This is a genomic window from Cellulomonas sp. plas2 (assembly GCF_057221735.1).
Window position 1 is genome coordinate 453925 of sequence record NZ_CM170155.1, and the last position, 57671, is coordinate 511595.

Annotated in this window: 50 protein-coding genes (2 of these 50 only partly in view); 26 read left to right on the forward strand and 24 right to left on the reverse strand. The window is 71.0% G+C overall.

The genetic code is table 11. From position 1 onward, the window contains the following. Positions 1-466, forward strand: the 3' portion of a protein-coding gene (locus AC2TDM_RS02005; protein WP_484635678.1) for a hypothetical protein. It extends 185 nt beyond the left edge of the window; only the last 466 of its 651 coding nucleotides appear in the window; its start codon lies beyond the left edge, outside the window; the stop codon is at positions 464-466. On the opposite strand, the gene AC2TDM_RS02010 is transcribed toward AC2TDM_RS02005, so the two are convergent. Continuing rightward, complete coding sequence (locus tag AC2TDM_RS02010) at positions 463-1455, reverse strand: IS481 family transposase (protein WP_484635679.1); 993 nt, start codon at positions 1453-1455, stop codon at positions 463-465. The two genes, AC2TDM_RS02005 and AC2TDM_RS02010, sit on opposite strands and share 4 nt — an antisense overlap. A gap of 392 nt (positions 1456-1847) precedes the next feature. On the opposite strand from AC2TDM_RS02010, the gene cmtR reads away from it, so the two are divergent. After that, complete coding sequence (cmtR, locus tag AC2TDM_RS02015) at positions 1848-2207, forward strand: Cd(II)/Pb(II)-sensing metalloregulatory transcriptional regulator CmtR (protein WP_090034559.1); 360 nt, start codon at positions 1848-1850, stop codon at positions 2205-2207. Then, on the forward strand, positions 2204-2803 hold the full coding sequence (locus tag AC2TDM_RS02020) for a cadmium resistance transporter (RefSeq protein WP_013115601.1): 600 nt from the start codon (positions 2204-2206) through the stop codon (positions 2801-2803). The genes cmtR and AC2TDM_RS02020 overlap by 4 nt, the downstream gene beginning before the upstream one ends. A gap of 256 nt (positions 2804-3059) precedes the next feature. On the opposite strand, the gene AC2TDM_RS02025 is transcribed toward AC2TDM_RS02020, so the two are convergent. From AC2TDM_RS02025 to AC2TDM_RS02045, 5 genes are all read right to left on the reverse strand, one after another. Then, a complete protein-coding gene (locus AC2TDM_RS02025) occupies positions 3060-3503 on the reverse strand; it encodes a protein-tyrosine phosphatase family protein (RefSeq protein WP_484635680.1) in 444 nt (147 codons plus the stop codon). Positions 3504-3597: 94 nt separating this feature from the next. Next, positions 3598-4845: an IS256 family transposase gene (locus AC2TDM_RS02030; protein ID WP_203709006.1), complete on the reverse strand. Its 1248-nt coding sequence runs from the start codon at positions 4843-4845 to the stop codon at positions 3598-3600. Between the two features lie 617 nt (positions 4846-5462). Further along, complete coding sequence (cydD, locus tag AC2TDM_RS02035; RefSeq protein WP_090033027.1) at positions 5463-8933, reverse strand: thiol reductant ABC exporter subunit CydD; 3471 nt, start codon at positions 8931-8933, stop codon at positions 5463-5465. Then, positions 8930-9949 carry a cytochrome d ubiquinol oxidase subunit II gene (gene cydB / locus AC2TDM_RS02040; protein WP_090033029.1) on the reverse strand — a complete coding sequence of 340 codons (1020 nt, stop codon included), beginning with the start codon at positions 9947-9949 and terminating at the stop codon, positions 8930-8932. Before cydB ends, cydD begins: the two co-directional genes overlap by 4 nt. 60 nt (positions 9950-10009) lie before the next feature. Beyond that, positions 10010-11533 (reverse strand): cytochrome ubiquinol oxidase subunit I, encoded by a 1524-nt coding sequence (locus AC2TDM_RS02045; RefSeq protein ID WP_090033031.1) that lies wholly within the window; start codon positions 11531-11533, stop codon positions 10010-10012. A 133-nt stretch (positions 11534-11666) separates the two neighbouring features. On the opposite strand from AC2TDM_RS02045, the gene AC2TDM_RS02050 reads away from it, so the two are divergent. Further along, positions 11667-12056, forward strand: a complete 390-nt coding sequence (locus tag AC2TDM_RS02050; protein WP_090033032.1) for a BlaI/MecI/CopY family transcriptional regulator — start codon at positions 11667-11669, stop codon at positions 12054-12056. A gap of 42 nt (positions 12057-12098) precedes the next feature. Then, the gene (locus AC2TDM_RS02055; RefSeq protein WP_175499494.1) at positions 12099-13055 is read left to right on the forward strand and encodes a M56 family metallopeptidase; all 957 of its coding nucleotides are present in this window, start codon (positions 12099-12101) and stop codon (positions 13053-13055) included. A 207-nt stretch (positions 13056-13262) separates the two neighbouring features. On the opposite strand, the gene AC2TDM_RS02060 is transcribed toward AC2TDM_RS02055, so the two are convergent. From AC2TDM_RS02060 to AC2TDM_RS02085, 6 genes are all read right to left on the reverse strand, one after another. Continuing rightward, positions 13263-15062 carry a bifunctional copper resistance protein CopD/cytochrome c oxidase assembly protein gene (locus AC2TDM_RS02060; protein ID WP_484635681.1) on the reverse strand — a complete coding sequence of 600 codons (1800 nt, stop codon included), beginning with the start codon at positions 15060-15062 and terminating at the stop codon, positions 13263-13265. A gap of 426 nt (positions 15063-15488) precedes the next feature. Continuing rightward, positions 15489-16262 (reverse strand): cytochrome c biogenesis CcdA family protein, encoded by a 774-nt coding sequence (locus tag AC2TDM_RS02065; RefSeq protein WP_090033035.1) that lies wholly within the window; start codon positions 16260-16262, stop codon positions 15489-15491. Next, entirely contained in the window at positions 16259-16714 is a 456-nt protein-coding gene (locus AC2TDM_RS02070) for a TlpA family protein disulfide reductase (RefSeq protein WP_308439478.1), read from the reverse strand. The genes AC2TDM_RS02065 and AC2TDM_RS02070 overlap by 4 nt, the downstream gene beginning before the upstream one ends. A gap of 427 nt (positions 16715-17141) precedes the next feature. Then, on the reverse strand, positions 17142-17663 hold the full coding sequence (locus AC2TDM_RS02075; RefSeq protein WP_239078662.1) for a flagellar basal body-associated FliL family protein: 522 nt from the start codon (positions 17661-17663) through the stop codon (positions 17142-17144). Positions 17664-17962: 299 nt separating this feature from the next. Further along, positions 17963-19204, reverse strand: a complete 1242-nt coding sequence (locus tag AC2TDM_RS02080; protein ID WP_484635682.1) for an IS256 family transposase — start codon at positions 19202-19204, stop codon at positions 17963-17965. A gap of 129 nt (positions 19205-19333) precedes the next feature. Beyond that, positions 19334-20350, reverse strand: a complete 1017-nt coding sequence (locus AC2TDM_RS02085) for a cytochrome c oxidase assembly protein (protein ID WP_090033037.1) — start codon at positions 20348-20350, stop codon at positions 19334-19336. Positions 20351-20424: 74 nt separating this feature from the next. Here AC2TDM_RS02085 and AC2TDM_RS02090 point away from each other — a divergent pair, with 74 nt between their 5' ends. From AC2TDM_RS02090 to AC2TDM_RS02115, 6 genes are all read left to right on the forward strand, one after another. After that, the gene (locus AC2TDM_RS02090; protein ID WP_139224421.1) at positions 20425-21819 is read left to right on the forward strand and encodes a M23 family metallopeptidase; all 1395 of its coding nucleotides are present in this window, start codon (positions 20425-20427) and stop codon (positions 21817-21819) included. A 110-nt stretch (positions 21820-21929) separates the two neighbouring features. Beyond that, positions 21930-22565: a thioredoxin-like domain-containing protein gene (locus AC2TDM_RS02095; protein WP_090033040.1), complete on the forward strand. Its 636-nt coding sequence runs from the start codon at positions 21930-21932 to the stop codon at positions 22563-22565. Between the two features lie 89 nt (positions 22566-22654). Further along, the gene (locus tag AC2TDM_RS02100) at positions 22655-23287 is read left to right on the forward strand and encodes a DUF305 domain-containing protein (protein WP_484635683.1); all 633 of its coding nucleotides are present in this window, start codon (positions 22655-22657) and stop codon (positions 23285-23287) included. Positions 23288-23502: 215 nt separating this feature from the next. Continuing rightward, positions 23503-25215, forward strand: coding sequence for a cytochrome c biogenesis protein ResB (resB, locus tag AC2TDM_RS02105; RefSeq protein WP_090033044.1), 1713 nt, complete (start codon positions 23503-23505; stop codon positions 25213-25215). Positions 25216-25284: 69 nt separating this feature from the next. After that, on the forward strand, positions 25285-28020 hold the full coding sequence (gene mprF / locus AC2TDM_RS02110; RefSeq protein WP_484635684.1) for a bifunctional lysylphosphatidylglycerol flippase/synthetase MprF: 2736 nt from the start codon (positions 25285-25287) through the stop codon (positions 28018-28020). Then, entirely contained in the window at positions 28017-28949 is a 933-nt protein-coding gene (locus tag AC2TDM_RS02115) for a CE1 family esterase (RefSeq protein WP_175499496.1), read from the forward strand. Before mprF ends, AC2TDM_RS02115 begins: the two co-directional genes overlap by 4 nt. Before the next feature lie 49 nt (positions 28950-28998). Here AC2TDM_RS02115 and phoA read toward each other — a convergent pair whose 3' ends face one another. The 7 genes from phoA to AC2TDM_RS02150 form a co-directional block, all read right to left on the reverse strand. After that, a complete protein-coding gene (gene phoA, locus AC2TDM_RS02120; RefSeq protein ID WP_239078665.1) occupies positions 28999-30402 on the reverse strand; it encodes an alkaline phosphatase in 1404 nt (467 codons plus the stop codon). 166 nt (positions 30403-30568) lie between these two features. Then, positions 30569-31489 carry a cation diffusion facilitator family transporter gene (locus AC2TDM_RS02125; protein ID WP_090033048.1) on the reverse strand — a complete coding sequence of 307 codons (921 nt, stop codon included), beginning with the start codon at positions 31487-31489 and terminating at the stop codon, positions 30569-30571. Continuing rightward, the gene (locus AC2TDM_RS02130) at positions 31486-32154 is read right to left on the reverse strand and encodes a methyltransferase family protein (RefSeq protein ID WP_090033049.1); all 669 of its coding nucleotides are present in this window, start codon (positions 32152-32154) and stop codon (positions 31486-31488) included. Before AC2TDM_RS02130 ends, AC2TDM_RS02125 begins: the two co-directional genes overlap by 4 nt. Then, the gene (locus AC2TDM_RS02135) at positions 32144-32794 is read right to left on the reverse strand and encodes a cation diffusion facilitator family transporter (RefSeq protein ID WP_090033051.1); all 651 of its coding nucleotides are present in this window, start codon (positions 32792-32794) and stop codon (positions 32144-32146) included. Before AC2TDM_RS02135 ends, AC2TDM_RS02130 begins: the two co-directional genes overlap by 11 nt. Then, positions 32791-33150, reverse strand: coding sequence for an ArsR/SmtB family transcription factor (locus tag AC2TDM_RS02140; RefSeq protein WP_373308393.1), 360 nt, complete (start codon positions 33148-33150; stop codon positions 32791-32793). Before AC2TDM_RS02140 ends, AC2TDM_RS02135 begins: the two co-directional genes overlap by 4 nt. 609 nt (positions 33151-33759) lie before the next feature. Beyond that, a complete protein-coding gene (locus AC2TDM_RS02145) occupies positions 33760-35001 on the reverse strand; it encodes an IS256 family transposase (protein ID WP_484635275.1) in 1242 nt (413 codons plus the stop codon). A 214-nt stretch (positions 35002-35215) separates the two neighbouring features. Further along, positions 35216-35647: a hypothetical protein gene (locus tag AC2TDM_RS02150; protein ID WP_484635685.1), complete on the reverse strand. Its 432-nt coding sequence runs from the start codon at positions 35645-35647 to the stop codon at positions 35216-35218. A gap of 239 nt (positions 35648-35886) precedes the next feature. On the opposite strand from AC2TDM_RS02150, the gene AC2TDM_RS02155 reads away from it, so the two are divergent. Further along, complete coding sequence (locus AC2TDM_RS02155; protein ID WP_484635686.1) at positions 35887-36615, forward strand: response regulator; 729 nt, start codon at positions 35887-35889, stop codon at positions 36613-36615. A 68-nt stretch (positions 36616-36683) separates the two neighbouring features. Continuing rightward, entirely contained in the window at positions 36684-37739 is a 1056-nt protein-coding gene (locus AC2TDM_RS02160; protein ID WP_484635687.1) for a sensor histidine kinase, read from the forward strand. A gap of 193 nt (positions 37740-37932) precedes the next feature. Here AC2TDM_RS02160 and AC2TDM_RS02165 read toward each other — a convergent pair whose 3' ends face one another. After that, the gene (locus AC2TDM_RS02165) at positions 37933-40431 is read right to left on the reverse strand and encodes a heavy metal translocating P-type ATPase (protein ID WP_484635688.1); all 2499 of its coding nucleotides are present in this window, start codon (positions 40429-40431) and stop codon (positions 37933-37935) included. 283 nt (positions 40432-40714) lie between these two features. Between AC2TDM_RS02165 and AC2TDM_RS02170 the strand changes: the two genes are divergently transcribed. The 5 genes from AC2TDM_RS02170 (at position 40715) to AC2TDM_RS02190 (ending at position 46323) form a co-directional block, all read left to right on the forward strand. Then, positions 40715-40939: a heavy-metal-associated domain-containing protein gene (locus AC2TDM_RS02170; RefSeq protein WP_090033053.1), complete on the forward strand. Its 225-nt coding sequence runs from the start codon at positions 40715-40717 to the stop codon at positions 40937-40939. A gap of 290 nt (positions 40940-41229) precedes the next feature. After that, a complete protein-coding gene (locus AC2TDM_RS02175; RefSeq protein WP_090033055.1) occupies positions 41230-41841 on the forward strand; it encodes a M15 family metallopeptidase in 612 nt (203 codons plus the stop codon). Between the two features lie 323 nt (positions 41842-42164). Beyond that, positions 42165-43151, forward strand: coding sequence for a hypothetical protein (locus AC2TDM_RS02180; RefSeq protein WP_484635689.1), 987 nt, complete (start codon positions 42165-42167; stop codon positions 43149-43151). Then, the gene (lnt, locus tag AC2TDM_RS02185; protein ID WP_484635690.1) at positions 43148-44902 is read left to right on the forward strand and encodes an apolipoprotein N-acyltransferase; all 1755 of its coding nucleotides are present in this window, start codon (positions 43148-43150) and stop codon (positions 44900-44902) included. Before AC2TDM_RS02180 ends, lnt begins: the two co-directional genes overlap by 4 nt. A gap of 110 nt (positions 44903-45012) precedes the next feature. Then, the gene (locus AC2TDM_RS02190; RefSeq protein ID WP_484635691.1) at positions 45013-46323 is read left to right on the forward strand and encodes a peptidoglycan DD-metalloendopeptidase family protein; all 1311 of its coding nucleotides are present in this window, start codon (positions 45013-45015) and stop codon (positions 46321-46323) included. Positions 46324-46425: 102 nt separating this feature from the next. Here the strand turns inward: AC2TDM_RS02190 and AC2TDM_RS02195 are convergent, their stop codons facing one another. Beyond that, the gene (locus tag AC2TDM_RS02195) at positions 46426-47049 is read right to left on the reverse strand and encodes a DUF305 domain-containing protein (protein WP_484635692.1); all 624 of its coding nucleotides are present in this window, start codon (positions 47047-47049) and stop codon (positions 46426-46428) included. Positions 47050-47433: 384 nt separating this feature from the next. On the opposite strand from AC2TDM_RS02195, the gene AC2TDM_RS02200 reads away from it, so the two are divergent. From AC2TDM_RS02200 to AC2TDM_RS02215, 4 genes are all read left to right on the forward strand, one after another. Beyond that, the gene (locus tag AC2TDM_RS02200) at positions 47434-47673 is read left to right on the forward strand and encodes a hypothetical protein (RefSeq protein ID WP_484635693.1); all 240 of its coding nucleotides are present in this window, start codon (positions 47434-47436) and stop codon (positions 47671-47673) included. Next, positions 47670-48110, forward strand: a complete 441-nt coding sequence (locus AC2TDM_RS02205) for a thioredoxin-like domain-containing protein (protein ID WP_484635694.1) — start codon at positions 47670-47672, stop codon at positions 48108-48110. The genes AC2TDM_RS02200 and AC2TDM_RS02205 overlap by 4 nt, the downstream gene beginning before the upstream one ends. 61 nt (positions 48111-48171) lie before the next feature. After that, positions 48172-49392, forward strand: coding sequence for a DUF418 domain-containing protein (locus tag AC2TDM_RS02210; RefSeq protein ID WP_484635695.1), 1221 nt, complete (start codon positions 48172-48174; stop codon positions 49390-49392). A gap of 248 nt (positions 49393-49640) precedes the next feature. Further along, positions 49641-51101, forward strand: a complete 1461-nt coding sequence (locus AC2TDM_RS02215; RefSeq protein ID WP_484635696.1) for a gamma-glutamyltransferase — start codon at positions 49641-49643, stop codon at positions 51099-51101. An 81-nt stretch (positions 51102-51182) separates the two neighbouring features. Here AC2TDM_RS02215 and AC2TDM_RS02220 read toward each other — a convergent pair whose 3' ends face one another. The 3 genes from AC2TDM_RS02220 to AC2TDM_RS02230 form a co-directional block, all read right to left on the reverse strand. Continuing rightward, positions 51183-51710: a flagellar basal body-associated FliL family protein gene (locus AC2TDM_RS02220; protein WP_239078667.1), complete on the reverse strand. Its 528-nt coding sequence runs from the start codon at positions 51708-51710 to the stop codon at positions 51183-51185. A gap of 184 nt (positions 51711-51894) precedes the next feature. Continuing rightward, complete coding sequence (locus tag AC2TDM_RS02225) at positions 51895-52770, reverse strand: F510_1955 family glycosylhydrolase (protein WP_484635697.1); 876 nt, start codon at positions 52768-52770, stop codon at positions 51895-51897. 341 nt (positions 52771-53111) lie between these two features. Continuing rightward, entirely contained in the window at positions 53112-54059 is a 948-nt protein-coding gene (locus AC2TDM_RS02230; RefSeq protein WP_484635698.1) for an RHS repeat-associated core domain-containing protein, read from the reverse strand. Here AC2TDM_RS02230 and AC2TDM_RS02235 point away from each other — a divergent pair. The 4 genes from AC2TDM_RS02235 to AC2TDM_RS02250 form a co-directional block, all read left to right on the forward strand. Next, entirely contained in the window at positions 54043-54897 is an 855-nt protein-coding gene (locus tag AC2TDM_RS02235; RefSeq protein WP_484635699.1) for an SDR family oxidoreductase, read from the forward strand. The two genes, AC2TDM_RS02230 and AC2TDM_RS02235, sit on opposite strands and share 17 nt — an antisense overlap. A gap of 220 nt (positions 54898-55117) precedes the next feature. Continuing rightward, positions 55118-55801 (forward strand): DedA family protein, encoded by a 684-nt coding sequence (locus tag AC2TDM_RS02240; RefSeq protein WP_484635700.1) that lies wholly within the window; start codon positions 55118-55120, stop codon positions 55799-55801. A gap of 91 nt (positions 55802-55892) precedes the next feature. Next, positions 55893-56897: a LacI family DNA-binding transcriptional regulator gene (locus AC2TDM_RS02245; protein ID WP_090033069.1), complete on the forward strand. Its 1005-nt coding sequence runs from the start codon at positions 55893-55895 to the stop codon at positions 56895-56897. Continuing rightward, on the forward strand, positions 56894-57671 hold the 5' portion of the coding sequence (locus tag AC2TDM_RS02250) for a dienelactone hydrolase family protein (protein ID WP_484635701.1). 362 nt of this gene lie beyond the right edge of the window; the window shows 778 of its 1140 coding nt (coding positions 1-778); its start codon is at positions 56894-56896; its stop codon lies beyond the right edge, outside the window. Before AC2TDM_RS02245 ends, AC2TDM_RS02250 begins: the two co-directional genes overlap by 4 nt.

Here is a 57671-nt window from a genome sequence, read left to right on the forward strand (position 1 = left end):
CGCGTTCCTCAGCACGCTCATCCCGGCTCTGGGAGTCGTCGCGTTCTTGCCGCTGAGCGAGGCGTTGCGCCGGCGGCTGCAGCGGCGCCGCATTCGTCGCGGCTTCCTTGAGGTGGTCGTGCGCGACCGGGCACGTCTGCACCGCGGTATAAAACCTCGATGGCAGACCGTCAACGCCCGGCCCGAGCCAGGGCGTCTGGTGTTGAGCTCGGCGGGTTCCGCCACCCTGCCCGGCGGCCCGTTGACGCTGCCCGTGACGCAGGTGCGCGACACGGGCCGTGACACCGGCATACGAGACTGGAACCTATGGCCCGAGACCCGCATCGTGGCGGTAGACGTGCCGGCGGGTGTGATCGAGCTCGGCGTCGGTGTCGAACATCTGCCGTGGCTCCTCGCGGCCCTCGGCCTGGAGGAGCGGCATCCGCGGCTGGACGCAGCGCGCACCGCTGAGACCGAGACGGACTAGCTGTACTGCCCAGGCAGGTTGGTCAACCTGGTGATCGGTGGGACCTTGCCGATCGCTGAGTGGGGCCGGTGGTGGTTGTACTGGTGGAGCCATCCTGGCAGGGCGGCGCGACGGGCGGTCTCGGACTTGTAGTGCCGGGCGAAGGCCCAGCCGGCGGCCATGGTGCGGTGGAACCGTTCGATCTTGCCGTTGGTCTGCGGCCGGTACGGACGCGTCTTCTTCACGGTGATCGCGAGCTCGGCGCAGGCGTCGCGCCATGCGTGGGACTTGTAGGCCGACCCGTTGTCGGAGAGCACCCGCTCGACGCGCACGCCGCGGGCGGCGAACCAGACCACCGCCCGGCGCAGCACACCCACGGCGGTGGCCGCGGTCTCGTCGTCGTGGATCTCGGCGTAGGCCACCCGGGAGTGGTCGTCGATGACCGTGTGGACGAACGCGGTGCCCATCTTGGGGTCACGGTGCGCATTCTTCGGCTTCCCCGCAGTGGCAGCGCGGTGCCGCTTGCCCTGCTGGCGCCCGACGAAGCGCCACCCGCCGCCGTCGGGGATGTTGCCGAGCTTCTTGACGTCCACGTGCAGCATCGCCCCGGGGCGTTCGTGCTCGTAGCGGCGGATCGGCTCGCCGGTGCGGATGTCGACGTGCGAGAGCCGGTTCAGCCGGCACCGCACCAGCACCGCGTGCACGGTCGAGGCCGCCATGCCCACCCGGGCGCCGATCTCGATCGGTGACAGTCGCTTCTTCCACCGCAGGTGCACCACCCGGCGGACTTGGTGCGGCGGGGTCCGATTCGCGACCCGGTACGGGCGGCTCGAGCGGTCGCTCATGCCCTCGGCCCCGGCCTGCCGGTACCGGTCAGCCCACCTCTTGGCGGTCGGCCAGGACACGTCGTACCGGCGGGCGGCCACCGCGACCGGCCAATCCTCCTCGACGATCAGACGCGCCAACCGCAGACGCGCACGCGGAGTCAGAGCAGCGTTAGCGTGGGACACGAAGACCTCCTGGTCGTGGTGCGGAACGTCAGCAGCTCCACTCCACGACCGGAGGTCTTCGTCGTCCACGACCGCTACCGCGTGTCGTCACACCCGCTCAACCAACCTGCCTGGGCAGTACAACTAGCGCGACGAGCAATCCGGCCTGGAGTGAACGACGCAGCGCCAGTGGGCGATGCGCCGGCGCCGACGCGCGTCACCGAGTGGCCTCCCGCCGACGGGTCTCAGAAGTTGGTTCAGTAGCGGCGGCGGCCTGCCGATGTTCCGGACTGACTTGTGAGACGCGGTCAGTCGAAGCGATCGGACGACGTGGCGTCTCACCGCCGGGCCGTCGCAGAACCTTCGTCTGCGGCACAGGCTGCCGGTTCAGTCAGTGCTGTATAGTTCAGCACATGCTGAGCATTGCTACTCGCCTGGACGTGATGAACCGGTTGGGCCGGGCAATGGCCGACCCAACACGGTCACGGCTCCTGATGGCGTTGTTGGAGCGGCCCGCCTATCCGGCAGAGCTGGCACGCGACCTCGGGCTGACGCGCTCGAACGTGTCGAACCATCTGGCTTGCCTGCGCGACTGCGGCATCGTGGTCGCCGAGCCCGAGGGCCGCCAGACACGTTACGAGATCGCCGACCCGCACCTGGCACGGGCGCTCAACGCACTGGTCGAGGTCACCCTCGCCGTGAACGAGAACGCTCCCTGCATCGATCCTGCCTGCCCTGTTCCCGGGTGCGCCAACGCGGAGCCTGACGCGTGATCGTTTCCTCGGTCCTGCAGGCGATCGGCCTGTTCGTTGCCACCAACATCGACGACATCATCGTGCTCTCGCTGTTCTTCGCCCGGGGCGCAGGGCAACGCGGGACGACGGCCCGGATCACCGCAGGCCAGTACCTCGGGTTCGCCGGCATCCTGGGCACCGCCGTGCTCGTGTCACTGGGCGCGGGAGCATTCCTTCCTGAAGAAGCCATCCCCTACTTCGGGCTCATCCCCCTGGCCCTAGGCCTGTGGGCCGCATGGCGGGCCTGGCGCGGGAGCGACGACGATGACGATGACGCCAAGGTTGAGGGCAAGAACGTCGGCGTCTTGACCGTCGCCGCGGTCACCTTCGCCAACGGAGGAGACAACATCGGCGTCTACGTCCCGGTCTTCCTCAACGTGGGACCTGTAGCCGTGGTCGCCTACTGTGTCGTCTTCCTCCTGCTCGTCGCGATCCTCGTCATGCTGGCCAAGTTCATCGCCACGCGCCGACCGATCGCCGAAGTCCTCGAACGCTGGGAACACGTGCTGTTCCCGATCGTTCTGATCGGCCTGGGCATCGTCATCCTCGTCAGCGGCGGAGCCTTCGGCCTCTGACGCCCTGCCCCGGCCCATGACGCATCTCGGTTGAGAGACTGCACGCACGGAGCGAAGAGCTCCGAGGAGAGGCATGGTGGATAGCCGCGCCGGTGTTGCCATCGCGTGGCCGCGCTGGCAGATCTCGCGGTAGACCCGCGATCACCCCCTGGTTGTCGGCGCCAGCTGACCCGACCGCCACAGAACACCGACAAGGCCCCGCCACCTGAACGCCAAGACCACAGCCGACGGCGCGATCGGGGCAGCACCGGCAAAGTCACCCGTCACCCGTCTTGGCGAAGTGCTCGATGTAGCGCCGCTGCCACGGCGTCTCAACCGCCCGCCGGTGGTAGCCCGTCCGCACGTAGGCGATGGCCGCCCGCGCCGGTAGCCCGTCCATCACGGCGAGGCACGCTAGGGCGGTGCCGGTCCGTCCCACCCCACCCCCGCAGGCGACCTCCACTCGGTGACCCTCGGCTGCTTGCCACGCCCAGTGCAGCGCCTCGCCTGCGGCCACATGATCACCGGGCAGCCAGAAGTCGGGCCAGCGCACCCACCGGGACGGCCATGGCACGGGCGCGGGTCGCCTCGCCAGTAGATACAGGCCTGCTTCGGGCGCAGCCCACGGCGGCGGGGCAGCGCGCAGCCCTCGTCCTCGCACCAGCCGTCCGCTGGGCAGGCGGAGCACGCCCGGGGCGTCCCGTTCCCACGTCCGGCTCACGGCAGCACCGTAGACACGACGGGCTGTGTGGGGACGGCGTCGACGGTCAAGTCCTGGGTAGTGGTGTAGCGGTTCGGCGTGATCCTGGTGTTGTTCAGGCGGTCAGGGCCAGGGTGTTGTCGGTGGTGTTGATCTGCGGGTTCGGGTCGGGGAGGGCCTGGAGGCGGGCCTTGGCCAGGACGTCGAGGGCGAAGTAGCGGCGGCCTTCGGCCCATTCGTCGTGCTGTTCGGCTAGGACGGCGCCGACGAGCCGGGTGACGGCGTTGCGGTCGGGGAAGATGCCGACGACGTCGGTGCGGCGGCGGATCTCGCGGTTGAGCCGCTCGTTGGGGTTGTTGGACCAGATCTGGCGCCAGATCTCCTTGGGGAACGCGGTGAACGCCAGCACGTCGGCGCGTGCGGCGTCCAGGTGCTCATGGACCTGCGGGAGCTTGTCGGCGACGGCGTCGAGCAGCTTGTCGAACTGGGCGTTGACCTGGTCCTTGTCGGGCTGGTCGTAGACCGAGTGCAGCATCGCCTTGACTGCTGGCCACGAGCTCTTCGGGCATGCGCCCATCAGGTTCGCTGCGTAGTGGGTGCGGCACCGCTGCCAGGACGCTGCGGGCAAGGTGGCCCCGATCGCGGCGACCAGCCCGGCGTGGGCGTCGGAGGTCACCAGCTTGACCCCGCTCAGGCCGCGGGCGACCAGGCCTTGGAAGAACGTCAACCACGCCGGAGCGGTCTCGGAGGTGGTGACCTGCACGCCCAGGACCTCGCGGTGCCCGTCGTTGTTGACCCCGGTGGCGACCAGCACCACCGCGTTGACGACCCGCCCGTCCTCGCGGACCTTCATCGTCAACGCATCCGCAGCCACGAACGTGTACGGGCCGGCGTCCAGGGGCCGGTCCCGGAACGCCGTGACCTGCGCGTCCAGGTCCTTGGACATCTCGCTGACCTGCGAGCGGGACAGCCCGGTGATGCCCAGGGACTGCACGAGCTTGTCCATGCGGCGCGTCGAGACGCCCAGCAGGTAGCACGTCGCCACGACGCTGATCAGAGCCTTCTCCGCCCGGCGCCGCCGGTCCAGCAACCACTCGGGGAAGTAGGACCCGGTGCGCAGCTTGGGCACCGCCACCTCGATCGTCCCGACCCGGGTGTCCAGGTCCCGGTGCCGGTACCCGTTGCGGCGGTTGACCCGGTCCTGGCTGCGCTGGCCCCACTCGGCGCCGCACACCGCGTCGGCATCCGCCGAGAGCAGCACGTCGATGAACGTGCTCAGCAGGTGACGCATCAGATCTGGGGAAGCCTGCTCCAGGTGCTCGTGCAAGAACCGGGCAGGGTCGATACTCGTCGGTGCGGTCATCGTGTTGCTCCACTTCGAGAGTGCTGTGAGAGGTTCACTCGAAGGGTCACGCGGTGACCGCGTCCTCGTCTACGACGACGCGCCCACCGGGCTACCGGTACACCACTCTGCTGGACTCAACTTGCCGCGCGGTCAGCGCGTGCGCCCGTGAGGCGCTCGCTCAGCCGCTGGTCGCGCGCACCCTTGGCGCGCCCTGATACCGCCCGCCTTGATACCGCTCGCTACCAGTCGTCTGCGGCTCTCGCGGAGCGGCGTGCGGCGCCGGCATTGTGGCCCAAGCGTGATGCATCTCTCCGCAGACGTACTGCCCGAGCTCCTCCGCCGGCGCTTGCAGCACCCGCCAACTCGCGCAGACCGAAACCGGCTCAGGGGTCGTGCAGGTTGCTTGTCGTCGCGCGGCCCTGGGTCCGGGACATTGGCGTAGTCGTTGGACCCACCGTACGTATCACTGCTCCGACCGCGGCAGCAGCTGCAGTCAGCAGGTCCCACCGCCAACCCTCGAAGTCAGCTCATCGCCGCGGGCTCGGGCGGCAGGGTGGCCGCAGGTGAGCGCGTCGAGCCGCGCTGCGGAGGCAGCGGACGCTGCCCTCACACCCCGAAACCGTCCCGGCGTCGCTCTAGACGGATGCGTGTGCAGGCAGCGGAGGGCCTGGTGGGGTGCGGGTGTGGGCTGCAGGAAGTCGGTGCACGGCGTCGACCTTGTCCAGGCCTTCGCTGCGGTGAGTCAGTAGTAGGACACCGAGGTGGGAGGCGGCGTCGAGCAGATCGGCGACGAGGGCTTCGGCGGTGGGTTCGTCGAGGCCTTCGGTCGGTTCGTCGAGGACGAGCAGCGTGGGGTTGACCAGCAGCGCGCGCGCGGCTGCCAGGCGGCGACGTTCGCCGCCGGAGATGGTGCCGTCCCCGAGCCGCGTGGAGAGACCGGCGGGCAGGCCGGCGAGCCACGGTCCCAGGCGCACCCGTTCGAGGACGGCGACGAGCCGGGCGTCGTCGGCATCCGGGGCCGCCAGGCGAAGGTTCTCCCGGAGGGTGGAGTCGAACAGGTGGTCGCCGTGGTCGCCGACGACGGCCACGCGGCGTCGGACATCGGCGCCGGCGAGCTCGCGGATGTCGATGCCGCCGAGCAGCACGTGGCCGCCGGCGGGGTCGAGCAGGCGCGCGATGACGGCCACGAGGGTCGACTTGCCCGAGCCGGAGGGCCCCAGGAGTGCAACCTTCTCCCCCTCGTCGACCTTCAGGTCTAGGCCGTGGAGTGCAGGTGGGCGGGCCGGGTCCCATCCGGCGACCAGGCCGCGGACCGTCAGCTGCGAGGAGACCGGCAGGGGGCGTGGCGCCACGGGCTCGCCGGCGACGACCGGGGCGGTCGCGAGTTCGCGAAGGCGGGTCCGCGCTGCGGCCGCGCGCTGACGGGCGACGGCGGCGTCGACGAGGGTTTGTGCGGGCTCGGTGAGCGCCAGCGCGACGAGCACGAGGACGGCTGCCGCCTCGGGGCCCAGCGCCCTGGAGTAGGCGGCCGCGGCGGCGGCTCCTAAGACGGCGACGGCCACGCCGACGTGGCCGAGCGCGGTCGCGGCGCCGCACCACCACGCACTGCGGGCCTCGGCGACAGCGAGGGCGGCGCTGCGACGGTCGGGCAGGCGCAGGGCCTCCTCGACGCCGCGGGCCGCGAGCTCCTCGGCGCCGTCGAGTGTCTCGGTGAGGGCGTCGATGACCTGGTCGCGCGCGCCGGCGACGGCGGCCTCGCGGCGTACGGCTTCGCGCGCGCCGATGAGGGGGGCCAGCACTCCTGCGACGAGCAGCCCCGCGGCGACCGCCGCGCCAGAGAGGGGTAGGGCGGCTGTGGCTGCGCCCGCCGCCACGAGCAGCGCGAGGAGTGCGGACAGGGCGGGCAGCTGCCCACGCAGGAGCCCGTCGACGCGGGCGTCGACGTCGTCGACGACCCGGGTCAGCAGGGCCCCGCGGCGCAACGGGCCGGGTCCGGGCACGCGGGGCACGAGTTCCGCGTACACCTGGGAGCGCCAGCGCCCCAGCCTGTCGAAGGCGACCTCGTGGGAGACCAGCCGCTCGAGGTAGCGCAGCAGGGGACGGGCCACGGCGGACCCGCGGACCAGCACGACGGCGGTCGACAGGGTCAGCACCGGTGGGATCGCCGAGGCGCGCACGAGCAGCCAGGTGGCCGCCGCCGTCAGCAGCAGCCCGGCCAGCCAGGAGGTGGCGCCCAGGGTCACAGCGACCGGCGCCGACCGGGAGGCCCGCCGCAACAGCTGTCGTGACCAGGCTGCCTCAGCCGGTGGGAGGGCTTGGGGTCTGTCCTCATCGGACGCCATGCGCACGCCGTGATCTGGTGGCCCGGCAGATGCAGTCGCTGCGGCGCGACCGGGGCGGACGGGTGCGGGGATGAGGGGCTGGGGCGGGTGGACCTCGAGGGTGCGGTCGGCCGCGGCGAGCAGGGCCCGTCGATGGGAGACGACCAGGACAGCGCTGCCGCGTGCGGCTGCCTGGCGAAGGCGGGCGATGACCAGCTGCTCGGCGGCGGCGTCGAGGTGGGCGGTGGGCTCGTCCAGGAGCAGCAGACGAGGGTGGTGGGCCACCAAGGCCAGGGCGCGGGCCAGCGCCAGTCGTTGGCGCTGGCCGGAGGAGAGCCCGGCGCCTCCTTCGCCGAGCGGGGTCGCCAGGGCCAGCGGTAGGGCGGCGATCTCGTCGGCGAGCCCGACGTCGGCCAGGGCGGCCCAGCGCTCGTCGTCGCCCGCGAGCACGTCCAGGGCGTCGGCGACTGTGCGGGCGTGCGGCAGCGTCGGGCGCTGGGGCACGTAGACGAGGCCGTCACGACCGCCGGTGGCTCCTCCGCCGACTACCTCCACGGCGCCGGTGGCGCCCGGTTGGATGCCGGCGAGCACGCGCAGCGCCGTGGTCTTCCCCGCGCCGGAGGGACCCTGCAGGGCGACGAGCTCCCCGGCGGTGACGGACAAGTGCGGCAGGTGAAGGGCGTCGACCTCGGTACCGGGGTGGCGTACTCGCACGTCTAGGGCGCTTGCCCTGGCGGGGCCCCAGGCGGGGGTGCCAGGTCGGAGCCTGGCGGTGTCGCGGGCGTCGGGGACGGCGAGGAGGTTTTCGACCTCCTCGACCACGGCCGTGGCGTCGGCGGCGGCGTGGAAGCGGGCACCGACCTCGCGCAGGGGCCGGTAGGCCTCGGGGGCGAGCAGGATGAGCAGGAGCGCAGGCAGCAGGTCCAGGGTGCCGGCGGCCACGCGCAGGCCGGCCTCGACGGCGACGAGGCCGACCGACAGGGTGCCCACCAAGTCCAGCGCGGTTGAGGACAGGAACGCCAGCCGCAGCACGCGGGCCGTCTCGGTGGCCTGGGCCCGGGTCATCTGCGCGACGACGTCGACCTGGCGTTGGGCACGCCCGTACAGGCGCAGCGTGGGCAGGCCTGCGACGACGTCGAGGAAGTGGGCGGTCAGGCGCCGGGTGGTGACCCAGCGCTGGCGGGCTCGCTCGGCGGTGGCCCAGCCGACGAGCGCGGCGAAGACCGGTACGAGGGGCAGGGTGAGCAGGACGATGATGCCCGAGGCGGGGTCGACCAGGAGCATCGCGGCCACGACCAGGGGTGGAACGACACCGGCGATGACGAGGGAGGGCAGGTAGCCGTCGAACCAGGGCCGCAGCGCGTCCAGGCCGCTGCTGAGCAGGGCGCCCAGCCGGGCGGGTCCGTACGCGGCGATCCACGCGGGGCCCCGGCGCAGTGCGGCGGCAAGGGCAGCGCGGCGCACGTCGTCGACGGCTGCGGATCCGGCGCGGGTGGTGAGCACCCGCTCGCCCCAGGCCAGGGCGGCCCGCAGGCCGAGGGCGGCCCCGAGCAGCCCGAGCCAGGTCCCGACGCCCGCGCCGGGCATCGGCAGTGCCCCCGCACGGGCGGGGTCCTCGAGGGCGACCAGGGCGGTCACCAGGGCGGCCAGGATGCCGGCGACCAGGACGGTGACCAGCGCCTGGGCGCCGGAGACCAGCACGACGGCGGCCACCCAGGGCCGGGCGGAGGGCGCGCGGCGCAGCAGCCGGGGATCCAGCGGGCCACGGCGAGGGTCGGCGCTCACGTGGGTACCCGTTCGCTGGTCACCCGCTGGCGCAGCACCCAGTAGGAGAAGGCCTGGTAGGCCACGACGCCGGGCAAGACCACGACGCCGGCCCAGCTGATGACCTCCAGCGCCGTGCTCGAGGCGGCGGCGGACTCACGGGTCAGCGACCAGGCCGGGTCTAGCGTGCTGGCTAGCACCACCTCGCCACCGGCAGTCAGGGCGGCCACCACCGCCGCGGCGACCACCGCGGCCCCCGCGACGAAGGCCAGCGCCTCGCGGTGGGCCGCGGCCGCGGCGACGACGAGGAGAAGTACCAGGGCCGCGCCGCCCCACAGCGAGGCGGTGCCGTACCCGGTGAGGGCGCTGATGCCGGCGGCGCCCGCAAGGGCAGCGGCGCCCGTGGAGGCCGTGGCGACGGTCACGCGCCGGGCCCGACGTCGCAGCGGCCCGGTGGTGCGCAGGCCCAGAAAGGTCGAGCCCAGCAGCACCGCCAGGGTCACCGCGGCCACGGCACCGGCCAGTGCCTGCCAGGTCGCCAGCGGCTCCAGGGTGCGCAGGAGCCCGGCGCCCACGCCCGGACTCGAGTGCACCTCGCCGTCCGTGCCCAGGGCGAGCCCGCGGACGAAGACGGTCAGCAGCGCCCCGAGCAGGGCGACCACGCCGAGCGAGGTTGCTGCCAGCCACGCGTCGCACCGGCGCCGCCAGGCCGCTCCGGAGTGCTTGCCGCGGAACTCCAGTGCGACCCCGCGGCCGGCGAGCAGCACCAGCACGGCCACGAAGGGCAGGAACAGGCCTGACAGCAGGGCTGCGTACCAGTCGGGGAAGGCGGCGAAGGTGACCCCGATGGCGGCGACGAACCAAACCTCGTTGCCGTCCCAGAAGGGCCCGATGGTGCGCAGCGCGGCGGAGCGCTCGTGGTCGTTGCGTCCCAGCAGCGGTGACAGCGCGCCGACGCCGAAGTCGAAGCCCTCCAGGACGAAGAACAGCACCCAGCACAGCACGACGAGGGCGAACCAGATGGTGACGAGGTCCACGGCGGACTCCCCGGAGATGGTCCAGGGGCGGCGACCCCTGAGGTAGCGGTGCAGGTCAGGTCAGTAGGTGGTGACCAGGTCGGCGTCCTGCGGGGTGCGGCCGCCGGTGCGCTCGTCGGGCTGGTCAGTGGGGTTCTCCTCGCCCCGCTCGCCCGCGGCCAGGGCCTCGGCGTCCAGGTCCTGGCGGATGATGTGCAGCACCAGGCGGGTCCATACGACCGCGATGACGCCGTAGGCGAGGGCGAAGGTCCCCAGGGCCGCCAGCGCCTCCCCGGCGGTCAGGCCCGCGGATAGGCCGTCCTCGGTACGGGTCAAGCCGAACGCCAGCCAGGGCTGACGCGCGGTCTCGGTGAAAACCCAGCCGAAGGTGCCGGCCGCGGCGGGCAGGGCGGGTAGCAGCGGCAGCAGTCGCAGCGCCCGCCGCACACCGAGACGACCGACCGGCAGCTCACGGCCACGGCGCGTGGCCCACAGGTAGGCCGCGGCCACGGCGGTCGCGAGCATCCCGATGCCGATCATGGCCCGGAAGGACCAGTACGCCATCCACACCACGGGCACGTAATCGCCGGCACCGAACTGTTCGGCGTACTGCGCCTGCAGGTCGTCGATACCGGCCACCGTGGCGGTCGGATCGCCTACTGCCAGGACCGAGAGCAGGTAGGGCACGTCCAGGCTGAAGAAGGGCTCTTCTCCCCCGGGACGCCCGACGGCGAAGATTGAGAATGGCGCCCCGGCCGTGGTCGTGTACAGCGCCTCCGCGGCCGCCATCTTCATGGGTTGGACCTGGGTCATCACCTTGCCCAGCACGTCCCCAGTCAGGGCCACGAGGGTCCCGCCCACAAGCGTCGACCATGCCCCGACCCGCGCCAGCGTGCCGAAGGCCAGCCCCTGCTCGTGGTCGTCGCGGCTTTCGGGTTCCCCTGGCTCGCCCAGCCCCGAGGCCGTCGGCACGTGCACCCAGCGGCGCCAGGCACCCACGGCCAACAGCAGCGCACCGCCGAGCATCACCGCCCCGGCGATCGTGTGCGGGAAGGCGGCCAGGTTGACCGGGTTGAGCATCAGCTCAGGAAAGCTTGTCAGGCGCGCGCGGCCCACCTGCTCGTCCCAGCGGTAGGCGACGGGGTTCTGCATGAACGCATTCGCCGCGAGGATAACGAAGGCCGAGATCAGCGTCCCGATGGCGACCACCCAGATCGTTGCTAGGTGCAGCCGCCGCGGCAGCCTGCCCCAGCCGAAGTACCACAGGCCCAAGAAGGTCGCCTCGAGGAAGAATGCGAGCATGCCTTCGACGGCCAGCACGGGCCCGAAGACGTCGCCGTAGGCGCGGGCGAACGAGCTCCACCCCAGACCGAACTGCAGCTCCTGCACCAGACCGGTGACCACACCGACGGCGAAGGTCACCAGCAGCAGCTTGCCGACTAGCAGCGTCAGCCGGCGGTAGCAGTCGCGGCCCGTGCGGTGCCACGCGGTGTGCAGACCGGCCGTGGCTGCCGCCAGCGCTATCGACAGCGGTACGAACAGGTAGTGGTAGATCGTCACGACCGCAAACTGCAGCCGCGTGATGTCCAGGACAGAAAGGTCCACGCCCACCCACCTTTTCCTGTGCACGCCAGCGACCGGCCGGTGCCTGTCGCAGCCATACTACGCCGCGTCGTACGAGGTATGTAGTACGAAGGTGGAAGTACGTCGCCTGTCGTAGGAAGGTGTTGACCTGGCTATGCTGGGCGCTGTGGCGGGCAGCGGACTGGGCGACCTTGAGCGTGAGGTCATGGCGCATCTGTGGGACGCCGGCGCGCCCCTGACCGTCCGACAGGTGCACGAGCAGCTGTCCGGCGCGCGGTCCCTGGCGTACACGACCGTGATGACGGTGCTGGACCGACTGGCCAAGAAGGGCGTCGTGCGTCAGGAGCGCGCCGACCGCGCCTACCGCTACGCGCCGGTGCAGACCCGCGAAGAGATGACGGCCGCGCTCATGCTGGACGCGCTGGGCGCCACCCCCGACGGGCCCGCGCGCGATGCGGCCCTCGTGCACTTCGTCGGCAGGGTCGGACCCGAGGGCGCCGCCGCCCTGCGCGCGGCGCTGGAGCGCGCCGGCTCCGGGTCCTGAGCCGGCCGCCCGCGGCCCCTGCCTGACCTCTCCTCCGCCCCCGTGACGACGCTGCTGCTCGGTGGGCTCGGGCTGGCGCTGTCCCTGCTGGTGCCCGAGATGCTCGCCCGGGCCCGGTGGACCGATCGAGCGCCCGGGCCGGCCGTCGTGCTGTGGCAAGCCGTGACCCTGGCGTCGGTGCTCTCGGCGGTCGGGGTCGTGCTCGTGGCCCCCGAGGAGCTCGTGCGGGCACTGGACACCGGGCCCGACGTCGAGGCGTGGGTGCTCGTAGGCGCCCTGGCCGTCGCCGGCCTCATCGTCACCCGGCTCGTGTGGTCCACCGCCGGGGTGCTGCTGCGCTCACGACGGCGGCGGGCGCGGCACGCGAACCTGGTGGACCTGCTGGGCCGCGCCGAGACGGATGGTCTGCAGCATCCGGGCGGCGCACCGCTGCGGGTGCTCGACGGTCCCCTGCCGCTGGCCTACTGCCTGCCCGGGCGGGCACCGCGCGTCGTCCTTAGCGGCGCCGCGCTGCAGGCGCTGTCGGCCGAGCAGGTCCAGGCGGTCCTGGCTCACGAGCAGGCGCACCTGCGGGCGCGCCACGACCTCGTGCTGGAGTCCTTCACCGCTGCGTACCAGGCCGTCCCGAGGTCGCTGCGCAGCCGTATCCCGCTGGAGTCGGTGGCCCTGCTGCTGGAGATGGTGGCCGACGACGCAGCCCGGGCCCGCTGCGGCCCGGCGCCACTGGCCTCAGCGCTGGCCGCGATGAGCACCGACGGTGACCTGGGTGCGCAGGACCTGGGCCCTGCCGGGCGCGCGGCCCGCCGCCAGGTCCGCACCCCCCAGGGCGACCGCCGCCGCCGGGTCGGGCGGCTGCAGCGACCGGCCACGGCCGAGCGTGCTCTGCGCGCGGCCGTCCTGGGCCTGGCGGTGGCCGTCCTCGTGCTGCCCACCGCGTTCGTCGTCGCACCCTGGCTGGCCCAGGCGCTGCCGTCGCTGCCGCCGCTTCCCGGCTCTTGAAGCAGTCCTCGCACCGTCGGCACCGTGCCGGGGTTGTCGCTTCGCCCCGCTCGATCGGAGTCTCCGCGAGAGGAGCATGTGCGCGAAGTGCTGTGTCGTACGTGCGCGCGCCGATCGTAGATCCTTCACGCTCTCGGTTGATGCTCATCACCAAGACCCCATGGCCTTGCAAGTTATGCCCCGTGTGAGCCGATAATCGAGATGACGTCACGGCGCTTGCCGAGACGCCCTGCCTTGCGCCGGCGGTGCGCCGTCAGTCTCTGCCGGCGCTTCAGCTGCTGTACGTGGCAGCTCGGCGAGCATGCGGTTGTACTCCTCAAGCTCCAGGTCCCCGTCGCGTTCGACGTGGCGGTCACGGCGACGGGCGGCGCGGTCGTCGTCGCGTGCCCAGCCGTAGACCAGGCCGACGGCCAAAGCCAGGGTCGGGAGCTCCCCGATGCCCCAGGTGATGGCCGCGCCAGCTTGTTGGTCTTCTATCGCTGATGGTCCCCACGGTCGTCCCATCGCACCGAACCAGTCCGCTTGGAGCAGCGCGGTGGACTGCAGGAGCGAGACGCCGAAGAATGCATGGAAGGCCATCGTGACGAACAGCAGGAGGAGTCTCTGCGGATATCCCAGCCGCGTCGGGCCCGGATCCAGGCCGATCATCGCATTGACGAACAGATATCCTGCGACGGAGAAGTGCAGCACCATCGCCAGGTGTCCGACGTGACTGCGTAGCGCCCAACCGAAGGCGTCGGTGTAGTAGAAGAGCACCATCGACCCTGAGAAGTTGACCGCAGCGAACAGGGGGTGAGCAAGGATGCGACCGAGCCGGCTGTGCACCATGACCAGTAGCCATTCACGCGGCCCACGGGAACGGTCCGCCCGGTGTGTACTGGCGCGAGAGGGAAGGGCTCGCAGCGCGAGCGTGACCGGTGCGGACAGGGCGACCAGGATCGGCACGACCATGACCAGCACCATGTGGGCCAGCATGTGAGCGCTGAAGAGGACCCGGCCGTAGGTGGCTGGTCCACCAGAGGTGGCCCAGACGAAGACGGCCATCGCCGCCAGGAACGACACCGTTCGCAGCACGGGCCAGCGGTCTCCACGTCGGTGCAGTCGTCGGACCCACCGGACGTACATCACTGCTCCGACCGTCGCAGCGGCAGCCGTCAGCAGGTCCCACCGCCACTCGCTGAGCCAACTCATCGCGGTGGGCTCGGGCGGCAGCGGTGAGCCGGTCAGGATCTCGGCCGGCGTGAGGCTCTCCGAAGCGCTCTCCTGCTCCGGCGGTGGTGTGGAGGACAACGCGACGGCCACACCAGAGACGGCTCCCATGACCATGAGCTCGACGCTCACGAGCCGCCACAGCAGCCCTCGGCCCGGTGCACCGTCGGCGAGGTGACGCACAACGCGACGTCGGTGCATGAGCCCTAGAACGCCCAGGAACAGCAGCAGGAGCGCCTTGGCGATGAGAAGCGCGCCCCATTCGGTGGTCAGCCCTCCCCAGCCGGTGCGCAGGGCGCCGTTGACGACGCCTGAGACTGCAACGGCGGGCAGACACCAGCCGGCGATCGTCGAGTAGCGGGCGACGACGGGCGCCAGGTCGCCGCCCAGATGCGCACGTAGCAGGGGTAGCGCCAGCAGCCCACCGACCCAGATGGCTGCCGCGACCTGATGCATGACCATGGAGGAGGTGGCGAGCTCGTGGTTGGCGGCGCCGGCGGCGTGTCCGGTCTGCGACTCCTGCCACAGGGCGACGACGGCCACCGCTGCCAGTACCGCTGCTCCTGCGGGCGTGCGAACCAGCAGCACCAGGACGCTGACGAGGGAGACCAGGATGACCACGGAGAGCTGAGTGCGCCCCAGTTCGACCTGGGTGGCGTAAAGCTGCAGCTCGGAGCCGAATCCTGCCGTAGCCGGCGGTTGTCCACTGACGCTGGCGCACGCCAGGATCAGCCTCGCCAGGGCCAGGACCGTCCATGCGGCAGCCGCGACCGCGGCGATGTTCAGCACACGGGGCATGGCCGCACCGCGGACGTCTGACGCGGCTGGCGGCTGGGACGAGGTTCGAGGCGCGGCTGGTGCAGGTAGCAGGGGCAGCACGGTGCAGGCCAGCACGAGCGGCCCCAGGGTGGTTGCTGCTGCCAAGTTGGTCAGAGTCGAGACCAGCGGCAGTCCCCATCGCGTCAGCGCGCCCGGATCACCCAGTGCAGGCGGACGAGCCCCGCCGGACGCCGCCACGGCCGCCCCGACGACAAGGAGGCTGATGGCCGCAGCGACTGCTACTAGGGCAGCGCCTGCCGGCCGGCGTGCTGGTGATTGCAAGGGTGCGGGGCCCGCCGAGGAGCGTTCAGACGTCACAGCACGACCGTTCGTGTACGGGATGGCACGGCGTGGGCGAGCTACCGCCGCCGTGCTCTCGGGGGCTGACATGCCGGATCGCTCGGCTCATATGACCGTCACGAAGCCGCCGATGAGGGACTGCAGACTCTGCGTCCATCGACCCCACATGCCGGTGACCAGGGCGAGGCCGATCAGTACGAGTAGCGCTCCGCCCAGGCGCATGACGGCGACCCGGTGGACGCGAAGGAACGTGACGGCCGCGGTTGACCGGTGCGCGAGTAGCGCGATCAGCAGGAAGGGGATCCCTAGACCGGTGGCGTAGGCAGCGGCCAGCACGGCACCGCGCGGCGCGCTGGCCTGGTCCAGCGACAGCGAGAGAACGGTCGCCAGGGTGGGCCCGATGCACGGTGCCCATCCCAGCCCGAACGCGATGCCGAGCACGGGTGCTCCCCACAGCCCTCGGCCCCGCGCGACGACGTGGAAGCGACGCTCCCGCTGCAAGCTGGGGATCCAGCCCAAAAACGACAGACCCATGATCACCACCGCGATCCCCAGCACAGGTGTGATCACGTCTTGCCAAGGTCGCAGCGCGAGGCCGAGGGATCCGAACGCAACCCCGAGGAGGACGAACACGGCGGAGAAGCCGAGCACGAAGAGAGCGACCCCGGCCAGCAGCATCGTCTTGGCGCGAGGGCCTGTGTGGGCGCCGGTCATACCCGAGATGAACGCGAAGTAGCCGGGCAGCAGCGGGATGACGCACGGTGAGGCGAAGGAGACGAGACCCGCCACGACCGCCACCGGTACCGCGAGCAGCATGGGTCCTGCGAACGCCGTGGTCTGGAAGGCGTTGGCAAGGCCGTCCCAGAAGCTGGACGTCATGCGGGCTCGTCCAGGACGTCGTCGATCAGGTCGCGCAGGATCGTCGGGTCCGCCACCCCCAGGATGCGTCCGCTCACCCGTCCCTGGCGATCCAGCACGACCGTCGTCGGCACGGCTTCGACCGGTACCCGCCCCTGTAGGGCGGCGATCGCGGTGCCGTCGGTGTCGGCGATGCTCGGGTAAGGGATGTCGAAGGTGCGCTCGAAGGGCTGCGCGGCGCCGGCGTCGTCGGTGCCGTTGATACCGAGGAAGCGGACGCCGTCGGCGGCGTAGTCCGTTGCCGCTGCCGCAAGGTCCGGGGCTTCCACCCGGCAGGGCGGACAGGCGGCGTACCAGGTGTTGACCACGACGACGTCTCCCACCCATGGGCCGGTGTCCACGGGGTTGCCCGCGAAGTCCTGTCCCTGCAGGCGGACGGGGTCGCCTCGGCCGTCGGGCTCCCACGTCGCCACGGACCCGTCACCTGAGATGTACCCCGCCTGCGCACCGGTTGCCGTGCGCCCGTCGTCGGGCGAGGACGCGGTGCAGGCGCCGAGCGCGAGGGCGAGGACCGCACCGGCAAGGGCGGCATGGCCCGAGCGCCGACCAGGATGGACGGCCGCCGACGGCTCACCGTGAGCCGTCCTCGCGCCGGAGGTGCCCGGACGGCTGAAGGCGGCACGAGGGTCCGTCGTCGTCATCGCCACCGTGGGAGGATAGCGGCGATCAGGCTCTGATCCCCCGTGGCCCCTCGAGCCGCAGACGGCACCCGACGACGTGGCGCTACCAGTCTCGTCGATCGGCCCAGCTATCTCGCAGCCGCTGTCAGTGCTCGCTGAGGCTCGTCGCCGCCGGTTGGCCCGTGTCCGACCGTCGGGGACCGACGTGGTGTCCGTGCTCTTACTGGGTCACGTACGTCGTGAAGTACACGTCGACGATCTCGCCTTCGTAGGCCTCTTCCAACTGGGTGGCCAGCTCGGCCTTGAGCGCCTCGCGGCCCTCGGCAGAGCCGACCTCCTCCACCGGGCGCATGGAGAACAAGGCAATCGCTCTGTCGACGGCCTTGGAGACATCCACGTCCTCGACGACTGCGATCGTCAGCTGCAGGCCAAGACCCAGGCGCAGATAGTGCCCGTCGGCGAGATTGATGCTGATCGGTTCGACCGGCTGGACGGCGCCCAGCTCAGCGGCGGCGGCCTCCTCAGCAGCGATCTCCGCCTCCTCGGCTGTGGGCTCGGCCGGAGCCGGGCGCAGGAACAACCAGTAGCCGGCGCCGGCGCCGGCGAGCACCGCGACCGCGATCATGATGAGCAGCTTCTTGCCGCGACCCTTACGGGTCGGGGCAGCGCCCTCTGCCGGGTCCGCCGACGCCGTGGGCGCGGGCCGGGAGTTGCCGATCTTCTTGCTGGAGTCACCGATCACGCGCTGCTGCTCTGGCACTTGGTCCCGTCCCTGACGCTTCCTGGAGTCGAACACCCCTACGGTCTGCTCTCCCTCCTTTCGGCTCCTTCGAGGAGGTCGTGAGGCATCCACCGCTCAGCGCCCTGGGTCGCGACGCGGGAGCGAAGCGCCCTGTCTGTGCGTCGGGCGACGCCCGGCCGTCGGTGTGCGCCCGTTCATGTCCTAAACGCATCGCGGCTATCGCGGCTATCGGGGACAACGGGGCTGTTGGGTCAAGTCCCTGGAGGTGGTGTAGCGCTTCGGCGTGATCCCGCTATTGGTCAGGCAGTCAGGGCCAGGGGCTGGTCGGTCTCCTTTGCGTCCGTGGTGATGAGGTTGAGGCGGGCGCGGTGTAGGACGTCGAGGGCGAAGTAGCGGCGTCCTTCGGCCCATTCGTCGTGCTGCTCGGCCAGGACGGCTCCGACGAGGCGGGTGATGGAGTCGCGGTCGGGGAAGATCCCGACGACGTCGGTGCGGCGGCGGATCTCCTTGTTCAGGCGCTCGTTGGGGTTGTTGGACCAGATCTGGCGCCAGATCTCTCGCGGGAACGCGGTGAAGGCGAGCAGGTCCGCGCGAGCGGCGTCGAGGTGGTCGGCGACCGCGGGCAGCGGGCCGGCGACGGAGTCGAGGAGCTTGTCGAACTGGGCGTGGACCGAGGCCGTGTCGGGCTGGTCATAGACGCTGTGGAACATGGCCTTGACCGCCGGCCACGAGCTCTTCGGGCAGACGGACATGAGGTTCGCGGCGTAGTGGGTCCGGCAGCGCTGCCAGGATGCTCCGGGCAGGTTCGCTGCGATCGCCTCGACGAGGCCGGCGTGGGCGTCGGAGGTGACCAGGCGGACCCCGGCCAGGCCGCGGGCGACCAGGTCGGCAAAGAACGCGTTCCACGCTTCCTTGGTCTCGCTCGTGGTGACCTTGCAGCCCAGGACCTCCCGGTGCCCGTCACCGTTGACGCCGGTCGCGACCAGGACCACGGCGTTGATCACACGTCCGGCTTCACGGACCTTCATCGTCAACGCGTCGGCGGCGACGAACGTGAACGGGCCGGCCTCGGCGAGGGAACGCGTGCGGAACGCGGCGACCTGCGCGTCCAGATCGGTGGCCATCCGCGAGACCTGCGACTTCGACAGTGAGGTGATCCCCAGGGACTGCGCCAGCTTGTCCATCCGCCGGGTGCTCACCCCGAGCAGGTAGCAGGTCGCGACCACGCTGATCAGGGCAGCTTCGGCGCGCTTGCGCCGCTCGAGCAGCCACTCGGGGAAGTAGGTTCCGGTGCGCAGCTTGGGGATCGCGACATCGATCGTGCCGACCCGGGTGTCCAGGTCCCGGTGGCGGTAGCCGTTGCGCTGGGCCACCCGGTCCGGGCTGGGCTGGCCCCACTCGGCGCCGCAGACCGCGTCGGCCTCCGCCGACAACAGGCTGTTGATCACCGTGCCGAGCAGGTGACGCATCAGGTCCGGGGAGGCGTCGGCCAGGGCCTGGCCCAGGACGCCGGCAGGGTCGACAATGCGAGGTGCGGTCATCGTGATGCTCCGATCGAGGGTGCTGTGGAAGGTTCACTCGAAGGATCACGCGGTGACCGCGTCGTCGTCCACGACGACCACGGCCCCCGCGCTACACCACTATCGGGGACTCAACTGGCTGTTGGTGCGTCAGCGCCTCGGGTCTGAGTCCGTCGGAGCCGACACGTTGGCAGGGCCTGAGCGCAGCGGACCGGGCGCTTGAGTGCGGTCGGCCAGCGACCGCAGGTAGGCGTTGTACTCCTCGAGTTCAGGGTCGTCGGTGCGGCGGTCGTTCACGCGGTTGCGGCGTTCCTCGTCCCGGTGCCAGCGCGCGGCCAGCACCAGCACCACGATGAGGTTCGGCAGCTCCCCGTACGACCACGCAAGGCCACCGGCGAGCCGTTGGTCGTCGAGAACCTCGACCCCCCAGGCCGTCGGAGGATGAGCGAAAGCAGCCACCATGGGCTGCGGGGCCATCATGATGAGCACCCCGAAAAAGGCGTGCAGGGGCATCTCCACGGCCATGTCTGCCAGGCGCGCTCCATGCCCCTGCCGGCGTGGCAGCGGGTCGGTGGACAGCACGGGAGCGGTGAACAGCAGCCCCGAGATCAAGAACATGACCTCCAGGGCCAGGTGCCCCTCCCAGCGCTGCAGCAACCAGCTGCCGGTGCTGCTGAGGTACACCCCGTAGAACAGAGCCAGGAACAAGGGCACCATGACGGCCGGATGCACGGCGGCTCGAGCCGCCGACGAGCGCAACGCCCGCAGGGCCGCAGCCCGCATCCACCGTCCCCGCCCTTGCGTGGGGGTGGCCTTGAGCAGCAACGTCCCCGGCCGTCCCAGCACCAGAAGCATCGGGACGGCGATCATCAGCGTCAGCTGCTGGAACATGAAGACCGAGAACATCTCCAAGCCGTAACCCTCGATGTCGGCCCCGGTCACGATGATCAGCACCAGACACCCGAGGAAGAACAGGGCGCTCTCACGCGCCGGCCAGCGCCGCCCGGCGCGCCACATCCGCACTGCACCGGCCAGGTACGCCACTACTAGCAGCAGCCCGAGCGCCGGTAGCACTGGCACCGGCTGCGGAGAGGTCCACGACAGGTACGCGGCCAACGAAGGTGCCTGTTGCGGCAGGACCGCGGCCCCGTCGAACTCCCCCAGCATCAGGTGCCCCTTCCCGCCCCGGCTCGGCCGTGTCCCAAGCCCGTCTCGAAGGTAGCTGGCTTAGCATCCCGGCCATGCCTGAGCCCTGCCGCTCGCCGTGGGCACGTCTGGGCAGGGCCCGCGCTGTGGCGTGGTGCACCTCCCTGCTCCTCTGCGCGACGCTCGCCGCACCGGCTGGCCCGGCGCCCGCAGTCGCTGACGACCTGGACGAGCGTCGTGCGGCCGCGCAGCAGCGAGCCGAGGCGGCCGCCGGGCAGGTCGAGCAGTTGCAGGCCTCGGTCGAGGGTCTCAGCTCTGAGCTTGCTCAGGCGGTCCTGCAGCTGCAGCAGACCCAGCTTCGACTGCCGGCTGCGCGAGCCGAGCTCGCCCAGGCTCAGGCCCAGGCCGACGCCGCGGACCGCCAGGCGCTGATGCTGGCCGACCGGCTCAGAAGCGCGCAAGACCAGCGCAGCGCACTGACCGAGACAATCGCGGCCTCCCGCAGCCAGGAGAGCCAGGCGCGCGATCAGATCGCTGAGCTGGCTCGCTCGATGTACCGGTCCGGGCCCTCGGACCCCCTGCTTGCCGCGGTCGTCGACGCGGGCGATCTGGAGGACTTCCTCGAACAGTCGCGAGCAGTCACGACCAGCACCTCCAGCACGGCACGCATGTTGACCGAGCTGACCGAGCTGCAGGCGGCCAGCCGAAACGCCCAGGCTCGCCTCGAGGCAGTCACCGCCACGCTGGCCGACCTCAAGGCCGAGGCCGACGCCCGCGCTGCCGAGGCCGCCCGGGCCCGTGACGTCGCCGCCGAGCGGCAGGCGGAGATCGAGCGGCTCATCGCTGAGCAGACCGCTCGGGAGCAGACCCTGACCGGGCTGCGCGCTCAGGCCGAGGCTGAGGCCCAGGTCGCCGAGCAGCAGCGCGCGGCCGTCGAAGGTGAGCTGGCGGCGATCATCGCCGAGCAGCAGGCGGCCGCTGCCGCGGCTGCTGCCGCTGCCGCCGCGGCAGCCGCAGCGCAAGGAGCGCCGGCGCCTGCGCCTCCTGCGCCGCCTGCCGCTGCTGCGAGCCCCGGTTCCGGTGCCCGATTCGTGAACCCGACCTCCATCAACCCGATCTACGTCACGTCCCGGTACGGCATGCGGTTGCACCCGATCCTGGGCTACACCCGGCTGCACGCGGGCATCGATCTACGCACCTACTGCAACACCCCGCTGTACGCCCCGGCGGACGCCACGGTGCGCTGGTCGGCCTGGCGCGACGGCTTCGGCAACCAGGTCATGCTCGACTACGGGCAGGTCGCCGGGGCCTCACTCATGACCAGCTCCAACCACCTGACCCGCTCCGTGGTCAGCGCAGGCCAGCAGGTCCGTGCGGGCCAGCTGATCGGGTACTCCGGCAACACCGGGTTGTCCGGTGCCTGCCACCTGCACCTGGAGGTGTACCGCAACGGCACCACCACCGACCCAGCGCCGTACCTCGGCCTCTGACGCCGCCCATCGCCGTCGAAGATGCTCGCAGTGGCGATGGCATCGCCGGGGAACTGTGCCGCGACCCGGTTCGTTAGGGGCGCGAGCGCACTCGACAGGTGGAAGGAACCATGGTCATTCGGCAGTCGGCCAAGCAACGGGCAGCACAGGTCGCGGCGATGCGTGCGGCGCAAGAGCGCGCGGCGAAGCGGCGCGAGCGCGGCATCATCGCCGCGGTGACCGGCCTGGGCCTTCTGCTGGTCGGCGGGGCCGGTTGGGTGATCGCCCGGGAGGCGCAGAGCCAGAGCCAGCTGGAAGCGGCCGCGGGAGCGCCCATCGAGGGTGTGCGGGAGTACGAGGGGCTGTCCCAGGATCACGTCAGCGGCACCGTGTCCTACGAGCAGGACCCCCCGGTCGGCGGTGACCACGCGGGGACCTGGACCAACTGCGGTGTCTACCAGAGCCCGTTGCCGGCCGAGGAGACCGTGCACGCCCTCGAGCACGGAGCCGTCTGGATCAGCTATCGGCCTGACCTGCCGGAGGAGCAGCTCCTGGCGCTGCAGGACACCGTCAGCGACCAGCCCTACACGCTGATGAGCCCAGACCCGGATCTGAGCGATCCCGTGGTGCTCAGCGCCTGGGGGGTGCAGCTGGCCGTGGCCGAGGCCACGGACGAGCGGGTCGAGCTGTTCGTGCAGAAGTACCAGCAGGGCGAGCAGACTCCTGAGCCCGGCGCTCCCTGCACCGGCGGTGTCACCCCGGCATGAGCGACACCCTCTCGCCCCCGGAGGAGGGCACCACTCCTCTCAAGGACGAGCCTCGCCGAAGGCGCTGGCGGCCGCTACAAGTCGTGGCCGTGACCTGGACCCTGCTGTTCGTGCTGCTGCTCGGTGCGATGGCCGGTCTGTGGGTCGCTCGCGGCGGCCTCTCCTCCTCGCCGGCCGACCGGTCCGTGGACGTCGGCTTCTCCCGAGACATGCAGCAGCACCACAGCCAGGCCGTGCAGATGTCGCTGCTGCTCCTGGAGCGGTCCGGGGACCCAGAGGTGCGCACCCTGGCCACCGATGTCCTGCTCACCCAGCAGCAGCAGGCGGGACAGATGTACGGCTGGCTCGTCCAGTGGGGGCTGCCCCAGACGTCGTCAGCTGCTCCGATGGCGTGGATGACCAGCGAGGCCGTGCCAGGAATGGCCGGCATGGGCGGCACGGGCGGCATGGACCACAGCGGGGCGACCGAGACCGCCCCGATGCCGGGGATGGCGAGTGCGGAGGATCTGCAGCGCCTGACGCTGGCCGCCGAGGAGGAGGCCGACCGTGCGTACCTGCAGCTGATGATCCCCCACCACGAAGCGGGGGTGGCGATGGCGACGGCGGCCGCCGAGCGCGCCGAGACGACGCCGGTACGGACGCTGGCACAGCGGATCCTGACGTCGCAGAACGCCGAGTTGGACGTGCTGCGCACCCTGCTGCAGGAACACGGCGGGTCGTGAAGCGCCTGCCGTCCCAGACCAGGGCTGGTGGAGACCACCTTTTGCGCACTGTGGTGATCCTGGGCGTGGCGGTGCTGCTGGGACTGGGGTGGGGCGTGCGGGCCGGGCTGGACTGGGCCGAGGAGCTGCGCCGCGCTGCAGCGACGCCTTCACCGGCGCCTACGGCGTCCGCGTCAGTCCCGCAGCAGAGCTGACCTCGAGGGACGACAGCGGAGATGGCGACACGTCCGTACCGACCGGAGGGCCTCCAGGACGCACTGGCGCCCGAGGAAGTGGCGTCGCCGGCGCTCGGCAACGCCGCGACCTCCAGTGCGCCCTTGGTCGCCGCGACGGATGAGCGCGAGCAGCGCCCGGACGGGCGGCCGCAGCTGCCCCAGCTGAGCTGGCTGGGCTGGGGCCGGTGGGCCTGGCGCCAGCTGACGAGCATGCGTACGGCCCTGCTGCTGCTGATGCTGCTGGCGGTGGCGGCCGTACCCGGGACGATCTTCCCGCAGAACGCCCAGGATCCCGTCGCGGTCGTGGAGTATGTCGACGAGCACCCCACCACTGGCCCGTGGTTGGACCGTCTGGGGTTCTTCGACGTGTACTCCTCGGTCTGGTTCTCGGCGATCTACCTGCTGCTCAGCACATCGCTGGTCGGCTGCATCGTGCCGCGCTCACGCGCTCACCTGACGGCGCTGCGCGCCCGGCCTCCGCGCACCCCGCGCCGCTTCGACCGCTTCCCGGCCCACGGTCGCGCCAGGACCGCGGCCTCGCCGCAGGACGTCGTGGCCCGAGCGCACGCCGATCTGCGCGCCGGATGGCCTCTCCTGCGCTTTGTGCCTCGTCACCGCGTCCAGGTGCTCGACGAGGGCGCCGGAACCTGGTCGGTCAGCGCCGAGCGCGGCTACCTGCGCGAGAGCGGCAACCTGCTGTTCCACCTGTCACTGGTGGGGCTGCTGGTCGCGGTCGCCACCGGTCAGATGCTGCACTACCGCGGCCAGGAGCTCGTGATCCAGGGCCGCGGGTTCGCCAACGCCGTGGTCAACTACGACACCTTCGAGCAGGGCACGGCGTTCGCGTCCGACAGCCTCGTGCCCTTCACGCTGCGTCTGGACCGGTTCGAATCCCGCTTCGACGAGGAGACGCTGCAGTCGCGCTTCTTCCGCGCCGACGTCACGGTGACGGAGCCGGGGCAGGCGCCCCAGGCCACGTCGATCACGGTGAACAACCCCATCAAGGCCGGTGGTGCCACCGTCTATCTCATGGGCAACGGGTACGCCCCGCAGGTCACCGTCCGGGACGCCTCGGGCGAGGTGGCCTTCTCCGGATCAGTGCCGTTCCTGCCCCAAGACGCCGTCTACACCTCGCGCGGGGTTATCAAGGTCCCGGACGTCTCCGCCGAGCAGGAGCAGTTGGGCCTGGTGGGCTACCTGCTGCCGACGGCCGAGCAGTACGGACCCCAGCTGTGGCGCTCGGTCCGCCCCGAGCCTCTCGACCCGCTCCTGGTGCTGTCGGTGTGGACGGGGAACCTCGGCCTGGACACCGGTGTCCCGCAGAACGTGTACCAGCTGGACGAGTCCCGGATGCGGCAGATCCTGGACGGGCAGGGCCGACCGGTGACCCTGTACCTGCGACCCGGGGACAGCGTCGACCTGCCGGACGGGCAAGGCACCCTGACGTTCGAGGACCTCCCGCGCTTCGCCGCCTTCGACTTGCGGCACGACCCGGCCCTGGGATGGGTCCTGACCTTCGCACTGTCGGCCTTCGCCGGATTGGGCATCTCTCTGTTCGCCCCCCGGCGACGACTGTGGCTGCGCGCCGGCCCGCATCCGGCCAGCACGGGCACGCTCGTCACTGCCGCGGGACTGGCGCGCGGCGAGGACATCCACCTGGGCCACGACGTCGAGCGCCTCCTACGCGCTGCCCTCGCCACCCCTGGCAGGTAGGGGGTCGCCGCCAGCCCTTGCCGACCGATCCTTCACCTCGGTGGGACGGCTGACGATCTGTCCGGTGCTATGGAGACGACCACCGCGCCCCTGACTCCTGCCGTCCTGCAGGGGCCGCATGCAGCACGTGGGCCTCGTGGGCACCGGCTACGTCGGGGACTGAGTCCGGTCGTGGTGGTCGGCGTGCTCGGGGTAGCCCTCCTGCAGCTGGATCGCACTCTCGAGGGGTACCGGTGGTCGCAGCTGCCCAGCGACGTCGCAGCGATCGGCGCCCCAGCCCTGGTGCTGGCTACCGTGGCGACGGTGGTCTCGTACGTCGCGATGACCGGATACGACGCCCTTGCGCTGCGGTACGTCGAGCACCCGCTGCGGTACCGGCGGTACGCGGCGGCCTCGTTCGTGGCCACCGCCGTCGCCAACTCGACGGGAGCATCGGCGGTCGTCGGTGCCGTGCTGCGTGCCCGCGTCTACGCCGCGTGGCAGGTCCCTGCCGCCGTGATCGCCCGCCTCGTGGGGTTCAACGCGGTGACCCTGGCGCTGGGCTTAGCAGCGCTGTCCGCCCTCGGCATGATCTCCGCACCCGGACGGGTCGGGGAAGCGCTCCGCGTGAGCCCGTCGCTGGTCGGCGCCGGCGGCGCCTCGCTGACGGTGGCCCTCATCGGCTACGTGGCGTGGGCACGCCGCGGCGGGCGACCCCTGCGCTGGCAGGACGTGCGGATCAACCGGCCGGCGCGCCCGCTCGCCGTGGCCCAGGTGCTGCTCTCGACGCTCGAGATCGCGACCATGGCGGCGGCACTGTGGTTCTTGCTGCCGGTCGGCTCGCAGGTCCCGTTCCTCCCCTTCGCCGCCGCCTTCGCCATCGCCACGCTCCTGGGTTTGCTCAGCAGCGTGCCGGGCGGTGTCGGCGTCTTCGAAGCCGTCCTGCTCGTCCTGCTGGCAACGTCTGTGGACCCGCTTGTCCTGGCGCCGGCACTGGTGGCCTTCCGGCTCATCTACTACGCGGTGCCGCTGCTGCTGGGCGCCGCCGTGCTCGCCGTCCTCGAGGCACGGCGCGGACACGCCGGGCGCTCCCGACGCCCGCGGGTCGACCTCGCGCAGCACCTGTGTGTCTGGGCGCCGAGAGTCCTCGCCGTCGCGGTGGCAGGTGCGGGTGCGGTCCTTGTGGTGACCGGTGACCTCGCCGGCCTGGCGCACCGGCTGACCGTTCCGCGGCCGGGGGTTGGCCTGCTCGGGGTGGGTCTTGTGCTGCTCGCCCTGGGTCTGCGTCGACGCCTGCGGGAGGCGTGGCTAGGCACCCTGCTGGTGCTTGTGCTGATGACCGCCCTGTGCCTGGTCCTGCAGGCCCCGATCACGGGCCTGGTGTCGCTGGGCCTGCTCGGCGCTTTGGCGGCGGCGGCCCGGGTCTTCGATCGGCGCAGCCACGTCTTCACCCACTCGCGAGGCTGGACCTGGTCCGCCGTGGCCACGGGTGCCGCCGCGACAGCGATGTCCTGGTTCGCCTGGCACACCTCCTCGACCCAGGACGAGGGCTCGGGGTTTGCGATCGTCCTCGACGGCGCGCATCCCGTGTCCGTCCGCCTCGCCGCGGCCGTCGGGCTTGCCGGTGTCCTCGTGGCGGGCGCGCGTCTGCTCGCCCCCGTGGTGCCCGGCCCTGCCACGGGTGGCCCTGACGACCTAGCCCGCGCCGAGGACGTCATCGCCCGCTTCGGCAAAGCTTCCGCTCACCTGGCCTTCACCGGTGACAAGCGTCTGCTGTTCAGCGCCAGGGGCGACGCGTTCCTCATGTACCAGGTGCAGGGCCGCAGCTGGGTCACCATGGGCGACCCCGTCGGCGACCCCACCCAGTTCCAGGAGCTGTTGACCGCCTTCGTCCAGCAGGCCGAGAGGCACGACGGGCGACCGGTGCTGTACGCCGTCGGCGACTCCTTGGCTCCCCTTTACCGCGAGCTCGGCCTCGGCCTGAGCAAGCTCGGCGAGGAAGCCCTCATCGACCTGCGGTCATTCGGCCTGGCGGGCCGCGACCGCGTGAAGATGCGGCGCTGGCGCAGCATCAACGAGCGCGCCGGGTGCAGCGTCCAGATCCTTGCGCCCGAGGCCGTCCGCCCCCTGCTGCCCGAGCTGCGAGCCGTCTCCAACCAGTGGCTGGCCGGACGCCGCGCGTCGGAGAAGCGGTTCTCGCTCGGCCCGTTCGAGGACGACTACGTGATGCGGTTCCCCCTAGCCGTTGTGCGGCGCGAGGGCCGGGTCATCGCCTTCGCCACGTTGTGGGTGGGGCACGGTGAGGGCGAGGTTGCGATCGATCTCATGCGCCAGGTGCGCACGGAGGTGCCCAACGTCATGAACTACCTGTTCCTGGAGGTCATGCTCTGGGCGAAGGAGCGCGGGTACTCGACCTTCAGCCTCGGCATGGCGCCGCTGTCGGGGCTGCGCACCGACGCGACGGCACCGGTGTGGGATCGCATCGGCAGGCGCGTCTTTGCTCATGGCGACGCCTTTTACAACTTTCGCGGCGTGCGGCACTTCAAGGAGTGCTTTCACCCGCGGTGGGAGGAGCGTCACGTCGCCGCCCGGCCAGGGCCGGCCTTCCCCAAGACGATGCTCGACGTCGCGACCCTCATCGGCGGCGGGGTCGGTGGCATGTCCGCGGGGCTGCGCACCATCGACGCCGAGGCGGCTCGCCAGCTGTGGCACTCGGCCTCGGCTCAGGCACGCCGGCGGGCCTGGGCACCACGAGCGGGAACGATGTCCACGGCGGTTCCCGCCCCTCGCGCCGAGGCGGACGTGCCCGCGGACCAACCGGCGTGACGCACGCGCGGCGGACGTCCGACGCGGCGGACCGCGTCGGGATCCGCGTCGGGTCCCTCAATCGGACGCTGGTCGTCGTCGGGTCGCGCGAGGGACCGCCGGGGCGAGACCTGGTGCTCGCCCTGCACGGGTCGGGCCAGAGCGGCTCCGGTCTGCGTCGCGTCACGGGGGCGGCGCTCGAGGTACTCGCCACCCGCGACGGCGCGGTCCTCGCCTACCTCGACGGCTACCGGGGGAACTGGAACGACGCGCGGCGTCACAACCGGTTCCCGGCACGTCGTCGTGATGTGGACGACGTGGCCTTCGTGCGCGCCGTGGTCGACCTGCTGACGTTCACGCACCACATCGATCCTCGCCGCGTGCATGCCGTCGGATACTCCAACGGCGGTCTGATGGCGCTGCGCCTGCTCCACGAGGGAGAGTCCCCGCTCGCCGGTGCTGCCGTCGTGGCCATGACCATGCCCGTGCCGCAGGACTTCCTGCTACCCGCCGGCCCTGCGACCCGACCGGTCCCGGTGCTGCTGCTGCACGGCACGGCGGACCGCGTCGTGCCCTACGGCGGCGGCCGTGTGCCGTGGTGGGTGCGAGTGGTCTTCCAGGTCGACGGCACCGCTTTGTCGGCCCCGGCTACGGCTGCCTACCTGGCTCGCCGCAACGGCATCCTCGCCACGCCCGTCCTCACTCCACCGGATCTATTGGCAGCACCGAAGCAGGGGCGGTGGGCGGCGACCCGGGGTACGCACGTGGAGCACCTGACGTACGCCCAGGACGGGCTGCCGCCGGTCGTGCTGGTCACGGTCCACCGCGGCGGGCACACGATCCCCGGGCCCCGACGCGCACCTGCGCGTCTCGGGCGCACGGCCGCCGTGCCGACCGCGGACCTGGTTGCACGGCTGCTCGGCGTCGGCGCACCTTCGTGCCGGACGTGACAGCCCCGGCCATTGCGGAGGACCGGGGCTGTTGCCACGTGGGTTCTCGTCAGCTGGCCGGCTGCAGACGCAGCGCGTTGCGCATGGTGAAGTACAGGTCGGTCTGGTCGGTCAGGCCGAGCACGTTGGTCGCGCGGGGGCCGAAGGCGGCGATGCGGACCTGGGCGCCGGTGTGGGCCTGGGAGTCGCCCTCCTCGGCGGTGCCGTAGGCGATCGTCATGGGCGCACCGTCCGCCGTCAGGAGCGTGCGCGTCAGACCGGGGGTGGTGCTGCCCGGGTAGACGATCTGGCTGGAGTGGGCGTGGTCGGCGGTGACGACGACGAGGGTGTCGCCGGCGGTCTTGGCGTACTCGAGCGCGACCTGCACGGCCTCGTCGAGGTCGACCGTCTCACCGATCTGGCCGCAGGGGTTGGCGGCGTGGTCCTGCTTGTCGATGGAGGCGCCCTCGACCTGCAGGAAGAAGCCCTTGTCGTTCTCGAGCAGGTCGATCGCCTTGGTCGTCATCTCGGCCAGGGTGGGCGCGGTGCCGTACTCGGGGTTCTCGGTGCAGGTGACCGGCTCCTCGGCGCCGCCCGTGACGGTGGCCAGGGGGCCCTGCCAGCGCACGGGCAGGTTGCCGTCGGCGAACAGACCGAGGACGGGGGCGTCGTCGTCAGCGCTGGTCAGCGCCTCGAACTGCGTCTGGTCGCCGACCAGCTGGTAGCCGCGGGCGTCGGCCTGCTCGAACAGCGTCTGGCCGGCCCAGTCGCCGGCCTTGGCGACCTCCTGGAAGGAGGTCGCGCCGCCGCCGAAGGTGACGTCGGCGCGGGTGTCGAGCAGCTGCTCGGAGATGGACCCCAGGCCGCCGTTCTCCAGCGCGTTCTCCGGGCAGTTCGTCGAGGTGCGCTCGGGGCCGTAGCAGCTGCGCAGCGAGACGTGGGAGACCTGGACGGCCGGGGTGGCGTCCTGGATCTCTGAGGTCGAGACGTTGCCGGTCTTGAGGCCGTTCGCCTTCGCGAGCTGCAGGATCGTCTGCTGCGGCTGGCCCTCCAGGTCCACGGAGACGGCGTTGTTGTAGGTCTTGGTCCCCGTGGCCCAGGCCGAGCCGGTGGCGGCCGAGTCCGGGACGTAGTCGGGCAGCCCGGTCTCGCGGTCCAGGGAGTACGTCGTGTACTGACCAGTGAAGGGCAGGGCATCGATGCCCGCGAACTCCCCAGCGGCGCCCTTGGCATAGTTGCGTGCGACCGTGATCTCGGAGTCACCCATGCCGTCGCCGACGAGCAGGATCACGTTCTTGGCGTACTTGCCGGAGATCTGCGCGCGGACCTCCTGCGTGTTGTCGGCGGTGGTGGTGCGGCGCGCGTCGCCGTTCCCGCTCAGTCCGCCGACCGCCGCCCAGGCGCCGGCCCCGCCGATGACCATCGACCCTGCGACGGCCGCGACCAACACCGGGCTGGTGACTCGCTTGCTCATGGCTCTCCTCGTGACGTGTCCGTCCTGCGGCGAAATGCCGAGACTGATCACATCCCGTCCGAACGAGGAGCGGGCCACCACGAGGTGACCGTCGAGCAAGGAGCGGGTGAACGACCGCCGCTGCGGGAACCGCCCACGTGCTGTGCGCGTTGTGCCCCGCTCTCGATCATGCGTGAGGGGCGGGTTCGTGGTCGCGGTGCCCGGCCGGCTCCAGCTGGAACGTGCAGTGGGCGGTGTCGAAGTGCTCGCCCAGGCACTGCCCGAGCGCGTCCAGGACCTGTCCGCTGCGGTCCTGGGCCAGGCACTCGGCATCGACCGTCACGTGCGCAGACAGCGCGGGCACGCCGCTCGTGATGGTCCAGGCGTGCAGATCGTGCACGTCGAGCACGCCCGGCACCTCGCTCATGTGCTCGCGCACCCTGTCCAGATCAATGCCGCGAGGAGTGGCCTCGAGCAGGACGTCCAGCACCTCGCGCAGCAAAGACCACGCCCGCGGCAGGATCAGGACGCCGATGGCGATGGAGGCGATGGCATCGGCGCGCACGTAGCCGGTGGTGGCGATGACGATGCCGGCGATGATCACCGCCACGGAGCCGAGCAGATCGCCCATTACCTCCAAGTAGGCGCCGCGCACGTTCAGGCTCTGCCCCTGCCCACCACGCAGCAGCAGCAAGGAGACCAGGTTGGCGGCGGCGCCAACGACCGCGACAAGCAGCATCACCCCGGTGGAGACCTCGGGCGGGTCGTTCCACCGCTGCAACGCCTCCACGATGACCCAGATCGCCAGCACGGCCAGCAGGACCGCGTTGGCCAGCGCAGCCAGGATCTCGGCGCGCATCAATCCGAAGGTGCGAGCGGTGGTGGCCGGGCGCGCCGCCAGTGACGCCGCGACGAGAGCGATCGCCACACCGCTGGCGTCGGTGAACATATGCCCGGCATCGGCCAGCAATGCCAGGGACCCCGAGGCCAGCCCGCCGACGACCTGGATCCCGACGATCGACAAGGTGATGACGAGCACGGCGAGCATCCGACGTCGATGCTGACCGGTGGCCGTGGCGGCCGCGCCATGGTTGTGTCCGGCGCTCATGGCACGTCTCCTCCTGTGAACGACGCGGTCGCCGAGTCAGTTCCCGCTCGGGGATACCGACCCAGACCGGGGACGAAGCGGCCCACGGTGCCGGCGTACCGGAGGTAGGTCGCACCGTGGACCGCACGCAGGTAGGGCTCCTCGACGCACCGCACCTGCAGCTGGACCGCCAGTACGAGGGCCACCAGCGCCGCGACGGTCAGGACCGTCGGGATCACCAGCGCGATCCCGGCCAGGGCGACGACCATCGCGCTGAAGACCGGGTTGCGCACCCGCGAGAACCACCCGTCGGTGACCAACGCGGTCCGTTCGGAAAGGTCGACCCCTATCCGCCAAGACGACCCCAGCGCGCCCTGCGCTGCCAGCACCAGGACGAAGCCCACCAGTGCCAGCAAGGCGCCCACGACGACGCGAACAACAGTGGTCGACTCACGAGCGGGCAGCACTCCTGCCGCAGCCAGAGCGGGACCGAGTGCTCCGGCAACGAGCGCCACCACGAACAGCACCCCGCCCCACCAGCCCGCCGAACCGGCCGGCCCGCTGATGCCGCGGAAGCCGGCGCTGCCGGTCCGTCGACGGTGCACGTAGCTACGCCAGCCGAAGGTTGCGGCGCACCCGATGGCGTAGAGCACCAGGGCGACCAGGCCTGCACGGTCAGTCGTCATCGTCGTCCTCCACCAGCTCGCCCTCCCAGGCCTCCTTGCCCTCGTGGACGGCGAAGGCGGCGATGACGAAGCCGGCGACGGGGTCCAGCCAGGCGGCGCCTGTCAGCGCGTACAGACCAACCCCGGCCAGCGTCGAGATCGACAGCAGCACGCAGATCCGCGTCTCGGCGGCGTCGGCCAGGATCAGGTTGTCGCCGAGCGCGCGCCCGACACGGGTCTTGGCCGCAGCCAGCACCGGCATCACGACGATGGAGGTGGCCAGGAGGACCAGCGCGACCGGAGAGGTGTCCGGCTCCTCGCTGCCGAGGAGTGCACGAATGCCTTCGACGGTGACGTAGCCGGCGAGCAGGAAGAACGTGACGGCGACGGCCCGCAGCACGCGCCGCTCTTTCGCTTCGTCGGCGTGCCCGTGACGCAGCCGAGCGGCGAGGCGCAACCCGACCAGGACGGCGGCGATCGACTCGATGCCGGAGTCGATACCGAAGCCGATGACGGACACCAGCCCGGCCAGGACCCCGACGGTGATCGCGACAGCGCCCTCCAGGACGTTGTAGGCAACCGTGAACTGCGCCAGTCGCAGTCCTCGCCGGGTGAGGGCTTCGGTCTGAACGGCGGTCAGCGACGACGCAGGTCCGCTCACCGCTGCCGCCCCTCGACCGAAGCCGCGCCGTACGTAGGGCACAGCGCGACCGCGTCCCCGGTCACCGCCAACAACTCCTCGGCGGCACCGAGCAGGTTCAGGACCTGCTCGGGGTGGTTCAACGAGAACAACGAAGCTCGCCCCTGGGGTCGAGAGCTGACCAGGCCGCAATCGCGCAAGCAGGCGAGGTGCTTCGAGACCGTGCTCTGCGCCAGTTCGAGGTGCGCCGTGAGGTCCACCACCCGGTGCTCCCCCAGCGCGAGGTGCCGGACGATCACCAGCCGGGAAGGGTCCGAGAATCCGTGGAACAAGCAGGCTGCAGCCGTCAGCGCCGCCGCTTCGACCTCGCCACTCACGTCGTTCGTACTCGCCCGGACCCCTGTTAGCATCGCCACGAGACGATGTTAGGGGCTGCCGCGCATCCGACACCAGCCCCAGCGATGGGTGCGTCAGAGGCGTGCTGACGCTCCTGCTGGGCGCCGTTGGAGGGAACTACACAGTCGTCATTGCGTCCCTCGCCGAGGCCACCTGTTCTTCTAGAGTGCCAACGTCCGCGAACTGATACGCAAAGAGGTCGACGACCACATCGTTCTGCACGTGCCAGTCGTGCCGTCGGACTGGTCAACTTCCTGGCAGGCGTCAAAGTGGCATCCAGCGGCCAAAGCCGGCGTCGCTGAGAAGCTCGCCGCCGGCAAGGCTCCTATGTGCACATCCCTTAGGGGATCCGGGTAGCGCCGTCCATCCTTGTAGCTGACGGCAGCATCGCCGCCAGGACCAAGGCGCCTGCGAGCTCGTTGAGTCGCGTGAGGCCGCCGTCGCCGAGCCCGTGAATCATGCGCCACATGCTCGCAGGCGACCGAGTCCGACGAAGCCGCTAGGCCGAGGTCGCAGGAGGCAGCGGCCGCGTCTGGCTGGGTCAAGTCCCCGGTCGTGGTGTGTGACGGCTGCCGCGTGACCTTCATTGGTTAGGCGCTGAGCGCCGGGAGTTGGGGCGGGGTGACCTCCTGCGGGTCGGGGACGGCGGTCAGGCGGGCGCGGCCAAGGACGTCCAGTGCGAGGTAGCGGCGTCCCTCGGCCCATTCGTCGTGCTGCTCGGCCAGGACGGCGCCGAGCAGGCGGATGATCGAGGTGCGGTCGGGGAAGATTCCCACGACGTCGGTGCGCCGGCGGATCTCCCTGTTCAGCCTCTCGTTGGGGTTGTTGGACCAGATCTGGCGCCAGACCTCCTTGGGGAAGGACGTGAACGCCAGGACGTCGGCCCGGGCGGCCTCGAGGTGGTCCGCGACGGCCGGGAGCTTGTCGGCGACGGCGTCCAGGAGCCGGTCGAACTGGGCGTGTACCGCGTCGGTGTCGGGCTGGTCGTAGACGGAGTGCAGCATGGTCTTGACCCACGGCCAGGAGCTCTTAGGGCAGGTGCTCATGAGGTTCGCGGCGTAGTGGGTGCGGCACCGCTGCCAGGTCGCCCCGGGCAGGGTCGCACCGATCGCGGCGACCAGCCCGGAGTGCGCGTCGGAGGTCACCAGCTTCACGCCGGTCAGGCCCCGGGCGGTCAGGTCCCGGAAGAACGCCAGCCACCCGGCGCCGTCCTCGGCGGTCGAGACGTCGATGCCGAGGATCTCCCGGTGCCCGTCGTTGTTGACACCGGTGGCGACCATGACCGCGATGTTGACGACGCGTCCGCCCTCACGGACCTTCACGCTCAGGGCGTCGGCGGCAACGAACGTGTAGGGGCCGGCGTCCAGTGGGCGGGTGCGGAACGCGGCGACCTGCTCGTCGAGGTCGGCGGCCATGCGTGAGACCTGCGACTTGCTCAGCCGGGTGATCCCGAGGGACTCGACCAACTTGTCCATCCGCCGGGTCGAGACGCCCAGGAGGTAGCAGGTCGCGACCACCGAGGTCAGGGCCGCCTCGGCCCGGCGTCGGCGCTCCAGCAGCCAGTCCGGGAAGTAGGTCCCGGCGCGCAGCTTGGGGATCGCCACGTCGATCGTGCCGACCCGGGTGTCGAAGTCCCGATGCCGGTAGCCGTTGCGGGTGTTGACCCGCTCGGTGCTGCGGGCACCGTACTCGGCGCCGCAGATCGCGTCCGCCTCAGCACCCATCAGAGTGTCGATGAAGACGCCGAGCAGCTCACGCAGCAGATCGGGGCTGGCGGTGGCCAGGTGCTCGTGCAAGAAGCGGGCAGGGTCCAGACTGGGTCCAGCGGTCATCGCGGGTCCTTCTCTCGAGTCGACTTGGTAGGTCTCTCGAAGAATCACGCGGTGACCGCCTACACGTCTACGACGACGCCCTCACCAGGGCCGGGCTCGCACACCACTCTGCGGGACGCCACTTCTGGCCAATACTCATCCTTAGGCCCGCAGCAGGCGAGAGGCGCGGAAGTCTCAGGGCGCCGCCATCACCGGGGGACTACGGCCGAGACGACTAGGTGGTGGTGGTGGTCGACTGAGCCGAGCGCACCGCCGACTGGTCGTCGTCTCCTGGCCCGGGCCGGTTGATCACCAGATGGGCAAGTTGAGCTGGAGGCGGTCCTGCGCTTAATCCGCCCTCGCGCAGCCAGGTCGCCAGCGCACCCGTCGCGCGGTCACCGGCGAGACGTTCGAACCAGACCGGCGTGGTGCCAGCCCGGCGGTGGCCCGGTGCCGGCCTGACCACCACGACGTCGCCGCGGTTGCACTCGTCGAGGCACTCCACCAACGTCAGCCGGGCAAGGTCTTCCCTGGTCAGACGGCGTAGCCGCTCCATCTGCCCGCCCGGCAGAGGATCGCTGTCACCAAGGGTCTCGCCGGCGCACAAGGAGCACGCGGTCAGCCCGGGGACACGGCTCACAGGCGTGGCGGTGGGATCGGCGGGCACGGACCGACAGTACGTGTCACCCACACTGCCTGGCTCGAGCGCGTGCGCGGTGCAGGGGTGACGGGAACGGCCGGTGCTCCAGAGTGGTGGCGGTGGCCAACCTCGCACTGGATCAGTGTCGACAGAGGGAGTCGTCGCCTCTCGCATGCCGTGCATCTACGTTCGGGTCTGGTCAAGGTTCGATGAAGGGCCGGAGCCCGGCTCGGCGCAGCGGTAGCTCGGGAGTCGCGACGGACAAGATGATCCCTGTGACCGCATCGACCTCCTCCCCCGCCCGCCGCGCTGTCGTCGTCGACGACGAGGAGGCGCTGGCGCGTCTCGTCGCTGGGTATCTCGAGCGCGAGGGGTACGCGACGACCGTGTGCCACGACGGCGCCAGGGCTGTCGATCTGCTCCGCGAGGTGGACCCTGACCTGGTCGTGCTCGATCTGGGTCTGCCAGGACTGGATGGGGTGGAGGTGTGCAGGCAGCTGCGCGCGTTCTCTGACTGCTACGTCGTGATGCTCACCGCCCGCACGGAAGAGGTCGACACCTTGGTCGGCTTGTCCGTCGGCGCGGATGACTACATGACCAAGCCGTTCAGTCCGCGCGAGCTCATGGCTCGGGTTGCTGCCCTGATGCGACGTCCGCGCCGCGCAGCGAGCGCCGTCCCACCGGCCAGCGAGGTCCTGGAAATCGGGGACCTGCGCATCGACGTTGAGGCCCGGGAGGTGCACCGCGCCGGGCGGGTGGTACCGCTGACTCGCACCGAGTTCGACGTGTTGGCGGCCATGGCGGCCAAGCCGGGGCGGGTCTTCGACCGTCGCGCCCTCATCGACACCGTATGGGGCGCCGGGTGGGTCGGAGATGAGCACCTCGTCGACGTCCACGTGCTGCACGTGCGCCAGAAGCTGGGCGACACGGCTAATGCCCAGCGTTACGTCCGCACGGTGCGCGGCGTCGGGTACCGCATCGGAACCGGCACATGACGACTGCCGCAACACGCCGCCCGCCGTTGGCCAGGCACGGACTTGCCGCTCGCCTTCTCGCAGCCCTGGTGACCGTGCTGGCCACGGCAGCGATCACCGCGGGGTTGGTGGCGTCCGCCCTGGGGCCAGGACTGTTCCACGACCACATGCTCCGCGCCGGCCTGCAGGACCATGACGCTGCTGTTCTCCACGCCGAGCAGGCGTTCCGTGACGCCAGCACCGTTTCCTTTGCCCTGGCTCTTGGCGCCGCAGCCCTCGCCGCCGCCGCCGTCAGCGTGGTGCTGACCCGCCGTATCGGCCGGTCTCTGGCGGCGGTGTCCACGGCCGCAGCACGTGTGGGGGCCGGTGCGTACGAGTCCCGCGTCCCGGACCCGGGTCTGGGAGCGGAGTTCGACAACCTCGCCCGCTCCTTCAACGCCATGGCTGACCGGCTGCACGAGGCCGACCGTCTTCGAGCGCGGCTGCTGGCCGACGTGGCGCACGAGGTGCGGACCCCGGTGGCGACGATCGCGGGCTACTTGGAGGCCGTCGAGGATGGCCTGCAGCCGCTGGACCAGACCACCATCGCCGTTCTTCGCGAGCAGGCGGCGCGCCTAACCCGGCTGGCGCAGGACCTGTCCGCCGTCACCCGTGCAGAAGCTGGGGACCTGACTCTGGATCTGGAGCCCGTACCTGCTGACGCCCTGCTTCGCGCCGTCGCTGCTGCGGCCGGTGAACGCGCCGCGGTCGCGGGCGTCGACCTCGAGGTCAAGATCGCGGACGGGCTGCGGCCGCTTGCGGTGGACCGCACGCGGATCGCCCAGGTGCTGGACAACCTCGTTGCGAACGCGATCCGACACACCGGCGCCGGCGGCACGATCGTGCTGTCTGCCGACCGCGGTCCGGGTGAGCGGGTGGTGCTGGCAGTAGCGGACACCGGCGAGGGCATCGCGTCCGAGCACCTGCCGCACATCTTCGAACGGTTCTACCGTGCGGACACCGCACGCGATCGTGGCCGAGGTGGGTCGGGGATCGGCCTGGCGATCAGCAAGGCCCTGACGGAAGCGCATGGCGGCACCATCACCGCGGCCAGCGCCGGCCCCGGCAGGGGGGCGACCTTCACCCTGGCCCTGCCGGGCGCCTGAATCCGCGCAAACGGCTCGGCGCACCGCGAGGTAGGTCACCGCTGATGCGACTCGGCGGGCCGGTGTGCCGGTGTACGCCGGGCGTCAGCGACACCGTCGCGAGCATCATCGCCCTCGCCACTCGCCAGGGCCGCGCCACGTCCCACACCGACGGGCGGCAGGGCAGTGCGACGTCGGCGCTGGCCGCGCCCTCTCAGGCCGGCGGCCCTGCGTGGTGGTCCTGCTGCCGTGGCAGTCGCAGCCGCTTGAGCAGCAGCGCGTTGACGGTGACGATGACGGTCGAGCCGGACATCGACAGGGCGGCGATCTCCGGCCGCAGCATGAGACCCCAGGCAGAGAAGAACACGCCAGCAGCGATCGGCAGGGCGATCGCGTTGTACCCGATGGCCCAGGCCAGGTTCTGGTGCTCTTTACGCATGGTCGCTCGACCGATGCGCATGGCGATCGGGACATCGAGCGGGTCCGACCGCATCAGCACGACGTCCGCGGTCTCGATGGCGACGTCGGTTCCGGCGCCGATCGCGATACCGACATCCGCCTGCGCGAGAGCCGGGGCGTCATTGACGCCGTCACCCACCATCGCGACCTTCCTGCCCATCTGCTGCAGCTGGCCCACGTGCGTCGCCTTGTCTTGCGGCAGGACCTCCGCGATGACCCAATCGATCCCGAGTTGGCCCGCGATGCGGCGGGCTGTGGCCTCGTTGTCGCCCGTCAGCATGACGACCCGGACACCGGCCTCGTGCAGTGATGTCACGGCCGCGCCGGCGCTCTCCCGGACGGCATCCGCCAGGGCGATGACGCCGACGGCGCGACCGTCGACGGCGACCAGGACCACGGTGCGGCCAGAGGCCGACAGCGCCGCCCGTCGCTCGTCCAGCTCCCCCAGGCGGATCTGCTCGCTGTCCATCAGCCGGCGGTTGCCGACCAGCACGCGATGGTGCCCCACCGAGGCAGAAGCGCCGTGCCCGGGCTTGTTGACGAAGTCGGTCGCAGCGAGCGTGGGCAGCCCCTGCTGCCGGGCGTAGCGGTCGACGGCCCGTGCCAGCGGGTGCTCCGACTCGCGCTCGACAGCCGCAGCCAGAGCCAGCATCTCCTGTTCCTCCAGGCCGGCCGCGACCACGTCGGTGACCTCCGGCTCCCCCTTGGTCAAGGTTCCCGTCTTGTCCAAGACCACCGTGTCGATGCGCGCGGTGGCCTCGAGCGCCGTGGCGTTCTTGAACAGGACACCTCGACGAGCACCCAGGCCCGTGCCCACCATGATGGCCGTCGGCGTTGCCAGACCGAGGGCGTCGGGGCAGGTGACGACCACCACGGTGATGGCGAACAGCATGGCTTGTGCCAGCCCTGCCCCGGCCAGCGTCCAGGCCGCGAATGTCACGGCGCCGCCGGCGAGGGCGACGAAGACGAGCCAGGACGCAGCGCGGTCCGCCAGGCGCTGGCCGGGCGCCTTGGAGTTCTGGGCCTGCTGCACGAGCTGCACGATCTGGGCCAGCGCTGTGTCGGCGCCGACCCGAGTGGCCCGGGCGCGCAGGGCGCCGGTGGTGTTGATGGACGCGCCGATGAGGTTCGCGCCGGGCCCCTTGGCCACGGGTAGCGACTCGCCCGTGACCATCGACTCGTCGACCTCTGACTCGCCTTGCTCGACGACCGCGTCGGTGGGCACCTTCGCACCGGGACGGATGAGGAGCAGGTCCCTCACCTGGACCTGGGAGGTGGGGACCTCGACCGTGTGCCCGTCACGGATCACCAGGGCCTGGGATGGCGCCAGTTCGAGCAGTGTGCGCACCGCGTCGTTGGCGCCACCGCGCGCCCGCATCTCCAGCCAGTGGCCCAGGAGCACGAAGGTGGTCAGCACGCTGGCGGCCTCGTAGAAGACCTCGCCGCCGCCGGTCAGGGTCACGACCACGCTGTAGAGCCAGCCGGCGCCGACGGCCACCGCGACGAGCACCATCATGTCCAGCGTGCGTGCGCGGAGAGCTCGAGCGGCACCGTCGAAGAAGATCCACGCCGAGTAGAAGACGACCGGGATCGACAGCAGCAGCGAGAACACGTCGTCGCGCAGCCCGAACGGGGCCGGAGCGTCGAAGCCGAGCACCTCGCGGCCGATGGGTGACCACAGCAGGATCGCGATGGACAGCAGCGCCGCCACGACGAGGCGGTTGCGCATGTCGCGGGCCATGTCCGCCATGGACCCGCCCCCGTGGTGACCGCCGTGTCCCATCGCGTCGTGAGCAGTGGGCGCCGCGTCATGCTCGGCGGCGTGGTGGGGCGTCTGGGTCGGCATTGCTGTGGGAACGGCGCTTGCCATGACGGTCTCCTGCGATGGGCCGTGACGTTGCGAGGGTGCTGCGTGAAGTGGGTTGCTCACCGCCGCGTGTGCAGGATCGCCGTGCCGATCCACGCCGGCGGGCGCGACGTGTGCGATCGCGGTCCTCGGTTCGGCGAGGGGGTGGCACAGGTGCTCGGGCACGGACTGTCCGGAGCAGTGGAAGCCGCACTCGCTCACCCAGTCGCGTAGCTGGGCCAGGGTCGTCTGGTCTGGGTCGTACGTGACGGTTGCGGTCTGCGACGCGGCGCTGGGCTCGACGGAGACGACCCCGGGACGTCGGAGCAGCGTCCGCTCCACGATGCGCTCGGAGGTGGCCCAGTGCAGTCCTGCCACATTGAGCACTGCTGAGCTGAGTTGCTTCACGATCCGCTCCCTCGTAGAAGACGCCGCTACGTCGCCGTCCCTCGATACCCCTAGGGGGTATCAAGCCGCACAACTCCAGCGTGGTCGCGAGGCTTCCCCGGCGCCATGAAGGTTCGATGAAGGCGTCGGCCGGGGACTCGGTGCTCGCGCTGGTCATTGCGCTGCGCAGGACGGACGCGGCAACAAGCCGCGCGGCTACGGGTCGCGCCAATACCCCCTGGGGGTATAGGGATGACGACGAAGAAGGACGCATCGGCGTCCCCTTGATGCCAGAGGAGCAGCGATGAGCACCGCGACGTATGCCGTCACCGGGATGACCTGCGGCCACTGCGTAGCTTCTGTGACCGAGGAAGTGGGCAAGATCGGTGGTGTCAGCGCAGTGGACGTGGATCTGATCAAGGGCGGGATCTCTCAGGTCACCGTCGTCAGCGAGGCACCCGTACCGGAGTCAGTGGTGAGGACCGCTGTGGGTGAGGCCGGCTACGAGGTGGTGGACGCCACGGCGTGATCAGTGCGAGCGGGTCGGCGCGTGGCAGGGCTTGCCGTGCCGGTGGTGTTCGGTCTGGTACCGCTGGCACGGATGTTCCTGTCGAAGGGGCGATGAGGACGCCCTGATGCGGGCGCCGAACGCCTCGGCGGCAGGGATATTCAAGCGGTACAGGAGTGCTGTCGATAGGCATAGGGCGTCGAGCCCGCTCGAGGGTGGTACCAGGAGCAAGTTGTCCTCGGACCGCGCGTCCCGCGTCTCGCGGTCGTGGCGGCTGGTTCGCCGCGCGGATCTGGGGAGGACGAAGAGCGATGGACAGCATCTCGCGCATCGGGCAGCGGATGGCGGAGATCCAGGCCCTGATCGGCGGTCCGCTCGGCTATGCCTCGGCCTCCGTCGGTGGGGTGGCCTCGTCGTCGCCGTCCGGCTCCGCCGGCAGCGCGGGTGCGGTCGCCACGGGGACAGGTTTCGCTGACGCCCTGGACCAGGCCGTCCGGTCGTCGTCGTCCACCTCGTCCTTGCGGAACGCCCAAGGGGTCCCGGCGGATCTGGCGAAGTTCGGGAACGGCAACGTCCCGACCAGCGCGCTGCAGGAGGTCGGGGACACCGGGCACCGGTTGTGGGCGCCGGCAGGTGAGGCCCTCGAGAAGCTCCTGGCGGCTGCCGCTCGAGATGGTGTCAGCATCGGCATCACCGATTCCTACCGCTCCTACGCAGCGCAGGTCGACCTGGTCAAGCGCAAGGGCTTGTACTCCCAGGGCGGCTTGGCGGCCGCACCGGGAACGAGCCCGCACGGTTGGGCTGTGGCGGTCGACCTGGACCTCGACGCACGTGCGCAGACCTGGATGCGTGCGAACGCCGACCGCTTCGGCTTTGTGGAGGACACCCCCCGCGAGCCGTGGCACTGGGTCTTCAAGGCCTGACCGCAGGCCCTGGCTCCTATCGCGACCGGCGCCCGGCCAGCCGACCGCGCACAGTTGCGTCGGACATCGACTGACGCGCCGCCCCCGGTCCCGGTCGAGCTGCTGGCAGCGCGGATGTGTCATAGGAGCGCTCCTGGCGACGCGCGCGAGGCGGATGCGGCTCCCGGCCTCTGCTGAGCGCTTCGAGGCGCCCACCACGCCAGGACGATGAAGGTTGGATCAAGAAGGGTGCGTCAACTCCTCGATCCGCTCGCGGCCGCCGATGCTGAGGTACCGCACCGGCACGACGGCTTCCGCCGTGCCCGTTGAGAGCAGGTGGACTCGTGAGCGCCAAGCCCCGGCCCGGGCATGACGGCCCTGCTCGGCTGCGCGCACGCCGCCTTGAAGTGCCCCGCGGACCTCAGCAGGTGAAGGCGTGGTTGGAGTCCGATCCCGACCTGGAGGAGCTGCAGGAACGCTTTCCCGCGGAGTGGGCGAGCGTCCGCGCCAAGCTGCGGGAGTTGGTGTCTCGGGAGGACGACGAGGCCATCGCCGCCTACGTCCAGAGCGTCGCCCGGGCCGCTGCAGGCACCCGTGGCCCGGGACGAAGCGACGCTTCTGCGGAGGTCTCGGCGGAGGTGCGGCGACGGATGCTGGCAGCCGCCCTGCGGCAGGTGTCCCTGTCGAGGGCCACCGGGGTGAGCCAGGGCACGGTCCGGTTCAATCTCGTGAACGGGTGGGTGGCCCAGCGGTTGCTATTCCGGCGTGGACTGGAACGCAAGCCGGTGTCGTTGCCGTGGTTCCGGCTCGTGTGGCCGCTGCTCCCTCAGCGGCGGTACCTGATGCCGCTGGTGACCCCTCAGGGGATCTACTGCTTCTACAGCAGCGCACTGATCCGTCGCCTGGTCGGGTTGATCGATGGGCGCACATGTGTCGAGATCGCCGCGGGCGACGGGACCTTGTCCCGGTTCTTGCGGGCTGCTGGAGTGCCGGTGCACGCCACGGACGACCACAGCTGGTCACGCACCATCAACTTCCCCGAGGACGTCGAACGCCTCGATGCACAGGCGGCGCTCACCCGCTACAGCCCCGCCGTGGTCCTGTGCTCCTGGCCGCCGGCGGACAACGGCTTCGAACGCTACGTGTTCGGGACCGAGAGCGTGCAGACGTACATCGTCATCGGGACCCGTCATCGGTTCGGGTCCGGAGACTTCGCGGGCTACCTGGCGCAGCATGCGTTCGAGATGCGTGAGGAACCGACGCTGAGCCGTCTGGTGCTTCCGCCCGAGCTCGACCCGGCCGTCTACGTCTTCGAGCGCCGGCCAGGATGACCACGGCGACCGACCTCGAAGACGCCCCGCGGGCAGCGGCCCCACGGCTGACCCTCGGCGCCCTGCTGCAGCGCCGCGGGGGCGCGCGACGAGGACCACGGCAGCATGCGCCGCGAGCTGGTGCACGCGCCGTGCTGTTCCGGGCAACGGTGGCGGGCGCGGCAGGCCTGGCGATCGGCGCCGCCTTCCCAGGACGGTCGTGGTGGCCGCTGGCCAGCATCGGCGTGGCTCTGCTGCTGGCTGCGGTGCACGGCTGCCGACCGACGTGGGCAGCATCGACCGCACTCCTGGCGGGGTCGGTGTTCTTCCTGCCGCATCTGTGGTGGGCGGTCGTGGCCTCGGGCTCGGTCCTGGGCTGGATCGTGCTCGCCCTCGCGCAGGCGTCCTCGTGGGCGGTGTTCGCCGTGTCCTGGGTCGTGGTGGCGCGACTTCGCCCCGTGCTGACGCACCCGGGCGCACAGCCCTGGGTTGCAGCGGTGCTGTGGGTGGCTGTCGAACAGCTGCGCGCACAGTGGCCGCTGGGCGGCTTTCCCTGGGCTCTCCTGGCCTACTCGCAGAGCGAGAGCCCTCTGCTACGGCTCGCCCCGTGGGGCGGCTCGGCACTGGTGAGCGCAATGGTCGTCGTGCTGGGGGGCTACCTCTACCTGTGCGGCTGGTCGTTGCGCCACCGTGCTCTACCTGCCGCCACCCGCAGCCTGGTCGCGGTCCTCGCCCTGTCCGCCGCTGCCGCGCTCACGCCGCACCCCACGCTCGTCAACGCCGGCACCATGCTGGTCGGCGTCGTGCAGGGCAACGTCCCGGGCCCTGAGCTGAGCGGGGAGCGACGTGCCCGCCAGGTGCTCGAGAACCACGTGCAAGGAACACGAGCCCTCGCCGAGGAGAGCTCGGCGGCCGAGCTGGACCTCGTCCTCTGGCCCGAGAGCTCCACCGACATCGACCCTCGCCGCGATGCTGCGGCGGCACGGCGCGTGCAAGCAGCGGCTCTGGCCGTCCAGGCGCCGATCGCAGTGGGCACCCAGCGTTACGTCCCAGACGGCCGTTACAACGAGTACGTGCTGTGGTCCGCCCAGGAAGGGGCTTCGCCACAGGTCTATGCCAAGCAGCGCCCCGTGCCGTTCGGGGAGTACATCCCGGCCCGCGCGTGGATCCGGCGGCTGACAGCCGCAGTGGACCAGGTCACCGTGGACATGCTGCCCGGCGAAGGCACCCCCACGCTCGAGGTGCCCGTGCCCCGCCTCGCACGAGCGGTGCCGCTGGCCGTGGGCATCTGCTTCGAGGTCGCCTTCGACGAGCCGCTGCGAGGTGCGGTGCGCGACGGCGGAGAGTTGATCGTCATCCCGACCAACAACGCCTCGTTCGGGTACACCCAGGAAGCCTCGCAGCAGCTGGCCATGGGGCGCTTCCAAGCCGCTCAGCACGGACGTGCTCTCGTGCAGGTCTCCACCGTGGGGCACAGCGCGGTGATCTCCCCTGAGGGCGACCTGCTGTGGAGCAGCGGGCTGTTCACCAGCGATCGCACCGTCATGCAGGTCCCCCTGCGCACGGGGCTCACCCTGGCGGACCGCCTCGGGGCGCTACCCGGTCGCACCGCCGTCGGTGCAGCTGTCGCTCTGCTGGTGGTCGGTGTGCTGACCGGCGGTCCCACGCGCCGACAGCGCCGCCCGCTGCGAGGGTGCACCTGGTCCACCCGTGCGCGCGCCGAAGGTGCCGGCGCCGTGCACAGTGCCCCAACGGAAGGGCTTGCCCGCTGATCATGCGCGATCCTGCTGCTCCTCTCATCCTCGCCGTTCGGTCTCGACGTCTGCGGCCAGCGCTGATAGCGGTCGTGCTTGCCGCAGGTGTGCTCGTTCCCGTCCTGCCTGTGCAGGCCGTGGGCGAGGACCCCGACGGTCTGCGCGAGCAGGACCAGGCGGCCGAGCAACGGCAGGCCCAGGTGCGCGAATCGATCGAGGACCTCAGCGCCGACCTGGCTCAGGTCGTGCTCGAGCTGGAGAACACGCGCGCGCAGGTACCTGCCGCTGAAGCTGCCCTGCAGCGCTCTCGCCAGGCCGAGGACCTGGCGGTGCGGGAAGCCGACATGGTCGGGCGACAGCTGCAGGATGCCCGCGACGAGCAGGCCGTCATCAGCGAGAAGGTGCGCGTCGGACAGGAAGCGGCCGAACAGGCGCGCACCTCCTTGGCCGAGCTGGCTCGACGGGCCTACCGCGGGGAGGCCACGGCCAGCGAGCTCGCGGCCGTGATGCAACCCGCGCGGCTGAGCGGCCAGGCGCGCGACACGGCCCTGCTGTCCGCGGCGCAACGCGCCCAGTCCCGGGTCTTCGCCCGCCTGCAGGAGCAGGCGAGCGCGGGGCGATCCGCCCGGCTCCGGCTCGAGAGCGTGCAGGAGCGGGTCGCCCAGCTGAAGGCAGAGGCTGACCAACGCGCCCGAGAGGCAGTTGCAGCCCGTCAGGAGGCAGTGCTGCAACGCGACGGGCTGGACGAGCTGCTTGCCTCGCAGACTGAGCAGGAGGCTGCGTTGGCCTCGAAGGTGACGCAGGCAGAGTCGGAGGAAGCGCAGATCCAGGCCGAGCGGGATGCCATCGCACGCGAGCTCGAAGCGATCGCCGAGCAGCAGCGCAACGCCGCTGCCGCCGCCGCGGCAGCAGAGGCCGCCGCGGCGGCGGCCGGACCCCCACAGGCAGCGCCGGCACCCATGCCGGCACCCGCGCCAGCAGCTCCGCCGGCCGATGCGCCCGCAGCTCCGCTCGCGGGGGCCGGTGCTGGCGCGATGTTCGGCAATCCGACGGCCACGACGCCCATGTACGTCACCAGTGAGTACGGCAACCGGCTGCACCCGATCCTGAAGATCATGCGGCTGCATGCTGGTATCGATCTGCGCGCGTACTGCGGCACCCCGATCTACGCGGCTCGGGACGGTCTGGTGCGCTGGGCGCAATGGCGCAACGGCTTCGGGAACCAGGTGATGCTCGACCACGGCCTGGTGGAGGGAAGGCTGCTGGCCACGAGCTATAACCATTTGACCAGCTGGGTCGTCGGTGGCGGGCAGCAGGTGCGCCAGGGTCAGCTCGTCGGCTACTCCGGCAACACGGGGCTGTCGGGCGCCTGCCACCTGCACTTCGAGGTCTACCGCGACGGCACGACCGTCAACCCCCGACCGCTGCTGGGAATGTGACAGCCCGAGCCGGTGAGGCCCGCGAGCACGATGAGAGAAGGGCGGTGTTCCCGGGCCGGTCAGGGCTCGAGAACACCGCCCGAGGGCGACAGCCTGAGAGGCTCAGGCCATTGCATCCAGCATCTGCTGCATCTCGTCGATCTCGGCGGTCTGCGCCTCGACGATGTCCTGAGCGAGCTGGATGGCTGCGGGGTCGCTACCGTCCTCGATCTCCTGCTGCGCCATGTCGATCGCGCCCGTGTGGTGCGCGATCATGAGCTCCAGGAAGCGACGGTCGAACTCAGCGCCGGACAGCGACTCCAGCTCCGTCATCGCCTCGTCCATGCTCATGCCGTCCATCTCCATGCCGCTGTGGTCCATGCCCTCCATCGACATGTCGGCGGAGGTCTCCTCGCCCCAGGCCTCCAGCCAGCCGGTCATGAGGTCGATCTCGGGGCCCTGGGCGTCGGCGATCCGCTGCCCCAGCTCCTGGATCTCGCTGGTGCTGCCCTTCTCCACGGCCAGGTTCGCCATCTCCAGCGCGCCGTTGTGGTGCTCGATCATCATCTGCGCGAAGCCGGTGTCGGCCTCGTTGTGCACGTCGGCCACCGCCGACTGGCTGCTGGCGGGAGCTGAGGCGGACGTCGTGCTCCCGCTGCCCTGCTCCGAGCTGGAACAGGCTGCCAGCGTCAGGGCCAGGGCGGCAGCGGTGGTGCCGGCCATCGCCCGGCGCATTCGGGTCTGCATGTCGTCTCCTTCGTGCGGTCAGTTGCGCGGCGGGTCCTGTTGCGCCGCTTGCCGTGCTGGGCGGTGCGGTGGGAGGTGGTCCTCGTGTCCGGGTCATGCGCGCCCGTGGGCACGCACCGAGCCGTCGACACCGCTCCCAGCGCACCCCACGCCTGTCGTGCCGCGCCCGACAGGACACTCCGCTCGCGGTGAGCGCCGGTGTGGCGCCCGTCCATACCAACACGGCGGCGGGGAAGGAACGTGGCTCAGAAGTCCTGCTGGCCATGAATTTTTCATGAAGACGCGCCCAGGAGGACCGTCAGGGGCAGGTGGTCCTGCTCAGCACCGGAAGGCTGGTGTGCCCCGCGCCCCCTCAGGCGCACGGGTGGGAGCGGAAGGGGCGGCGTGAGCGCGTCACAGAGCAAGAGACTCCAACGAGCGGCGCTGCGGGCTGCCCGCCTGGCCGAGGCGCAGGCGCAGCAGCGCCGCGAACAGCAGCGCCGCGGCCGGGTCCTGGTGCAGATCCTGGCGTTGGGCATCGTCGGGCTGCTCGTGCCCACCGCCGTCGTCCTGGTGATCGCGTTCCGCCAGAAGGCCGCCGTGGAGGCGGCCGCCGGATCGCCGATCGCAGGCGAGCAGGTATGAAGATCGCGGACACCGCGCACACCTCTGCTTCGGTGGACTACGACCTCGAGAGCGTCGCGACCCCCTCGGCCGGCACCCTCCCCCCCACTGGGGGCGACCACGACCCGGCCTGGCAGTCCTGCGGGATCTACGACACGCCGGTCCGCACGGAGAACGCCGTGCACTCCTTGGAGCACGGCGCGGTATGGATCGCCTACAACCCCTCGCTACCGGAAGGGCAGCTCGAGGACCTGGCGGACGTCGCCGACGCGCACCCCTACGTACTGCTCTCACCGGTCGCAGACCTGGCGGCGCCGGTGGTGCTCTCCGCATGGGGAGTACAGCTCCAGCTGCCCTCAAGTGCGGATCCTCGCGTGGAGCCCTTTCTGACGCGCTACTTGCAGGGTCCGCAGAGCCCCGAGCGGCGCGCCGCGTGCAGCGGAGGCGTCAGCGAGTGACGGGCGGCGTGTCGGCGATTGCTTGCCCTCCTTCCTCCGTTCCTGTCAGAGGAGGTCCCTGATGCGTCCGTCGCGACCGCGGGACCACACACCCCGCGACGACCAGTCGCCGACGGTGGAGGCGCCGGGATCACCGCGCTCATCCCCGACGTCAGATGCTGCTGAAGCCGCGCCGGCACCGGCCTCCCCCGGACGACTGCTCGCCATCGATGCCGCGCGAGGTCTGGCCCTCGTCGGGATGGTCGTCGTCAACGTCGGGCCCTTGTCCGTGGAGGGCCTCTGGCAACGGTTGTACCTGCTGCCCTACGGGCGGGCTTCCGTGCTCTTCGTCGTCATCGCCGGGATCGGTATGGCGTTCTTCGTGCGCGCGCGCCGCACCCCCAAGAGCCGCTGGCGAGCATTGATCTGGCGCGCAGCCGTCCTGCTGATCGGAGGGTTGCTGCTGCAGCGCACCACCGAGGACGTCGGGGTGATCCTGCCCGTGTACGGGGTCCTGTTCATCTCCGTGCTGGTGCTGCAGTTCCTGCCCCCGCCGGTCTTGCTGGGCGCCGCTGCCGTGCTCGCCGTCGTCGGCCCGGTCCTGTTCATCAGTCATGGCCTCGACGACGTCGGGCAGCATCTGGGCCCCCCGGCCCGGCTGGGTGACCCGTGGCCGGAGATCGCGCACGCGCTCGTGCTGTCGGGCCGCTACCCGCTGGTGACCTGGGCTGTGCCGTTCCTGGTCGGCATGTGGGCTGGGCACCTCGACCACACCCGGGCCACGACGGTCCGTCGCCTGATCGCGTGGGGCGGTGCGCTGGCGGTGCTCGCCCAAGGAGCCAGCCAGCTGAGCCGCGCTCTGCTCGGCGAACGAGCCGACCAGGGGTACTGGCGGCTGCTGACCGGTACGGCCCACGGTCAGATGCCCCTGTGGCTCATCGGCAGCATCGGCGGTGCGCTGTTCACCGTCGCAGTGCTGCTGCGCTGGTGGCCTCTGCTAGGACGCTGGGCGCGCCCGCTGGTCATGGCAGGGCAGATGGCCCTGACCCTCTACGTGCTGCACGTGCTGGTCCTGGCGATGCTGCGTCCGTCCGAAGACATCACCATCGCCACCGGTGCGCTCCTGAGCGCTGCACTCGTCACCGGCTGCCTCGTCGTGGCAGTCCTGTGGCGCGCGAGAGTGAGCATCGGGCCGTTGGAGTGGGTGCTGCGGGCGTCCTTCCTCACCGGCGCCGCGAGGACGAGGGTCCCGGCTGCTCCTGTCCCCCACCGCGAAGCACAGATCAAGGACCAGCACCCGTGAACAGCACCTCGGTCTCCCCTGTTTGGTCGGCGACCCCGCGTCGGTGGGCCAGCAAGGCTGTAGCCGTCGCCGTCGGCCTGACCATGGTCCTCACTGGATGCACGGACGACCCGGCGCCGACGGCCAGCTCACCGCGAGCACCTTCGGCGGGCACCGCCAGCTCTCCCCCAGCGCCGACGCCGACGCCGTCGACGTCCTTGGGCGCCTTCGGGGTCAACTCCGGCCATCCCTTGGCCACACGTGCCGGCATGCAGATCCTGGAGGCCGGTGGCAACGCCGTCGATGCAGCGATCGCAACCGCCTTCGCAGATTCGGTCATGCAACCGGCGTCGTCGGGGATCGGCGGTGGCGGGGCCGCGCTGGTCGTCGCCGACGGGCAAGCACGGAGCTACGACTACCGCGAGGTGGTCAACGCTGCAGGCGTGGTGCCGCCGAGCGGGACCGGCATCCCTGGGTTCGTCGCCGGTCTGGAGGAGCTGCACCGTGAGTACGCCACGCTGCCGTGGGCCGCTCTCCTGCAGCCGGCGATCGATCTGGCACGTACGGGCGCGCCGGTCTCGAGGTACCTGGCGCGCACGATCAACAGCTCCTTGGGTCAGCGCGTCACCGGTGCTCTCCCGCAGTTCCGCAACGCCGACGGGGCACCGCTGCAGGAGGGCGACCTTCTCGTGCAGCAAGAGCTGGCCACGACGATGGCCGCTCTGGCAGAGCAAGGTCCTCGGAGCTTCTACACCGGAGAACTGGCGCAGACCGTGGTGGGGGTCGAGGGCGTCGATGCGTCCAGCCTGGCCGCCTACACCGTGCAAGCCTCTGAGCCGCCACGCGGGCGAGTCGGCGACTACACGATGATCTCGGCATCCCCTGCCCTTCCAGGGGCGGCCATCATCCAGATGGTGCAGATCGCGGAGGCCGCCGGCATCGGGAGGGTTCCCGCGGGATCTGCCGAATTCGTCGACCTGCAGTCGCGCGCGTGGCAGGTCGCGGAGCGCTCCGTGCAGAGCCAGTTCGGCGACCCCGCCTTCGTGCAGGTCCCCACCGAGGCCCTCACCGATCCTGCTGCCAATGCTGCTCTAGCCCGGGATCTGCCGCCCGCGGTGTTCCAGGAGACCGGGCAGTCCTACGACGGGGCGCCGAACACGACTCACATCTCGGTCGTGGATGCCAACGGCATGGCTGTCTCCATGACGAACACGATCACCAACTACTGGGGCTCTGGTCAGTACGTGGCCGGGTTCTTCCTGAACGACCAACTCGAGCGTTTCCAGGACATCGGTGCCCAGGGAGCGAACAACCCACCGCTGCCGGGACGACGGTCGGTCACCTGGAGCAGCCCGTCCATGCTGCTCGATGACCGTGGCCGTCCGGCGCTCGTGATCGGCACCCCTGGGGGTCGCCAGATCCCCAACACCACCGCACAGGTGATCATGTTGTGGGCGTTGCAGCGCGTGAGCCTGGACGACGCGGTGCGCACCGACCGATTCATCCTCGCGGACGGCGTCCTGCGGCTGGAATCAGAACGGCTCCGTACCGAGATGACGGCCCTCGGCTATCCCGTACGAGTGCATCCCTCCGATGCGCGCGCGGACTGGGGCTCGATCCAAGCCCTCCAGGTGAACTGGGACGAGCGCACGGTCTCTGGAGTCGCGGACGACCGCCGGTCGGCGGGAGTGGAGACCGCAGTCGAGGCGCCACGGCAACCGGCCGGGTAGGCGCGAGCCCGCCCCGCCGACGGACCCGGTTGTGCGACCACTTCGGAGAGGCCCATTCACGGTCCGGCGCGCGGGAGGGCGCTACTGGGTGACGTAGGTGGTGAAGTACACGTCCACCACTTCGCCCTCGTACGCCTCCTTCAGCTGCGTGGCCAACTCGGCCTTGAGCGCCTCGCGTCCCTCGGCCGAGCCCGCCTCCGCCAGGCTCCGCATCGAGAACAGGCCGATGGTCCTGTCCAACGCCTTCGCGGGATCGAGGTCCTCCGCCACCTCGGCGGACAGCTGGAGCCCCAGGCCCAACCGCAAGTAGTGACCGTCTGCGAGATTGATGCTGATCGGATCCACGGCCTGAACGATCCCCAGCTCGACTTCTGACTCGACCTCCTCGGTCACCTGGGTGGCGGCCGTCTGAGAAGAGCCAGGGCCCAGCACGAACCAGTACGCCGCCCCCGCGCCCAGGACCAGCACCGCCACCAGTACCAGCACCAGCGGCCGGCGCCCCTTGCCCTTCGCCTTGCTGACGGGCGTGGCCGCCTCGGCCGGCTCAGGACTCGATCGCTGACCGATCTTGGCCTTGCTCGGATTTCCCATGATGCGCTGGTCCGACATCAACTGACCTCTTTCATAAACGACGCGAACATTGATGGCGGTCTCTCGGTTCTCGGCGTCACAGCGCCTCCGCCGAAAGGCATTGGTCCGCCACGTCACTTGCCAGGCCTGCCAACGTCGATGCAACATCGCGCCAGAACGCAACTAGAGGAGAAACGGGAGGCGACACGCGCGCCTCCGTCGACTACGAGGTGAAGGTCAGCCCCGAGTCCGCCGACAGCAGCACCCGCCCGTCCGCGACGACGACGACCTGCACCTGACCGTCCGGCATGAGCCAAGAGGCCAGAGCTTCTGGTGCCGGGGCCGCCTCGCCGGCTTCAGCCCAGCTGCTGCCGGCATCGCGGCTGAGATAGATCACCCCGTCCGGCCCAACTCCCACGACAAGCTGCGCAGTGGTGAAGTGCACCAGCTGGAGCAACGGGGCGTCGGGGTCCTGCTGCCAACTGAGCCCGGTATCCGCCGCGCGCGCAAGCCCTTGCGAGCTCGTGGCGAGCAGAACTTGGCCGTTGATCGCGCCTGCCATCGCGAAGACCGGCACAGGCGGCTTTGTCGACGTCCACGTCGTTCCGCCGTCCAAGCTGCTGAGCAGGTCCGCTCCGTCGTAGCCATGGATGCCCGTGCTGGTGACCGCCAGCGCGTGGAAGTCACTGGCTCCAGTGCGAGCCAGAGGTGTCCACGTCCGTCCACCATCCGTGGACTCCAGCAGGCCCACCGGGTCCGGTAGGTCCTGGCTAGGCCCTGGATGGCCGGAGGCGTAGAAGTGGTCCGGCCCGGCGACGACGAACCCCATGAAATCCATCGCCGGTCCCACCCTCGACGCCCCATCCTCGGTGTAGCGCAGCAGACCGTCGTGAGTGGCGACGTACAGGGTTGAGTCAGCAGGGTTGAAGCCCGCTCCGTGAACGTGAGCGCCGAGCTCACCCGACTGGGCCGTCTCTGAAGGCGCAGCGCCGGTCGCCGGTCGCGCAATCGGCCCCGAGCAGCCCACGAGCACGATCAGAGCACCGGCGATCCCCAAGCCGAGGACGGACCGGCGCCAGGACGAGAACGCGGCAATCACATCGGAATTCTCGGCCGCTCAGCGCCCCGCCTGAGCCCGGAGGTGGCGCAGCGGCAGGTCTTCATCAGACCTTCATCGACACTCAAGTCGGTCGGACGCACAGACGCAGCACGAGCGCGCTGAAGTTGAGTCCCGGATAGTGGTGTAGCGCTGGGGCCGGTGGTCGTCGGAGACGACGACGCGGTCACCGCGTGATCCTTCGAGTGAACCTCTCACAGCACCCTCGAACGGAGTCATCACGATGACCGCACCTCGCATTGTCGACCCTGCCGCTATGTCTACTAAAAGAGATACAAAGTATGCGACGGCGACGGCGATAAAGATCGCAAAAAGGCTCATGGCTAGTCTCCGTATAGAGATTGTCCGAGGAGGCCGATCTGGGCACCAACTGCACCAGCGGTTCGTGCTGGACGCAATTGCCAGTTGCCCTCGAAGGAGCGATTGGCGTACCGCAGCATCGGCTTGAACGAGAATTTTGCGCGGTGGCGCGCGGTGGAGCGCGACGCCCGATTCCACAGGCGCCCGGTTGCGGACAGGGCTTCACGGTGCCGCCCAATTAATTTCAAGGTCCGGGTACCAGGTATGGCGCCGAGAACGGCGTCTATCGCTATAGAGCGACCTAGTTGCGTCTTGGTTATGTCACCAGCGCGGAACTTCGAGTAACTGCTGGCCGCACTCATGCCTGCGGCCACTAGTCCCAATGCTAGGCAGGCGCCGGCCGAAGCCACGATGCACGCAGCTACTCCTACTATCGATGCGGCGGTAGCGACTCCACTAAGAGTGGATTTCCAGCTCCGCCCATCCAAATCGAACGCGTTGATCGGATCTGACGGATATGAGTATGCATTTGCTCCTCCGCCCTCGATGGGGTCGACCGAGAGGAAGCGTCCCAGCGTTGCGAGATAGACGCGTGCGCCCATTTCGATGGCGTAGATGGTGCCGGTGGTATCGGTGACCTTCTGGTGTTGGCCGACCCAGGAGTTGTCGCCGGTGCCCGGCGTGGTGTCGGGCCCGGCGTCGTTGGCAATGTTGGTGACGATCTCGTAGTTGGTGGGGTGGATGATTTGACCGAAGGGATCGTAGGCGGCGACTGGCGCGGCGGTCTTTACTCCGGTAGGTCGATCCCCGCCGCGCTGACCTGCATGCTCACCTCCGGGTAGGTACCCGACCCAGAAGTGGGTACCGCTGCCCGGGAAGGGTAGCCCGGTGGTCGCCGTTGGCGCAGGTGTCCGCGGCGGGCGACGTGCCCGCCGCCGAGCACGAGGAGGACGCATGTCGTACGTCGTCACCGGGGCCACCGGCCACCTGGGCCGCCTGGTCGTCGCGGAGCTGCTGGCCCGCGGGGTCCCGGCCGGGGAGATCACCGCGACCGGCCGTCGCGCCGACGCCCTCGCCGACCTGGCGGCCCAGGGCGTGCGCACGGTCGTCGCCGACTACGCCGACGGTGCCGCGCTCAAGGACGCCTTCTCCGGCGCCGACGTGCTCGTCCTCGTCTCCGGCAGCGAGGTCGGGCAGCGCGTGGACCAGCACCGCAACGCCCTCGAGGCCGCCCGCGACGCCGGCGTCCGCCGGGTCGTCTACACGAGCGCGCCGCACGCCGACACCACCGCGCTCGTCCTGGCGCCCGAGCACAAGGCCACCGAGGAGCTCGTCCGCGCCTCCGGCCTGGTGTGGACCGTCGTGCGGAACAACTGGTACACCGAGAACTACGAGGGCACCTTCGCGCAGGCGCGCGACACCGGTGAGGTCGTCACCAGCACGAGCCAGGGCCGCGTCGCCTCCGCCACGCGCGCCGACTACGCCGCCGGCGCCGCGGCGGTGGCCGTCGGCGAGGGTCACGAGGGCCGTGTCTACGAGCTGTCGGGCGACACCGCCTGGACGTTCGACGAGTTCGCCGCGACGGCCGCCGACGTCCTCGGGCGGCCGGTGGTGCACCGCGCGGTGACGCCCGACGAGCACCGCGCGGCGCTGACGGGCGCCGGGCTCGACGAGGGCACCGCCGGCTTCGTCGTCGCCCTCGACGAGGGCATCGCCCGCGGCGACCTCGCCGACGCGACGACGGACCTCGCGACGCTCATCGGCCGCCCGACGACGCCGCTGGCGGAGACGCTGCGCAGCTGGGTGTGACGCGACGGGTGCGGACGGACGGGAACCTCCGTCCGCCCGCACCCGTTCCACGCTCCGGACGACGACGGCGCCGCCCGGGTCCCGGCGCCGCCGGGGCGCAGGGCGGCCCGAGGAGCGGAGGCCAGGACGCGATGGCAGCATCGGCGGCGACGACGATCCATCCCCGTGTCCATCCTCATGTCCATCCCCGTGTCCATCCCAGGGTCGGAGGGCCCATCGTATGAGCGTGCTCGCCACGGCCGCCGCCTCCGGCGGGGCGGAGCTCACCGGGCTCACCGGGTGGGTGGTCTCGGTCATCGAGTCGATCGGGCCCGTGGGCGTCGGGCTGCTCGTCGCCCTCGAGAACGCCTTCCCGCCCATCCCGTCCGAGGTGGTCCTGCCTGTCGCGGGGTACGTCGCCAGCACCGGGCAGATGTCGCTGGCGTGGGCGATCGTCGGGGCCACGCTCGGGTCGCTGGCCGGCGCCTGGCTGCTCTACGGAATGGGCCGCGGGGTGGGCGTCGCCCGGCTGCGGCGGTGGATCGACCGGATGCCGCTCGTCGACGTGGAGGACCTCGAGCGGTCCGAGGCGTGGTTCCGGCACTGGGGCGTGTGGGCGGTGCTCGTCGGGCGGTGCGTGCCCGTGGTGCGCAGCCTCGTGTCGCTGCCGGCGGGGCTCGAGCGGATGGGGTGGCTGGCGTTCACGCTGCTCACGGCGCTGGGCTCGACGGTCTGGAACGCCGGGCTCATCGTCGCCGGGTACGCGCTGGGCAGCCAGTGGCAGGACGTCGGGCACTACAGCGACTACATCAACTACGCCGTCTACGCGGCGATCGTGTTCTTCGTCGGGAAGTTCGTCTGGACCCGCGTCCGCCGGTCCCGGCGCCAGCGCGCCGAGGCGGGCCGGGACCGCGCGCACGCCTGACACGCTCCACCGAGGTTTGCCAGGAAACGCTTCCCCAGCCAGGATGAGGCCTGGCGCCGGAGCCCCCGCGCCGCCTCGAGAGGGGAGCGGGATGCGCCCGAGGACGTCCGGCCGGCCGCAGATCACCGACGTGGCCGCCGCGGCCGGGGTCTCGCCCGCCACGGTCTCGCGCGTGATGAACGGCAACACGACGGTGGCCGCCGCCCTCGTCGAGCGGGTGCACGCCGCGGCGGCGGAGCTGGGCTACGTCGCCAGCCCCATCGCGCGCAGCCTCGTCCTCGGCCGCACCCAGACCGTCTCCGTCGTCGTCCCCGACATGGCCAACCCCACGTTCCAGGAGACGCTGCGGGGCATCACGCGGGCCGCGGCCCAGCAGCGCCACCGCGTGCTCATCGCCGACTCCGCCGAGGACGTGACGGCGGAGGTCGAGCTGGCGCGCGAGGCGCGGCGGCACACCGACGCGCTCGTCCTGTGCGCCCCGCGCATGCCCGACGAACAGCTCGCGGCGCTCGTCCCCTCGCTCGCGCCGCTGGTCCTCACGCACCGACGCCCGGGCACCGGCGTGCCCACCGCCACGGCCGACTACCGCGCCGGGATGGTGGACCTCGGCGAGCACCTCCTCGGCCTCGGGCACCGGCGGCTGCTCTACCTGGCGGGCCCGGCGTCGAGCACGAACAACCGGCTGCGCCTCGACGGCATCGACGCCGTCCGCACCGCTCACCCGGAGGTGGAGGTCGTCGTCCGAACTGGGGGCGTGAGCTTCGAGGACGGCTACGCCGCCGCGGCCGCCGTCCGCGAGTCGGGCGCCACCGCCGTCATGGCCTTCAACGACCTCGTCGCCATGGGCCTGCTCGGCGCGCTGCAGGAGGCCGGCGTCGACGTGCCCGAGCAGGTGTCGGTGACCGGCTTCGACGACATCCCGCTGGCCCGGTGGACGACGCCGAGCCTGACGACGGCGTCCGTGGCGAACGTCGAGCTGGGGGCGCTGGCGTGGGCCCGGCTCGCGGCGCTCCTCGCCGGGCAGGACCCCGACGAGGACGTCCTGCTCACGCCGGCCGTGACCGTGCGCAGCAGCACCGGACCGGCCCCGCGGTGAGCGTCGCGCTGCCGCCCGACCCGCTCGCCGGCTACGAGGACTGGCCGGGCTGGGCCCGCTCGACGCCGCCCCGCACGACCGGCGACGCCCGGCAGGACGCGCTCGCGGCGGTCCTCGGCGTCCGCGCCCTGCCGGCCGGGCCGCCCGCGGTCGAGGTCCTGGCGACACGCACCACGCCGGACGGCCTGCGCCTGGCGGAGCTGGTGTGGTCCACCGGCGTCGGCCCGCGCACCCACGGCTGGCTCGTGCGTCCCGACGACGACGCCGCCCGCCCGGGTGTCCTCGCGTTGCACTGCCACGGCGGCGTGAAGTCCGTGGGCGGCGCGCAGCTCGTCGAGCTCGGGGACGACGCCCCGGCCGGCGCGGTCAGGCTGCAGCGAGACCTCTACGGCGGGCGCGGGCCGGCGCACGCGCTGGCGCGGGCGGGGTGCGCCGTCCTCGCGCCCGACGCGTTCTGCTGGGGCAGCCGCCGGTTCCCGCTCACCGAGCGCAGCGCGCGGCTCGCCGGCGGGGTCGCGGCGCTCGAGGCGCGGTGGGCGGCGGAGGGCCACGACCCCGACGACGACCAGCGCTACGACGCGGTGTCCGGGCTGCACGAGGACACCGTCGCGAAGGCCGCAGGGGTGTTGGGCACGAGCCTCGCCGGGATGGTCGCGCGCGACGACCTCGTCGCCCTGGACGTCCTGGCCGCGCTGCCGGGCGTCGACGCCGGGCGCCTGGGGGCGTTCGGGTTCTCCGGCGGCGGCGGCCGCTCGGTGCTGCTCGCGGCCCTCG

Coding starts and splice junctions, on each gene's coding strand:
- lnt (WP_484635690.1), top strand. CDS start 43,148: ATGACCACGGCGACCGACCTCGAAGACGCCCCGCGGGCAGCGGCCCCA.
- AC2TDM_RS02175 (WP_090033055.1), top strand. CDS start 41,230: ATGGACAGCATCTCGCGCATCGGGCAGCGGATGGCGGAGATCCAGGCC.
- AC2TDM_RS02205 (WP_484635694.1), top strand. CDS start 47,670: ATGAAGATCGCGGACACCGCGCACACCTCTGCTTCGGTGGACTACGAC.
- AC2TDM_RS02050 (WP_090033032.1), top strand. CDS start 11,667: ATGCTGGGCGCTGTGGCGGGCAGCGGACTGGGCGACCTTGAGCGTGAG.
- AC2TDM_RS02235 (WP_484635699.1), top strand. CDS start 54,043: ATGTCGTACGTCGTCACCGGGGCCACCGGCCACCTGGGCCGCCTGGTC.
- AC2TDM_RS02130 (WP_090033049.1), bottom strand. CDS start 32,154: ATGACGACTGACCGTGCAGGCCTGGTCGCCCTGGTGCTCTACGCCATC.
- cmtR (WP_090034559.1), top strand. CDS start 1,848: ATGCTGAGCATTGCTACTCGCCTGGACGTGATGAACCGGTTGGGCCGG.
- resB (WP_090033044.1), top strand. CDS start 23,503: ATGGCGACACGTCCGTACCGACCGGAGGGCCTCCAGGACGCACTGGCG.
- AC2TDM_RS02155 (WP_484635686.1), top strand. CDS start 35,887: ATGATCCCTGTGACCGCATCGACCTCCTCCCCCGCCCGCCGCGCTGTC.
- AC2TDM_RS02195 (WP_484635692.1), bottom strand. CDS start 47,049: ATGCAGACCCGAATGCGCCGGGCGATGGCCGGCACCACCGCTGCCGCC.
- mprF (WP_484635684.1), top strand. CDS start 25,285: ATGGAGACGACCACCGCGCCCCTGACTCCTGCCGTCCTGCAGGGGCCG.
- AC2TDM_RS02080 (WP_484635682.1), bottom strand. CDS start 19,204: ATGACCGCACCTCGCATTGTCGACCCTGCCGGCGTCCTGGGCCAGGCC.
- AC2TDM_RS02060 (WP_484635681.1), bottom strand. CDS start 15,062: ATGCCCCGTGTGCTGAACATCGCCGCGGTCGCGGCTGCCGCATGGACG.
- AC2TDM_RS02215 (WP_484635696.1), top strand. CDS start 49,641: ATGCAGATCCTGGAGGCCGGTGGCAACGCCGTCGATGCAGCGATCGCA.
- AC2TDM_RS02095 (WP_090033040.1), top strand. CDS start 21,930: ATGGTCATTCGGCAGTCGGCCAAGCAACGGGCAGCACAGGTCGCGGCG.
- AC2TDM_RS02085 (WP_090033037.1), bottom strand. CDS start 20,350: ATGCTGGGGGAGTTCGACGGGGCCGCGGTCCTGCCGCAACAGGCACCT.
- AC2TDM_RS02170 (WP_090033053.1), top strand. CDS start 40,715: ATGAGCACCGCGACGTATGCCGTCACCGGGATGACCTGCGGCCACTGC.
- phoA (WP_239078665.1), bottom strand. CDS start 30,402: ATGAGCAAGCGAGTCACCAGCCCGGTGTTGGTCGCGGCCGTCGCAGGG.
- AC2TDM_RS02145 (WP_484635275.1), bottom strand. CDS start 35,001: ATGACCGCTGGACCCAGTCTGGACCCTGCCCGCTTCTTGCACGAGCAC.
- AC2TDM_RS02065 (WP_090033035.1), bottom strand. CDS start 16,262: ATGACGTCCAGCTTCTGGGACGGCCTTGCCAACGCCTTCCAGACCACG.
- AC2TDM_RS02090 (WP_139224421.1), top strand. CDS start 20,425: ATGCCTGAGCCCTGCCGCTCGCCGTGGGCACGTCTGGGCAGGGCCCGC.
- AC2TDM_RS02240 (WP_484635700.1), top strand. CDS start 55,118: ATGAGCGTGCTCGCCACGGCCGCCGCCTCCGGCGGGGCGGAGCTCACC.
- AC2TDM_RS02220 (WP_239078667.1), bottom strand. CDS start 51,710: ATGTCGGACCAGCGCATCATGGGAAATCCGAGCAAGGCCAAGATCGGT.
- AC2TDM_RS02210 (WP_484635695.1), top strand. CDS start 48,172: ATGCGTCCGTCGCGACCGCGGGACCACACACCCCGCGACGACCAGTCG.
- AC2TDM_RS02245 (WP_090033069.1), top strand. CDS start 55,893: ATGCGCCCGAGGACGTCCGGCCGGCCGCAGATCACCGACGTGGCCGCC.
- AC2TDM_RS02125 (WP_090033048.1), bottom strand. CDS start 31,489: ATGAGCGCCGGACACAACCATGGCGCGGCCGCCACGGCCACCGGTCAG.
- AC2TDM_RS02030 (WP_203709006.1), bottom strand. CDS start 4,845: ATGACCGCACCGACGAGTATCGACCCTGCCCGGTTCTTGCACGAGCAC.